Annotated in this window: 50 protein-coding genes and 1 tRNA gene (1 of these 51 running past the window's edge); 37 read left to right on the plus strand and 14 right to left on the minus strand. The window is 68.6% G+C overall.

Annotated elements, in window-relative coordinates; genetic code table 11:
* Positions 1-143: 143 nt before the first annotated feature.
* Complete coding sequence (locus NLI01S_RS10210; RefSeq protein WP_067603073.1) at positions 144-1,382, minus strand: endonuclease/exonuclease/phosphatase family protein; 1,239 nt, start codon at positions 1,380-1,382, stop codon at positions 144-146.
* Positions 1,383-1,828: 446 nt separating this feature from the next.
* On the opposite strand from NLI01S_RS10210, the gene dnaE reads away from it, so the two are divergent.
* Entirely contained in the window at positions 1,829-5,392 is a 3,564-nt protein-coding gene (gene dnaE / locus NLI01S_RS10220; protein ID WP_067602900.1) for a DNA polymerase III subunit alpha, read from the plus strand.
* Positions 5,393-5,510: 118 nt separating this feature from the next.
* Here dnaE and NLI01S_RS10225 read toward each other — a convergent pair whose 3' ends face one another.
* Complete coding sequence (locus tag NLI01S_RS10225) at positions 5,511-6,047, minus strand: DinB family protein (RefSeq protein WP_067602903.1); 537 nt, start codon at positions 6,045-6,047, stop codon at positions 5,511-5,513.
* Between the two features lie 76 nt (positions 6,048-6,123).
* On the opposite strand from NLI01S_RS10225, the gene NLI01S_RS10230 reads away from it, so the two are divergent.
* Positions 6,124-6,732 (plus strand): hypothetical protein, encoded by a 609-nt coding sequence (locus NLI01S_RS10230; RefSeq protein WP_067602906.1) that lies wholly within the window; start codon positions 6,124-6,126, stop codon positions 6,730-6,732.
* Positions 6,733-6,738: 6 nt separating this feature from the next.
* Here NLI01S_RS10230 and NLI01S_RS10235 read toward each other — a convergent pair whose 3' ends face one another.
* The 4 genes from NLI01S_RS10235 to NLI01S_RS10250 all read right to left on the minus strand — a co-directional run bounded on the left by NLI01S_RS10235 (position 6,739) and on the right by NLI01S_RS10250 (position 10,716).
* Positions 6,739-8,604 (minus strand): AMP-dependent synthetase/ligase, encoded by a 1,866-nt coding sequence (locus NLI01S_RS10235; protein ID WP_067602908.1) that lies wholly within the window; start codon positions 8,602-8,604, stop codon positions 6,739-6,741.
* 110 nt (positions 8,605-8,714) lie between these two features.
* Positions 8,715-9,200 carry a Cys-tRNA(Pro) deacylase gene (gene ybaK, locus NLI01S_RS10240; RefSeq protein WP_223809189.1) on the minus strand — a complete coding sequence of 162 codons (486 nt, stop codon included), beginning with the start codon at positions 9,198-9,200 and terminating at the stop codon, positions 8,715-8,717.
* 76 nt (positions 9,201-9,276) lie between these two features.
* Complete coding sequence (locus NLI01S_RS10245; protein ID WP_067602915.1) at positions 9,277-10,071, minus strand: LON peptidase substrate-binding domain-containing protein; 795 nt, start codon at positions 10,069-10,071, stop codon at positions 9,277-9,279.
* Between the two features lie 84 nt (positions 10,072-10,155).
* Positions 10,156-10,716 (minus strand): ferritin, encoded by a 561-nt coding sequence (locus tag NLI01S_RS10250; protein WP_067602918.1) that lies wholly within the window; start codon positions 10,714-10,716, stop codon positions 10,156-10,158.
* A gap of 260 nt (positions 10,717-10,976) precedes the next feature.
* On the opposite strand from NLI01S_RS10250, the gene hisD reads away from it, so the two are divergent.
* The 10 genes from hisD (at position 10,977) to NLI01S_RS10295 (ending at position 21,519) form a co-directional block, all read left to right on the plus strand.
* A complete protein-coding gene (gene hisD / locus NLI01S_RS10255; RefSeq protein ID WP_084392462.1) occupies positions 10,977-12,284 on the plus strand; it encodes a histidinol dehydrogenase in 1,308 nt (435 codons plus the stop codon).
* Positions 12,285-12,376: 92 nt separating this feature from the next.
* The gene (locus NLI01S_RS10260; protein ID WP_067602922.1) at positions 12,377-13,459 is read left to right on the plus strand and encodes a histidinol-phosphate transaminase; all 1,083 of its coding nucleotides are present in this window, start codon (positions 12,377-12,379) and stop codon (positions 13,457-13,459) included.
* Positions 13,460-13,500: 41 nt separating this feature from the next.
* Positions 13,501-14,094, plus strand: coding sequence for an imidazoleglycerol-phosphate dehydratase HisB (gene hisB, locus NLI01S_RS10265; protein ID WP_067602924.1), 594 nt, complete (start codon positions 13,501-13,503; stop codon positions 14,092-14,094).
* Positions 14,095-14,256: a hypothetical protein gene (locus tag NLI01S_RS26000; RefSeq protein ID WP_190318424.1), complete on the plus strand. Its 162-nt coding sequence runs from the start codon at positions 14,095-14,097 to the stop codon at positions 14,254-14,256.
* A 16-nt stretch (positions 14,257-14,272) separates the two neighbouring features.
* The gene (gene hisH, locus NLI01S_RS10270) at positions 14,273-14,926 is read left to right on the plus strand and encodes an imidazole glycerol phosphate synthase subunit HisH (RefSeq protein WP_067602927.1); all 654 of its coding nucleotides are present in this window, start codon (positions 14,273-14,275) and stop codon (positions 14,924-14,926) included.
* 43 nt (positions 14,927-14,969) lie between these two features.
* Positions 14,970-15,728 carry a bifunctional 1-(5-phosphoribosyl)-5-((5-phosphoribosylamino)methylideneamino)imidazole-4-carboxamide isomerase/phosphoribosylanthranilate isomerase PriA gene (gene priA / locus NLI01S_RS10275; RefSeq protein WP_067602930.1) on the plus strand — a complete coding sequence of 253 codons (759 nt, stop codon included), beginning with the start codon at positions 14,970-14,972 and terminating at the stop codon, positions 15,726-15,728.
* Entirely contained in the window at positions 15,725-16,498 is a 774-nt protein-coding gene (gene hisF, locus NLI01S_RS10280; RefSeq protein ID WP_067602933.1) for an imidazole glycerol phosphate synthase subunit HisF, read from the plus strand. Before priA ends, hisF begins: the two co-directional genes overlap by 4 nt.
* Positions 16,499-16,649: 151 nt before the next feature.
* Positions 16,650-17,390, plus strand: coding sequence for a peptidoglycan-binding protein (locus NLI01S_RS10285; RefSeq protein ID WP_067602936.1), 741 nt, complete (start codon positions 16,650-16,652; stop codon positions 17,388-17,390).
* Positions 17,391-17,656: 266 nt separating this feature from the next.
* Positions 17,657-19,672, plus strand: coding sequence for an ABC transporter ATP-binding protein (locus NLI01S_RS10290; protein WP_067602939.1), 2,016 nt, complete (start codon positions 17,657-17,659; stop codon positions 19,670-19,672).
* Entirely contained in the window at positions 19,669-21,519 is a 1,851-nt protein-coding gene (locus NLI01S_RS10295; protein ID WP_067602942.1) for an ABC transporter ATP-binding protein, read from the plus strand. The genes NLI01S_RS10290 and NLI01S_RS10295 overlap by 4 nt, the downstream gene beginning before the upstream one ends.
* Here NLI01S_RS10295 and NLI01S_RS10300 read toward each other — a convergent pair.
* A complete protein-coding gene (locus NLI01S_RS10300) occupies positions 21,503-22,504 on the minus strand; it encodes a sugar isomerase (protein ID WP_067602945.1) in 1,002 nt (333 codons plus the stop codon). The two genes, NLI01S_RS10295 and NLI01S_RS10300, sit on opposite strands and share 17 nt — an antisense overlap.
* Positions 22,505-22,635: 131 nt before the next feature.
* Here NLI01S_RS10300 and hisI point away from each other — a divergent pair, with 131 nt between their 5' ends.
* The 13 genes from hisI (at position 22,636) to NLI01S_RS10365 (ending at position 34,088) form a co-directional block, all read left to right on the plus strand.
* Positions 22,636-22,980: a phosphoribosyl-AMP cyclohydrolase gene (gene hisI, locus NLI01S_RS10305; RefSeq protein WP_067602948.1), complete on the plus strand. Its 345-nt coding sequence runs from the start codon at positions 22,636-22,638 to the stop codon at positions 22,978-22,980.
* Between the two features lie 59 nt (positions 22,981-23,039).
* The gene (locus tag NLI01S_RS10310; RefSeq protein WP_067603078.1) at positions 23,040-23,699 is read left to right on the plus strand and encodes a Trp biosynthesis-associated membrane protein; all 660 of its coding nucleotides are present in this window, start codon (positions 23,040-23,042) and stop codon (positions 23,697-23,699) included.
* Positions 23,699-23,986 (plus strand): HGxxPAAW family protein, encoded by a 288-nt coding sequence (locus NLI01S_RS10315; RefSeq protein WP_067602951.1) that lies wholly within the window; start codon positions 23,699-23,701, stop codon positions 23,984-23,986. Before NLI01S_RS10310 ends, NLI01S_RS10315 begins: the two co-directional genes overlap by 1 nt.
* A gap of 278 nt (positions 23,987-24,264) precedes the next feature.
* Positions 24,265-24,672, plus strand: coding sequence for a CD225/dispanin family protein (locus tag NLI01S_RS10320; protein WP_067602954.1), 408 nt, complete (start codon positions 24,265-24,267; stop codon positions 24,670-24,672).
* 115 nt (positions 24,673-24,787) lie between these two features.
* Positions 24,788-25,291: a DUF2752 domain-containing protein gene (locus NLI01S_RS10325; RefSeq protein WP_067602957.1), complete on the plus strand. Its 504-nt coding sequence runs from the start codon at positions 24,788-24,790 to the stop codon at positions 25,289-25,291.
* Between the two features lie 172 nt (positions 25,292-25,463).
* Entirely contained in the window at positions 25,464-26,270 is an 807-nt protein-coding gene (gene trpC / locus NLI01S_RS10330; RefSeq protein ID WP_067603081.1) for an indole-3-glycerol phosphate synthase TrpC, read from the plus strand.
* Between the two features lie 248 nt (positions 26,271-26,518).
* Positions 26,519-27,736 (plus strand): tryptophan synthase subunit beta, encoded by a 1,218-nt coding sequence (gene trpB, locus NLI01S_RS10335; RefSeq protein ID WP_067602960.1) that lies wholly within the window; start codon positions 26,519-26,521, stop codon positions 27,734-27,736.
* A complete protein-coding gene (trpA, locus tag NLI01S_RS10340) occupies positions 27,736-28,548 on the plus strand; it encodes a tryptophan synthase subunit alpha (RefSeq protein ID WP_067603084.1) in 813 nt (270 codons plus the stop codon). The genes trpB and trpA overlap by 1 nt, the downstream gene beginning before the upstream one ends.
* Positions 28,549-28,895: 347 nt before the next feature.
* A complete protein-coding gene (locus NLI01S_RS10345) occupies positions 28,896-29,399 on the plus strand; it encodes a MauE/DoxX family redox-associated membrane protein (protein WP_067602963.1) in 504 nt (167 codons plus the stop codon).
* A 57-nt stretch (positions 29,400-29,456) separates the two neighbouring features.
* Positions 29,457-30,434: a DsbA family protein gene (locus tag NLI01S_RS10350; RefSeq protein WP_067602966.1), complete on the plus strand. Its 978-nt coding sequence runs from the start codon at positions 29,457-29,459 to the stop codon at positions 30,432-30,434.
* A gap of 55 nt (positions 30,435-30,489) precedes the next feature.
* Positions 30,490-31,599 (plus strand): prolipoprotein diacylglyceryl transferase, encoded by a 1,110-nt coding sequence (lgt, locus tag NLI01S_RS10355; protein WP_067603087.1) that lies wholly within the window; start codon positions 30,490-30,492, stop codon positions 31,597-31,599.
* Between the two features lie 102 nt (positions 31,600-31,701).
* Positions 31,702-32,889, plus strand: coding sequence for a hypothetical protein (locus tag NLI01S_RS10360; protein WP_067602969.1), 1,188 nt, complete (start codon positions 31,702-31,704; stop codon positions 32,887-32,889).
* Positions 32,890-33,065: 176 nt separating this feature from the next.
* Positions 33,066-34,088: a hypothetical protein gene (locus NLI01S_RS10365; protein WP_084392464.1), complete on the plus strand. Its 1,023-nt coding sequence runs from the start codon at positions 33,066-33,068 to the stop codon at positions 34,086-34,088.
* A gap of 85 nt (positions 34,089-34,173) precedes the next feature.
* Here NLI01S_RS10365 and NLI01S_RS10370 read toward each other — a convergent pair whose 3' ends face one another.
* The gene (locus NLI01S_RS10370; protein WP_067602975.1) at positions 34,174-35,940 is read right to left on the minus strand and encodes a bis-aminopropyl spermidine synthase family protein; all 1,767 of its coding nucleotides are present in this window, start codon (positions 35,938-35,940) and stop codon (positions 34,174-34,176) included.
* Between the two features lie 532 nt (positions 35,941-36,472).
* Between NLI01S_RS10370 and gltB the strand changes: the two genes are divergently transcribed.
* From gltB to NLI01S_RS10390, 4 genes are all read left to right on the plus strand, one after another.
* Positions 36,473-41,029: a glutamate synthase large subunit gene (gene gltB / locus NLI01S_RS10375; RefSeq protein WP_067602978.1), complete on the plus strand. Its 4,557-nt coding sequence runs from the start codon at positions 36,473-36,475 to the stop codon at positions 41,027-41,029.
* 29 nt (positions 41,030-41,058) lie between these two features.
* Positions 41,059-42,513: a glutamate synthase subunit beta gene (locus NLI01S_RS10380; protein WP_067602981.1), complete on the plus strand. Its 1,455-nt coding sequence runs from the start codon at positions 41,059-41,061 to the stop codon at positions 42,511-42,513.
* Between the two features lie 114 nt (positions 42,514-42,627).
* Positions 42,628-43,011: a DUF2784 domain-containing protein gene (locus tag NLI01S_RS10385; protein WP_067602984.1), complete on the plus strand. Its 384-nt coding sequence runs from the start codon at positions 42,628-42,630 to the stop codon at positions 43,009-43,011.
* Between the two features lie 72 nt (positions 43,012-43,083).
* Positions 43,084-43,977 (plus strand): prenyltransferase, encoded by an 894-nt coding sequence (locus tag NLI01S_RS10390; protein WP_067603091.1) that lies wholly within the window; start codon positions 43,084-43,086, stop codon positions 43,975-43,977.
* A 57-nt stretch (positions 43,978-44,034) separates the two neighbouring features.
* Here NLI01S_RS10390 and NLI01S_RS10395 read toward each other — a convergent pair whose 3' ends face one another.
* Positions 44,035-44,739, minus strand: a complete 705-nt coding sequence (locus tag NLI01S_RS10395) for a maleylpyruvate isomerase N-terminal domain-containing protein (RefSeq protein WP_067602987.1) — start codon at positions 44,737-44,739, stop codon at positions 44,035-44,037.
* Positions 44,740-44,950: 211 nt separating this feature from the next.
* Between NLI01S_RS10395 and pyk the strand changes: the two genes are divergently transcribed.
* Positions 44,951-46,384, plus strand: coding sequence for a pyruvate kinase (gene pyk, locus NLI01S_RS10400; protein ID WP_067602990.1), 1,434 nt, complete (start codon positions 44,951-44,953; stop codon positions 46,382-46,384).
* 127 nt (positions 46,385-46,511) lie between these two features.
* On the opposite strand, the gene NLI01S_RS10405 is transcribed toward pyk, so the two are convergent.
* Both NLI01S_RS10405 and bla read right to left on the minus strand, forming a co-directional pair.
* Positions 46,512-47,459, minus strand: coding sequence for a DUF1266 domain-containing protein (locus NLI01S_RS10405; protein ID WP_067602993.1), 948 nt, complete (start codon positions 47,457-47,459; stop codon positions 46,512-46,514).
* Between the two features lie 259 nt (positions 47,460-47,718).
* Positions 47,719-48,654 (minus strand): class A beta-lactamase, encoded by a 936-nt coding sequence (bla, locus tag NLI01S_RS10410; protein ID WP_190318425.1) that lies wholly within the window; start codon positions 48,652-48,654, stop codon positions 47,719-47,721.
* A 139-nt stretch (positions 48,655-48,793) separates the two neighbouring features.
* Here bla and NLI01S_RS10415 point away from each other — a divergent pair, with 139 nt between their 5' ends.
* Together NLI01S_RS10415 and NLI01S_RS10420 are read left to right on the plus strand one after the other, a co-directional pair.
* Positions 48,794-49,660 (plus strand): LysR family transcriptional regulator, encoded by an 867-nt coding sequence (locus NLI01S_RS10415; RefSeq protein ID WP_067602997.1) that lies wholly within the window; start codon positions 48,794-48,796, stop codon positions 49,658-49,660.
* Positions 49,657-50,559, plus strand: coding sequence for a serine hydrolase (locus tag NLI01S_RS10420; protein WP_067602999.1), 903 nt, complete (start codon positions 49,657-49,659; stop codon positions 50,557-50,559). The genes NLI01S_RS10415 and NLI01S_RS10420 overlap by 4 nt, the downstream gene beginning before the upstream one ends.
* Positions 50,560-51,164: 605 nt before the next feature.
* Here the strand turns inward: NLI01S_RS10420 and NLI01S_RS10425 are convergent.
* Entirely contained in the window at positions 51,165-51,974 is an 810-nt protein-coding gene (locus NLI01S_RS10425; protein ID WP_067603097.1) for a hypothetical protein, read from the minus strand.
* An 85-nt stretch (positions 51,975-52,059) separates the two neighbouring features.
* Positions 52,060-52,132: transfer RNA gene (locus tag NLI01S_RS10430), tRNA-Leu, on the minus strand.
* Between the two features lie 159 nt (positions 52,133-52,291).
* Here NLI01S_RS10430 and NLI01S_RS10435 point away from each other — a divergent pair.
* The 5 genes from NLI01S_RS10435 (at position 52,292) to NLI01S_RS10455 (ending at position 57,512) form a co-directional block, all read left to right on the plus strand.
* The gene (locus tag NLI01S_RS10435) at positions 52,292-52,861 is read left to right on the plus strand and encodes an ANTAR domain-containing response regulator (protein ID WP_067603002.1); all 570 of its coding nucleotides are present in this window, start codon (positions 52,292-52,294) and stop codon (positions 52,859-52,861) included.
* A gap of 363 nt (positions 52,862-53,224) precedes the next feature.
* Positions 53,225-54,793 carry a branched-chain amino acid ABC transporter permease gene (locus NLI01S_RS10440; protein ID WP_067603010.1) on the plus strand — a complete coding sequence of 523 codons (1,569 nt, stop codon included), beginning with the start codon at positions 53,225-53,227 and terminating at the stop codon, positions 54,791-54,793.
* An 11-nt stretch (positions 54,794-54,804) separates the two neighbouring features.
* Positions 54,805-55,794 (plus strand): branched-chain amino acid ABC transporter permease, encoded by a 990-nt coding sequence (locus NLI01S_RS10445; protein WP_067603013.1) that lies wholly within the window; start codon positions 54,805-54,807, stop codon positions 55,792-55,794.
* On the plus strand, positions 55,784-56,662 hold the full coding sequence (locus NLI01S_RS10450) for an ABC transporter ATP-binding protein (protein ID WP_067603015.1): 879 nt from the start codon (positions 55,784-55,786) through the stop codon (positions 56,660-56,662). Before NLI01S_RS10445 ends, NLI01S_RS10450 begins: the two co-directional genes overlap by 11 nt.
* Positions 56,655-57,512 (plus strand): ABC transporter ATP-binding protein, encoded by an 858-nt coding sequence (locus NLI01S_RS10455; RefSeq protein ID WP_067603100.1) that lies wholly within the window; start codon positions 56,655-56,657, stop codon positions 57,510-57,512. The genes NLI01S_RS10450 and NLI01S_RS10455 overlap by 8 nt, the downstream gene beginning before the upstream one ends.
* Positions 57,513-57,593: 81 nt before the next feature.
* Here NLI01S_RS10455 and NLI01S_RS10460 read toward each other — a convergent pair whose 3' ends face one another.
* Positions 57,594-57,671 carry the 3' portion of an ABC transporter substrate-binding protein gene (locus tag NLI01S_RS10460; protein WP_067603103.1) on the minus strand. It continues 1,155 nt past the right edge of the window, so 78 of the gene's 1,233 nt are visible here — the last part of the coding sequence; its start codon lies beyond the right edge, outside the window; its stop codon occupies positions 57,594-57,596.

The following is a 57,671-nucleotide window of genomic DNA, read 5'->3' on the forward strand; positions in this document are numbered from 1 at the left end:
ACCCCACCAGCAGCCCGAAACCCCGCCAGACCACCGGCAGGTTCTCTAGCCCAAGCGCCCCACACACACCCCACACCCGCTCCTGAACCGGAGGGCCCACCCCTTCGCGTCCACCCCCCGTGTACCGCCCCCGCACTGGAGAGTCAGCGGACCACGTCCACCCAGACCAAGCGGTGGTCCGAGCTCGGGAACGGGTAGTCGCCGGTAAGCCGGAACAGCGGGTCGTCCACGGTCGGCCAGAACACCCCCGACGCACGGGCCGGCAGCGAACGCGAGGGCAGCACGTAGTCGACCCGCAGGTTGCCCGGACCAGGCTCGTCCACGAAGTCCGCGCTGTCCAGCTCCGGGTCGCCCATCTGATCGTCGTTCGCGGCGCCCTGCCGCTCGGCCGCGCCACGTCCGCCCTGGCTGGAGGGGCGCACGTCCACGATGTCCCGGTGCTCCAACAGCTGCGTCATGGCCTCGGGGTGCCCGTCACCGTCGTTGGGGTCGGCGTTGAGGTCTCCGGCGATCACGAACCGGGCCCCCGGCGCCAACCCGCCTCGCGTCCCCGCGTCGTCGTAGACGTAGTCACCGGCGCGGGGACGTACGTAGTCGGCCCAGAACCGGATCTCGTCGTGGTTGCGGGCCACGTTGCGCTTCTCGGGGCCGTCGAAGGTCGGCGGCGTGGGGTGACTGGCCAACAGGTGCACGGGTCGTCCCCGCCCGGTGTCGATGGGGATGTCCCAGTGGCTCTTGGAGGACAGCCGCAGGACCTCCAGGGCCTCCTCCGAGTAGTAGGGATCGCCCGTCTCGGGATCGGTGGGAAGCAGTGCGTTCGGCATGTCCGCCCAGAGGAAGGTCTGGAAGGTGCGCACCTCGTCGGTGACGATCGGGTACTTGGACAGCACCGCCATGCCGTACTGGCCGGGGAAGACACCGTACCCGAAGGCGTCCTCGGCGTACTCGGGCGTTCCCGGCTCGGTCACGGCCTCACCGTCGCCGTTGAGGTCCGCCCCCGAGGCCACACCGGTGTTCACCGGGGCGTTGTACACGTACGGGTAGTCGATGGGATCGGCGCCGTTCTGTCCCACGGACAGGTAGTTGTCCTGGAACCGCCGCAGCCCCACGCCCTCCTCGTCGTGGTCGAACTCGTTGACCAACAGCACGTCGGGCCGTGCGTGCTGGATGATCTCGGCGACGTTGCGGGCCTGGTCGCTGTCGGGCGTGGCCAGCTCCTCGGCGAGCATCCCCTCCTCGGGGCGCTCCAGAGCGGTGTTGAAGGTCGCGAAGCGAACCTCGTGCTCACCGGGCGGGGCCGGGATCGACGGCGACTCCGACCCGGCGGCGGGCATCGCCACCAGGGCGGAGGCCGCCAGAACAAGAGTGGCGGTGGAAGCGATGCGACGGGGCGTGTCGGTCACGGAGATGGTCCTCTCAGCGGGGGTTCGCGCGCCGGAGCGTAACAGGGGATCGTGTCCGAACGGTGTACCACCGTCGTCCGACCGGCACTGAAATCCACTCGGTGAACCCTCGTCACCCTGTTCGACTGGAGTTCCTATGGCGAACAAGGAACCCGACCTTCCCTTCCGCTGGAACATCCTTGGGGGAGACCGGACCGGCTCCCTCCCCGAAGGCATCGACCACGACCCCGCCCACGTCGACGAACTCGCCGAGTGCGCGACCGAAGGCCCCGGCACCCGACGAATCGCGAGCCTCCCCCAGGCAGGGCCCGGCGCACCGATGCGGGGCACGGTTCGTTGTCCACAGGTGTCCCCGAGTGTCACGGGGAAGTCGTAGTCTCAGGAGTCATCACCCGTCCGTCTACCCGCTTGGGGGCACCCGCGTCATGGCCGACTCCTTCGCTCACCTGCACGTCCACACCGAGTACTCGATGCTCGATGGGGCGGCGAAGTTGAAACCCCTCTTCAAGGAGGCGGCGCGGTTGGAGATGCCCGCCGTGGCCATGACCGACCACGGCAACATGTTCGGCGCCTATGAGTTCTACCAACAGTCCAAGGGCACCGGGGTCACTCCCATCATCGGTATCGAGGCCTATGTGGCGCCCGAGTCCCGGTTCCACAAGAAGCGGGTGTTCTGGGGGCGCTCCAACACCTCCGACGACGCCTCGGCCGAGGGTGGCAAGGACATCTCCGGTGGTGGTCGCTACCTGCACATGACGATGCTCGCCGAGAACGAGCAGGGTCTGCGCAACCTGTTCCGGATGTCCTCGCTGGCGTCCATGGAGGGCTACTACATGAAGCCCCGCATGGACCTGGAGCTCATGCAGGAGTACAGCGAGGGTGTGATCGTCTCCACCGGCTGCCCCTCGGGTGGTGTGCAGACCCGGTTGCGGCTGGGCCAAGAGAAGGAGGCCATCGCCTACGCGGCGGGGCTGCAGGACATCTTCGGCAAGGAAAACGTGTTCCTGGAACTGATGGATCACGGGGTGCCGATCGAGAAGGAGGTCCGTGACGGTCTGCTCCGGGTCGGCCGGGAACTGAACATCCCACCGCTGGTGACCAACGACTCCCACTACGTGTACGAGTCCCAGGCCTCGGCGCACGACGCCCTGCTGGCGGTGGGCGTGGGCAAGAACCTGGACGACCCCACCCGGTTCCGGTTCAACGGCTCGGGTTACTACCTCAAGTCCGGCGACGAGATGCGCGGGTTGCTCAACTTCGACGAGTGGGCCCAGGGGTGCAAGAACACCCTGCTCATCGCGGAGCGGGTCGACCCCAGCGCCTACGACAACGTCTTCGCCCACCGTGACCTGATGCCGGTCTACCCCGTTCCCGAAGGCGAGACCCAGGCCTCCTGGCTGGCCAAGGAGGTGGAGCGCCGTATTCCGGTGCGCTACCCGAACGGGGCCACCGACGAGGCGCGTTCCCGCATCCAGTACGAACTGGGCATCATCAACGAGATGGGCTTTCCCGCCTACTTCCTCGTGGTCGCCGACATCTGCAACTACGCCCGGGAGAACGGCATCGCGCTGGGCCCGGGCCGTGGTTCGGCGGCCGGTTCGATGATCGCCTACATGTTGGGCATCACCGACCTGGACCCCTTGGACCACGGTCTGCTGTTCGAGCGGTTCCTCAACCCCGAACGTGTGTCCATGCCCGATGTCGACCTGGACTTCGACGAACGTCGGCGCGGGGAGATGATCGAGTACGTCACCCGCCTGTACGGCGAGGAGCGGGTGGCGCAGATCCTGACCTTCGGCACCATCAAGGCCAAGGCCGCGATCAAGGACTCCACCCGCATCCTGGGCATGCCCTACTCCACGGGCGACCAGATCACCAAGGCGTTTCCGGCGCCGGTGGGCGGTAACGAGATTCCGCTGGACGCGGTGTACAACACCGAGCACGAGCGCTACGGCGAGACCACCGAGCTGCGCAACCTGGTCGACAACGACCCCCAGGTCAACAAGGTGATGGAGACCGCTCGTGGTATCGAGGGTCTGACGCGTGGCACGGGTGTGCACGCGGCGGGCGTCATCTTGTCCAAGGAACCTTTGCTGGACGTCATCCCGCTGCACAAGCGGGACGCCGACGGCGCCATCATCACGGGCTTTCCCTACCCTCAGTGCGAGGACATGGGTCTGCTCAAGATGGACTTCTTGGGCCTGCGCAACCTGACGATCATGGACGACGCGGTCAAGAGCATCAAGGAGGCCGACGGCGTCGACGTCGACCTCGGAAAGCTTCCGCTGGACGATCCGAAGACCTACAAGCTCCTGGCCAGGGGGGACACGCTCGGTGTGTTCCAGCTGGACGGCGGCGCGATGCGCAACCTGCTCAAGCGGATGGAGCCGAAGGCGTTCGGTGACATCACCGCCGTGCTCTCGCTGTACCGACCCGGTCCCATGGCGGCCAACGCCCACAACGACTACGCGGACCGTTCGAACGGTCGCCAGGAAGTCACGGCGATCCACCCCGAGCTCAAGGACGCCCTGGAGGGCATCCTCGGCGAGACGTATCACCTGATCGTCTACCAGGAGCAGATCATGGCGATCGCCCAGCAGCTGGCCGGGTACAGCCTGGGCGGAGCCGACCTGATGCGTCGGGCGATGGGCAAGAAGAAGAAGGAGGCCCTGGAGAAGGAGTTCGAGAAGTTCTCCGCGGGCATGATCGAGAAGGGCTTCTCCCGGGAGTCCATGCAGGCGATCTGGGACGTCATGCTCCCGTTCGCGGGCTACGCGTTCAACAAGTCGCACGCCGCCGGTTACGCCCTCGTCGCGTACTGGACCGCCTACCTCAAGGCCAACTACCCCGCCGCGTACATGGCCGCTCTGCTGACCTCGGTCAGCGACGACAAGGACAAGATGGCGGTGTACCTGGCCGAGTGTCGGGCCCAGGGCATCAAGGTGCTGCCGCCCGACGTCAACGAGTCGGGTCTGCGCTTCACCCCGGTGGGCTCCGACATCCGCTTCGGTATGGGCGCGGTCCGCAACGTGGGCGCCAACGTGGTCAACTCCGTGGTCAAGACCCGCACCGAGAAGGGCAAGTACACCTCCTTCACGGATTTCCTGTCCAAGATCGAGCTGGCCGCCTGTAACAAGCGGGTGATCGAGTCGCTGGTCAAGGCCGGTGGGTTCGACTCCCTGGGGCAGCCGCGTAGGGAGCTGTACCGCCACCACGAGATGGCGGTGGACGGCATGATCAGCTCCAAGAAGCAGGAGGCGAACGGCCAGTTCGACCTGTTCGGTGGCGGGGACGACGACGGCGACTCCACCCCCATCGGGTTGAACATCCAGTGGGGCGACGAGGAGTGGGACCGTAAGACCAAGCTGGCCTTCGAGCGGGAGATGTTGGGTCTGTACGTTTCCAGCCATCCGCTGGCCGGGGCCGAGCGGGTGCTGGCCCGCTCTCGGGACACCTCCATCGCGCAGATCGTCGCGGGTGAACTGGGGCGGGAACGCGGCGAGGTGCGCATCTCCGGGTTGATCTCCAAGGTCGACAAGCGCACCAACAAGGCCGGTAACCAGTGGGCGATCGCCACGGTGGAGGACCTGGACTCCTCGATGGAGGTGTTGTTCTTCCCCAAGACGTATCCGCTGTACGTGGAGGCGTTGCTGGAGGACACCGCGGTCACCGTCAAGGGTCGGCTCAACGACCGCGATGGCACCTGGTCGATGTTCGCCTCGGAGATGTCGATCCTGGACATCTCGCACATCACCGAGGGTGAGCCCCCGGTCCTGCTCACCCTGGACGAGAAGCGGCTCTCCTCGGACCTGGTGGGCGACCTGCGACAGATCCTGAGCACTCACAAGGGTGACACCCCGGTGCGGGTCCGCGTGGACAACCCGGTGCGTTCGCGGATCTACGCGTTGGAGAACTACTCGGTGCGGATCTCCCCGGAGTTCAACGGTGAGGTGAAGAGCCTGTTGGGGGCGTACTCGGTCGACTACTGACCAGGCAGGACCTCACGCTCCATGGAGGACCGGCCCTCGTGTGTCACGGCACACGGGGGCCTTTTACGGCTGTCGGCCGAGGAGGACTTTACGGCGCCGAACGACACGAACGGCCACATCATCGGCCGACGGATCCGTCGGCCGACTCCCGGAGTAGGTCCAGGTGTCCGTTGTGACGGGCCGTCTCCTCGATCATGTGGTTGAGGACCCAGCGCAGGGTGGTCCGTCCTCGGCCGTCCTGGAGGACGTGACGGGAGGAGTTGCCCAGCTCCAAGTGGGAGGTGATCTCTCGGGAGCGTGCGCATTGGTGTTCGTAGTCGGCCAGTAGCTCGTCCAAGGGACGCTCGAGGCCGACTCGGAACTCCCCGTCGGGGTCCCGGGTCGAGTACGGCGCCACGTCGGGTTGGTCGAGCATCACCACCTCGAACCAGAACGCCTCCACCCAGCGTAGATGCGACACGATCCCACCGATCGTGGTCATCGGTGAGGATGGGACCGGAGCGGCCGAGGACAGGGCCGGGTCCAGGCCCGCGCACTTGACGTGCACGGTGGAGCGGTGCCACTCCAGCCAGGACGACAGCATCGTCCGCTCGTCCGCCGCCATGGGAGGATCGACACGCTTTGGCAGGGCCACGGGACCGCTCTTGTCGTACATGCGGGTATTGTCCTTCGGGTCGTGACCGGTATCCACTGGTTTTCGGCGGGTCCGGGACACGAAGGGGGCAGACGGGGTGAAGACGGAGGGCGGCCGTTCCGGCGCGTCGGGGGTGGGGCGCGGACTGGCCGTGGCCGTGGCGGTGTTCGGCGCGCTGGCGCTGCTCGGGGCGCTCCTCGGCCCGCTGTGGTGGTGGCTCGCCCCCCGACCGGAGGTGACCGCGCTGGGCGACGGCGAGGTCTTCACCGGCGCCACCGAGGAGGTCTTCGCGGGCGAGGGCTACTTCGTCCTCATCACCGCACTGGCCGGGATCGTCACCGGTTACGCCTGCTACATGATCCAGTTCGGGCTGGCCGAGCGGCGTGAACAGGACCTTCGACTCCCGCTGCTGTTGGTGGGTTTCCTGGGCGCGGTCGCGGGCAGTGCCTTGGCCTGGCGGATCGGTATCGCGTTGGACGCCCCCGCCAGGGAGGTGCTCCTGGCGGCGGAACCCGGTGACACCGTCACCGGCGCGCTCCAGCTCCAGGCCCTGGCCTTCCTCATCGTGTGGCCCTTCGTGCACGTGCTGCAGTACGGGCTGCTCGACGGAATCAGCCTGCTGCGCTCCGACCAACCCGGCGTTGCCGAACCGCTTCGCGAGCCCGAACCCGAACCCGGGCCCGACCGCGAGGGCCGGATTCCCTGACCGTGCTCACAGGCGCTGGATGGAGCCCTCGTACATCGCGTCGAGCAGTTCGGCGTACTTCTCCTCCACCGCCCGGCGGCGCATCTTCAGACTCGGGGTGATCTCGCCGGCCTCCACCGTCAGCGGGCTCGGCAGGATCGTGAACTCCTTGACGGATTCGTGCCGGGGCAGGTCCTCGTTCAACTCGTCGATGGCCTCCCCGACCATGGCCCGAACCTTGGGCTCCCGGGTCAGGTCGTCGTAGTCGAGCGCGCCCAGCCCGTTGGCCTTGGCCCACACGTCGATCGACTCCGGGTCCAGGGCCACCAGGGCCACGCAGTAGGGGCGCCGGTCGCCGTGCACGACCAGATTGCTCACGTACGGGCACAGCGACTTGAATCGGCTCTCGATGCCCTGCGGCGCCACGAACTTGCCGCCGGAGGTCTTGATCAGTTCCTTCTTGCGGTCGGTGATCCGCAGCCGCCCGTTCTCCAGCGCGCCGATGTCACCGGTGGCGAACCAGCCGTCCTCGGTGAGCACGGCCTCGGTGGAACCGGACAGGTTGTGGTATCCGCGCATGACGCCCTGGCCGCGCAGCAGCACCTCGCCGTCCTCGGCGATCCTGACCTCGGTTCCGGGCAAGGGCAGTCCCACCGTTCCGAAGCGCACCTCACCGGGCCGGTTGAGGAAGGCGCCCGCAGAGGTCTCGGTCAGTCCGTAGCCCTCCAGGATGGTGATCCCCGCGCCGTAGAAGAACCGGCCGATCTCCGGGGCCAACGGCGCGCTGCCGGAAACGAAGAAACGCAACCGGTCACCGAAACGGGCCCGCAGCCCGGCGAACACCAGACGGTCGGCCACCTTGTGCCTCGCCGCCAGCACCCCGGTGGGTTCCTTGCCCGTTTCACGGAGCCTGGCCACCCGGTCGCCCACGCCCACCGCCCACTTGAAGATCCGGTACTTGGCGGCGCCGCCCTCCTTGGCCTGTAGGACGACCTTGTTGTAGACCTTCTCGAAGACGCGGGGGGCCGCCGCCATGAAGGTCGGCCGAACCACGGCGAGGTTGTCGACGATCTTGTCCACGCGCCCGTCCACGGCGGTGCGGAATCCCAGCCGCAACTGGGCGACCTGCATGACCTTGCCGAAGGCGTGGGCCAGGGGCAGCCACAGGTACTGCACGTCGTCGATGGTCAGCATCTGCCGACCCCGGGCGCCCATCTCCTGGTCCAGGACCTCCAGCGCCTGCGCCTCGTACAGCCAGTTGGAGTGGTCCAGACGCACGCCCTTGGCCCGGCCGGTCGTGCCCGAGGTGTAGATCAGGGTGGCGAGGTCCTCGGGTTCGACGGCGGCGACGAGTTCGTCGAAGAGTTCGGGCCGCTCGGCGTGGATTTCGGCGCCGTGCTCGGCCAACTCGGCCAGGCCCATGACCCAGTCGTCGTCTCCCGTGTCACCCTCGAACACGATCACCTTGGACAGCCCGGGCATCGCCGCGCGCTGTTCCCGGAGCTTGGCGAGCTGTTCGTCGTCCTCGGCGAAGGCCACCAGGCTGCCGGAGTCGGAGACGATGTAGGCACAGTCCGGCGGGGTGGAGCCGGGATAGATGGTGGTGGAGGCGCCGCCGGCGCACAGGATCGCCAGGTCGGCCAGGATCCACTCGATCCGGGTACTGGAGACGATCGCGCAGCGCGCCTGGGAGGTCAGGCCGAGGGAGTGCAGGCCCAGGGCCAGGTCGCGCACACGGTCGCGGGTCTGGTTCCAGGTGAGGCTCTTCCAGGTTTCGGAACCGCCACCGGGGGAGGGGACGGGGTAGCTGAACGCCTCCCGATCGCCGGATCGGGCGACGCGGGAGGCGAACATGTCGGGGACGGACCTATAGGGGGATGAGATGTTGCCCATTTCGCAAAGCTACCGCTGGGTAGGGGGGTGGGCAACAGCCTGTGGTCGAATGTGCCGGGGTCCATGGTCCCCTGTTCCACAGCGGAATCCGCTGCGTGTGGCACCTCACCTCAGTCCGATGAGATGGGCGCGGTGATCGCCTCGGTCAATCGGATCAGATCGGCCGGGGCCAACTCCATCTGCAGGCCGCGCCGCCCCGCGGACACGTACACCGCGGCCAGGGCGGTGATCGATGAGTCGATCACCGTGCGCAGCCGTTTGCGCTGTCCCAGCGGGCTGATGCCGCCTCGCACGTACCCGGTGATCTTCTCGGCCCGGGCCGGCTCGGCCATGGTCGCCCTCTTACCGCCGACCGCCACGGCCAACGCCTTGAGGTCCAACGAACCATTCACCGGGACCACCCCGACGGTGAACACCCCGTCCACCTCGGCCACCAGGGTCTTGAACACCTGATGGTGCGGCACCCCGATCGCGTCCGCCGCGTAGGCCCCGTAGGAGTGGCCGTCGCGATCTCCGTCGACCTCGTAGGGGTGCAGGGTGTAGGTGGTCTTGGTCCGTCCCGCCGCCACGGTCGCGGGCGTGGCTTTTCCACTCATCGGCTACCTGGGCTTTCCACTGGTCTATGGCTTGCGGGCAGGCTAGCGCAACACGTGCCCGGTTTCGACGGGCACGCTAATTGAAGGAGACGCCGTTGTTGAGGAAGGGGCCCGCCGGCAGGTTCGGCAGGGTGGGGGCGGCCACGATCCGGTTCTCCCGGCGCAGGAAACGCGCGGCCACGGCCAATCGGGTCGCGGCGTCCTCGGCCTCCAGCAGACGCTGCTTCTCCGCCGGGTCCAGCACGATCGAGGCGGCCACCGAGTGGGACAGTGCGATGGGGTCGCGTGGCAGGTCACGGGAGGTCTCCGGGGCCATGCCGATCTCGGACAACCGCCCTCGGTAGACCTCGTACAGGTCCAGTACCCGCTCGGCGTGTTCCTTGGCGTCCGGCCCCAGGGCCTCGGGGAGCAACGACGCCGAGGCGGTGGAGTAGTCGTCGGTTTCGGAGGTGTCGACCTCCGACAGGTCGATGACGCGGAACCGGGTGCCGCCCTCGACCACCAGGTCGTAGCGGCCGTCCTCGTAGGTGCGTACGTCGCGCACCACCGCGGTGCATCCCACGGCGCTCACCACCGGAAGCGACGGCGAACGCGTGCGCTCGACGGTGTGCGGCACCCCGGTGTCGGCGCCGCCGGCGCCCTGACCGGACTCGCTCGCCACCTCGTGGCCCAACTCGATCCACACGACGCCGAAACGGGCCGGTCCGAGTTCGCGGCCACCGGCCTCACCCCCGGCCTCACCCCCGGCCATCGTGGGTCCGAGCAGTTCCGAGACCAGCTTCCGGTACCGCTTCTCGAAGACGTGCAGGGGGATCGTCATCCCCGGGAACAGCACGGTGTTCAGTGGGAAGATCGGCAGAGCCTCAGGCATGTTCCCAGTATGCCCCCCACGGGCCGCATGGCGACGCCCCGCCCGGGACCGGGCGGGGCGAGTGCGCACGCGGGGCGTCGTGGATCAGGACACCGTGGGGCCGGCGGTGCCGGGCGCGCCCTGGCTGCCGTTGTCCTCGCTCGGCATGTCGCGGGCCACGAAGGTCTCCACGTCGAACAGGTTGCCGTTGGCACGGTCCACGACGTTGAGGAGGGTCGACATCTTGGCGACCTCCTCGACCTGCTCCTGGATGAACCACTGCAGGAACTGCTCGCCCGTGTAGTCCTCTTCGTCACGGGCCACCTTGGCCAGGTATTGGAACTGGTCGCTCACCTCGCGTTCCTGACGCAAGGCCAAGGCGACGAGGTCGCGGGAGACGGCGAAATCCGTCTCGATCGCGTCGATACCCGGGAGGGCGAACGTCACGTCGTTGTCGAGCAGGTACCGCACGAGCATCATCGCGTGGTCGCGTTCCTCGAGGGACTGCTCGTAGAAGACGCGGGCCAACTGGGGCAGGTCCTGGTCGTCGAACCAGGCGGCGATCGCCACGTACTGGTGCGACGCGGTGAACTCGTGCCGGACCTGGTCGACCAGGAGTCGGTGGAACTTGGAAAGGCCGCTATCGCCGGAAGAGTTGGAAGTCATGGTTCTATGATAACGCATTCGAATGCATTGTGTGAAACACGAGAAACGGTTCTGGAATTAGTTAGGCAAGCCTTCCAAAAGATTAATCAGGTAAGGTTGTCCAAAGTTAGGTGACACTTATTCGGTGGTTGTTCGGCGGGTTTATCCGGCCTTGGGTCGTGAAGTCCGCCCGGTCGGGTTCGTGCCGGTCGGGCGGGTGTGGTGTCCATCATTCGGACACCACCGCCCACCGGTCGGGTCGGGACCCCTAGACTGGAGTGGTGATCAGTCGAATCGACCTCCGAGGTTCCACAGGCGACCCGCGCGACGCACTTCCGCGCGCCGAAATGGATGTGGCCGACGCCACCGAACGCGTCCGCCCCATCGTCGAAGACGTACGCCATCGTGGAACCGAAGCGCTGATCGAACTCACCGAACGCTTCGACGGAGTCCGGCTCACCGATGTCCGCGTCCCCAAGGACGTCATCGAGGATGCCCTGGTCGACCTCGACCCCGCCGTGCGCGCCGCGCTGGAGGAGTCCATCCGTCGCGCACGCAAGGTCCACGCCGCCCAACGCCGTACCGACCACACCACCCAGGTGGTCCCCGGCGGCACCGTCACCGAGAAGTGGATGCCCGTCGAGCGGGTCGGCCTCTACGTTCCGGGCGGCCGCGCCGTCTACCCCTCCAGCGTCATCATGAACGTGGTCCCCGCCCAGGAAGCGGGTGTGTCCTCCCTCGCCGTCACCTCACCGCCCCAGAGGGACTTCGGCGGTCTGCCCCACCCGACCATCCTCGCCGCATGCGCCCTGCTCGGCGTCGACGAGGTCTACGCGGTCGGCGGCGCCCAGGCCGTGGCGATGTTCGCCCACGGAACCGAGGACTGCCGCCGCGCCGACATGGTCACCGGCCCGGGCAACATCTGGGTCGCCGCCGCCAAGCGCCTGCTCAAGGGCGTCATCGGCATCGACGCCGAGGCCGGACCCACCGAGATCGCGATCCTGGCCGACCACACCGCGGACCCCGACTACGTCGCCGCCGACCTCATCAGCCAGGCCGAACACGACGTCGTCGCCGCCTCCGTCCTGGTGACCCCGGACGAGGCCCTGGCAGAGAAGGTCACCGAACGCCTCGCCGAGCGCGTGGCCGCCACCCGGCACGGCGAACGCGTTCGGGAGGCCCTCTCGGGTCCGCAGTCCGGCATCGTCCTGGTCGACGACCTCGACCACGGGCTGGCCGTCGTGGACGCCTACGCCGCCGAGCACCTGGAGATCATGACCGCCGACGCCCCGGCCCTGGCCGACCGGGTCCGCAACGCCGGCGCCATCTTCGTGGGCGACCACAGCCCGGTCTCACTGGGCGACTACGCGGCCGGCTCCAACCACGTGCTGCCCACCGGTGGCTGTGCCTGTCACACCGGTGGCCTGAGCGTGCAGACCTTCCTGCGCGGGGTGCACGTGGTCCACTACGACCGTGACGCGCTGGCCGACGTCGCCCACCACGTCATCACCCTGGCCGAGGCCGAGGACCTGCCCGCGCACGGCGAAGCCGTCGCCGCCCGCATGGGCCACGGCGCGAAGCGGGACTGAGAACACCGACGCACCCGACGGAAAGGACGGGCGAAAGCCGGTCGCACCGGACCCGCCCGCCCCTCCCACGACCCACCACGAGCGTGAAACCAGTGAGCTTCACCCTGAACGACCTGCCGTTGCGCGACGACCTGCGCGGGCGCTCGCCCTACGGTGCCCCGCAGTTGGACGTGCCGGTGGTCCTCAACACCAACGAGAACCCGCACGCGCCCTCACCGGCCCTGGCCAAGGCGCTGGCCGACGCCGTCGCCGGCGCCGCCCTGGGACTGAACCGCTACCCCGACCGGGACGCGATCCGGCTGCGTGAGGGCCTGGCCGCCTACCTCGGCCATGGGCTGACCTCGGCCGGTATCTGGGCGGCCAACGGATCCAACGAGATCCTCCAACAGCTGCTCCAGGCCTTCGGCGGCCCCGGCCGCACCGCCATGGGCTTCGAGCCGTCCTACTCGATGCACCCGATCATCTCCCGGGGCACCGGAACCGGATGGGTGTCGGTGCCGCGCGACGTCGACTTCCGTGTCGACGTCGACGCCGCCCTGGCCGCGATCGCCGAGCACGCGCCCAGCGTCATCTTCCTGACCTCGCCCAACAACCCCACCGGAACCGCCCTGGAAACGGATGCCATCGAGCGCATCGCCCAGGCGGCCCCCGGCGTGGTGGTCGTGGACGAGGCCTACGCCGAGTTCCGCCGCGAGGGCACCCCCAGCGCCCTCACCCTCCTGGCCGAGAACCCCCGGATCATCGTCTCGCGCACCATGTCCAAGGCCTTCGCCCTGGCCGGCGCGCGAGTGGGCTACCTCGCCGCGCATCCCGCGGTTGTCGACGCCCTCCAGCTGGTCCGTCTGCCCTACCACCTGTCGGCCGTCACCCAGACGGTCGCGGTCACCGCACTGGAGTACGCCGACGAACTCCTCGGCGCCGTCGCGGACCTGCGCGCCGAACGCGACGCCCTCGTCGCCTGGCTGCGCGAACACGACTTCCGGGTCGCCGACTCCGACGCCAACTTCGTCCTGTTCGGGGAGTTCGAGGACCGCAGCCGCGTATGGCGGGACATGCTCGACCGACAGGTCCTCATCCGCGAGGTCGGTCCACCCGGGTGGCTTCGCGTCACCGTCGGCACATCGGAGGAGATGGCCGTCTTCCGCGAGACCCTCCTGCGGGTCACCGGCCGCTGATCCCGACCAGACTTCCCACCGCACCACCGAAAAGAGTGACCATGAGCCGCACCGGACGCATCGAACGCGCAACCAAGGAAACCAAGGTCCTGGTCGAGGTCGACCTGGACGGCACCGGCGTCGCCGACATCTCCACAGGTGTCGGCTTCTTCGACCACATGCTCGACCAGCTCGCCAAGCACGGCCTGTTCGACCTGACGGTGCGCACCGAGGGCGACCTGCACATCGACTCGCACCACACCATGGAGGACACCGCGCTGGCCCTGGGCGCCGCCTTCCGCGAGGCGCTCGGCGACCGTGCCGGCATCCGTCGCTTCGCCGACGCCAAGGTGCCCCTCGACGAGGCGCTGGCCGAGGTCACCGTCGACGTGTCCGGCCGTCCCTACCTGGTGCACAGCGAACCCGAGGGCATGGCCCCGATCATCGGCCGCGACTACGACACCACCATGACCCGGCACATCTTCGAGTCCTTCGTGGCCCAGGCCCGCGTGGCACTGCACATCCACGTGCCCTACGGCCGCAACGCCCACCACATCGTCGAGGCCCAGTTCAAGGCGTTCGCCCGGGCACTGCGCCTGGCCACCGAGGACGACCCGCGCGTGAACTGGGTGCCCTCCACCAAGGGCGTCCTGTAGATGGACACCGACCTTTGGGGTCTGTTCCTCATCATCCTGGGCGGGTTCCTCGCCGGTGGCGTCTACGCGATGTGGCACAGGAGTCGCTCGGTCGCCATCGGTCTGGCCGTCTGCGTCGTGCTCGCGATCGCCTTCGGCGCGTTGCGGCTCGGCTACCTCTAAGAAAGGCACACACCCGATGTCCTCACGTGTGGTCGTCCTCGACTACGGGTCGGGCAACCTGCGCTCGGCCCAACGCGCCATGGAACGAACCGGAGCCGACGTCACCGTCACCTCCGACCCCCATGTCGCGCTGGAGGCCGACGGGCTGGTCGTGCCCGGAGTCGGGGCCTTCAGCACCTGCATGGCCAGTCTGAAGGCCGCCGGTGGGGACCGCGTCATCGACCGCCGCGTCGCCGGTGGGCGCCCGGTCCTGGGCATTTGCGTGGGCATGCAGGTCCTCTTCGACCGAGGAGTCGAACAGGCCGACGTCGACGCGGCGGACAGCGCCACCGAGGGCTGCGGGGAGTGGCCCGGCACCGTCGAACGCATCAAGGCGCCCGTGGTGCCCCACATGGGCTGGAACACCGTCACCCCGCCGGAGGGCACGCGCCTGTTCGCCGGGATCGACCCCGAGGAACGCTTCTACTTCGTGCACTCCTACGGGGTGCGCGACTGGGAGTTCGTCGCGACCGGTGACCGCATCCCGGCGCCACTGGTGACCTGGTCCGAACACGGGGAGCCGTTCGTGGCCGCCGTGGAGAACGGGCCGCTGAGCGCCACCCAGTTCCACCCGGAGAAGTCCGGTGACGCCGGCGCCCGGGTCCTGGCCAACTGGGTCGACGGACTCTGAGCCCGAATATTCCGTGAACAGAACCAAGAACGAGAAGGCGAGTATGACCGGCGAGCAGACCACGTCCACCCCCGCACTCGAACTGCTGCCGGCGGTGGACGTCTCCGGCGGGCAGGCCGTCCAGCTCGTCCAGGGCAAGGCCGACACCGGTGGCCGATACGGCGACCCCTACGAAGCCGCCATGGCCTGGCAGAACGCCGGCGCCGAGTGGATCCACCTGGTGGACCTGGACGCGGCCTTCGGGCGTGGGCACAACCGCGACCTGCTGGGCGACATCGTCGGCCGCCTCGACGTCAAGGTCGAGATGTCCGGCGGCATCCGTGACGACGAGTCGTTGGCCGCCGCCCTGGCCACCGGCTGCACCCGGGTGAACATCGGCACCGCCGCCCTGGAACACCCCGAGTGGTGCGCAAAGATCATCGCCGAGCACGGGGACAAGATCGCCATCGGCCTGGACGTGCGCGGCACCACCCTGGCCGCCCGGGGTTGGACCCGCGAGGGCGGCGACCTCTTCGCGACCCTGGAGCGCCTCGAGGCCGAGGGCTGCGCCCGCTACGTCGTCACCGACGTCAACAAGGACGGCATGCTCAAGGGCCCCAACCTGGACCTGCTGCGCACCGTGTGCGAGCGCACCGAAAAGCCGGTGGTGGCCAGCGGCGGCGTGTCCAGCCTCGCCGACCTGGAGGCCATCGCCGGCCTGGTCCCCGAGGGTGTCGAGGGTGCCATCATGGGCACCGCCCTGTACGAGGGGGCCTTCACCCTGGAGGACGCCCTGGCCCTGGTCGGGGGTGGGCGTCGATGAGCCTGGCGGTGCGGGTCATCCCCTGCCTGGACGTGGACGCCGGGCGGGTGGTCAAGGGCGTCAACTTCGAGAACCTGCGCGACGCCGGTGATCCCGTGGAGCTGGCGGGCACCTATGACGCGGGCGGTGCCGACGAGCTCACGTTCTTGGACGTGACCGCCTCCAGCGGCAACCGGGAGACCACCTACGACGTGGTGCGCCGCACCGCCGACCAGGTGTTCATCCCGCTCACCGTCGGGGGAGGGGTGCGCACCACCGAGGACGTGGACCGTCTGCTGCGGGCAGGCGCGGACAAGGTGGGGGTCAACACCGCGGCCATCATGCGCCCGGAACTGATCGGGGAGATCGCCGAACGCTTCGGCCGCCAGGTGCTGGTGCTCTCCGCCGACGTGCGCCGCGTCCGTGCCGGTGACGCGCCAACACCCAGCGGGTTCGAGGTCACCACGCACGGTGGCCGCGAGGGCACCGGGATCGACGCCCTGGAGTGGTGTGAGCGCTCCGCCGACCTGGGGGCGGGAGAGATCCTGCTCAACTCGATGGACGCCGACGGCACCAAGGCCGGGTTCGACCTGGAGCTGATCCGGGCGGTGCGCGCTCGTGTGGGCGTCCCGCTGATCGCCTCGGGCGGCGCCGGCGCGGTGGAACACTTCGTGCCCGCCGTCGCCGCGGGCGCCGACGCGGTGCTGGCCGCGACGGTGTTCCACTTCGGGGAGTTCACCATCGCGGACGTGAAGAAGAGCCTACGGGAGGCCGGTTACCCGGTCCGCTAGCAGTGGGTCCCGGGCCGGCCGGTGGATCGGCCCGGGACCCGACAAGGAAAAATTACCAATCGTGGTCAAGGCGTGGCGCTAAGTTAACTCAGTTGTGATTCGTGTGAGCATGAGGCCGTCCCAAACACACGACACGGGAGTTCGCACCATCATGTCCGATCACTTCACCGGCGGAGTCATCCGTCGAATCGCTACTCTGGCGACCGCCGGGTTCGTCGCCCTGAGCGGGGCGGCCCTCTTCGCCCCCTCCGCGTCCGCCGACGACCTGGAGCGCACCTCCGCCGAGGTCATCGAGCAGATCGAGGCCCAGAGCTGGCCCGGCTACTCGATCGAGAACCCCGGCCCCAGCGTCGACATCCGGTTCGCCCTCTCCTTCCTCAACGACCTCGGGTTCATCACCCCGGGCCCCGGTGACGAGTTCACCGAGGACGTAGAGGCGACGGTCACCGAGTTCGACGACCACCACAACCTCAACGACGACGCCACCCTGGAGTCGCAGACCTGGATCAAGATCCGCAACCTGCACTTCCCGAACGAGGCCGACGCCTACGAGGTCGGTGACCGCGGCTGGGCCGTCATCGGCATCAAGGCGATCCTCAACGAGAAGTTCGGCGCGGACCTGGACGAGGCCAGTGGTCTGTACGACGAGGACACCGCTGCCGCGGTCGAGGCCGCACAGGAGGAGCTCGGCATCGGCGTCGACGGCGCCTTCGGGTGGTTGAGCTACAAGGGTGTGGTCACCTACGAGGGTGAGGCCGCGGCCGACGCCTCCGGCGATGACGTCGCCGCGGAAGAGGCCCCGGACGAGGAGGCCGAAGGCACGGAGGACGCCGAGGCCGGTGTTCTGACCGAAGGCGTCGAGGAGGCCGAGCGCGAGCGCGCCTACCACTAGTTCGACGACGATTCCTCGCCGTTGACGCGCCACACGGGCCCGGACACCCCAGGAGGGGGCGTCCGGGCCTTCCCCATGCCAGGCGAACAGAAGTTCGTTCGGACGGAATAGCCCGGATGCGTCCGGCGCTGAAACAATCCGGTGGAAGCTTGTCGGTGCCGCTGGATAGGTTGTGCGGACACCCCACGACCGAACCCGGCCGCAACCGGGCCCGTCGGGGTGCGAACACACCGGTTCACCGGTCCGGGAACAGAAAGCGGGGGCGCATGGCGCAGGGCACGACTACGGCGAGACCGGAGGAACGGGAGGGCGCCCCCGGATCCGATTCCGGGTCCGCGTCCACCGGTGACACCTCCGGGCGGGCCCAGTACAAACGGGTCTTCACCCGCGGTCTACGGGTCCTGTGGGTGGCCGCTCGCACCGAACCCTGGATCTTCCTCCTCGCCGTCGGCGGCGCCATGACGCACGCCGCGGTCACCGTCGCGTCGGCCTCGGTCCTGGGGCACATCACCGACCACACCATCCTGCCCGCCTTCGCCGCGGGCGAGGCCACCATGGCGGCGTTGACCGGGGCCGCCGGCCTGCTCCTGGCCGTAGGACTCGGCAAGGCCATCGGCCTGGCCATCCGACGTCTGCTCGCCGGCTTCATGCAGTTCCGCATGCAGGCCCGCTACCGACGCTCCGTCGCCCGCAAGTACCTGGAACTGCCGCTCTCCTGGCACCACCGTCACCCCACCGGACAGCTGCTCTCCAACGCCAACGCCGACGTCGAGGCCACCTGGCAGCCGCTCGCACCCCTACCGATGGCCGTGGGCAGCGTGTTCATGCTGGTCATCGCCGCCATCGCCATGGTCGTCACCGACCCGGTCCTCGCCTTGGTCGCCTTCGTCGTCTTCCCGGTCCTGGCCCTCGCCAACGTCATCTTCCAACGCCGTGTCTCCCCGATGGCCTCCCGCGCCCAGTCGCTGCGCGCCGAGGTCAGCGGGGTCGCCCACGAGTCCTTCGACGGGGCCCTGGTCGTCAAGACCCTCGGTCGTGAGGACACCGAGACCGAACGCTTCGCCGATGCCGCCCACCGCCTGCGCGACGCCCTCATCCAGGTCGGCCGGCTGCGCTCCATGTTCGACCCGTTCATGGAGTCCCTGCCCAACCTCGGCGTCCTCGCCGTCCTGCTCCTGGGCATGTGGCGCCTGTCCACCGGCGCCATCGACCCCGGCGAACTCGTCCAGATCGCCTTCCTGTTCACCCTGCTGGCCCAACCCATCCGCTCCTTCGGTTGGCTCCTGGGCGACCTGCCCCGCAGTGTCGTGGGTTGGGACCGCGTCCAGTCCGTCCTAGGAGCCGGTGGATCCATGGTCTACGGCGACCGGGTCCTGGAACCCTCGCCCCGCGGTCTGGCCCTGAGCGCACGCGACGTCACCTTCTCCTACGCCGACTCCTACGACGTCGAGGGCGGCGGACGCGACCTCATGGACGACGCCGACGTCCACGAACGTCGCACCATGGTCCTCAACGGCGTCGACCTCGACATCGTCCCCGGGCGCACCGTCGCCATCGTCGGCCCCACCGGATCGGGCAAGTCCACCCTCACCACCGTCCTGATGCGCCTGGTCGACCCCGACACCGGAACCGTCGCCTACGACGGCGTCGACCTGCGAGAGCTGGCCCGCGACCAGGTGCCCCACACCACCGCGCTCGTCCCACAAAGCACCTTCGTGTTCGAGGACACCGTCCGCGACAACATCACCCTGGGCATCGACGTCGACGACGAGCAGGTCTGGGCCGCCCTGCGCCTGGCCCGCGCCGACGGGTTCATCGGCGCGCTCGACGGCGGACTCGACGCCGAACTCGGCGAGAAGGGCACCACCCTGTCCGGCGGCCAACGCCAACGCCTGGCCCTGGCCCGCGCCATCGTGCGCCACCCGCGCCTGCTCATCATGGACGACGCCACCTCCGCGGTCGACCCACAGATCGAGGCACAGATCCTCGCCGGCCTGCGCGAACGCGACGACGCCGCCACCGTCGTCCTGGTCGCCTACCGACGCGCCACCATCGAACTCGCCGACGAGGTCCTCTACATGGAGGGCGGCCGCATCCTGGCACGCGGTACCCACGACGAACTCCTCACCACGTCGCCCGGATACAACCGCCTGGTCACCGCCTACGAACGCGCCTCCGCCGAGAACGAGGCGGAACGCACCCCGATACCCGAGGAACCGGGACCGGCCGAACCCCACCTTCGAGGACAAGGCACCGACTCCAAGGAGGAGAACACCCGATGAGCGCACCCACACGGACCCGTACCGACGACAGGTCGGCCCGGGACACCGAGGGGCCGCGCCCCACGGGTGACCGGGCACCGGCCCTGCACCGCAGCGACGACGGCGCCTTCGGCACGATCAAGCGCGGCCTGCGACTCTCCCCGGAGTTCGCCAAGGGGTTGTGGCTCACCCTCGTCTTCGCCCTGGTCGCCACCGCCGGCAAGGTCATCGTGCCCATCGCCGTGCAGCAGATCATCGACAACGGCCTCGCCGCCGAGGGCGGCCCCGACCTGACCTTCGTCACCCGCATGGTCACCGGTTGCGCCGCGTTGCTGGTCGTCACCATGTTCTGCTCCTACCTGATGAACCTGCGCCTGTACCGGGCCACCGAGTCCGGGCTGGCCACCCTGCGCCGCAAGGCCTTCCGGCACGTCCACGACCTGTCCGTCCTGACCCAGAACAGTGAACGCAAGGGAGCCCTGGTCTCCCGAGTCACCGGCGACGTCGACCAGATCAGCCACTTCATGCAGTGGGGCGGGCTCCTCCTGCTGGTCAGCACCGGCCAACTCCTGGTCGCCACCATCCTCATGGCGATCTACTCCTGGCAGCTCACCATCGTGGTGTGGCTCTGCTTCCTGCCGCTGCTGTTCGGGGTCCGCTGGCTCCAAAAGCTCCTGTCCAAGGCCTATCTGAAGGTCCGCGAACGTACCGGTGACATGCTCGGCGCCATCGGCGAGACCGTCATGGGCGCCGCCGTCATCCGCGCCCACGGCATCGAGGAGCGCACCGCCGGCCGCATCGACACCACCGTCCTGGCGACCCGCAAGGCCCAGGTCAGGGCACAACAACTCTCCATGGCGGTGTCGCCCTTCGCCGAGATCGTCTCCGCGATCGCCAACGCCGCCGTCGTCATGGTCGGTGTCTGGCTGGGCGTGGGCGGCGACCTCACCGCCGGACAGCTCATCGCCTTCCTGTTCCTGATGACGCTGTTCGTGCAGCCCATGATGATGGCCACCGAGATCTTCAACGAGGCACAGAACGCCATCGCCGGCTGGCGGCGCGTCCTGGGCGTCCTGGACACCGTCCCCGACATCGCCGACCCCGGCGAGGCCGGCCGCCTCCTGCCCCGCGGAGCGGTCCAGGTCGACTTCGACCACGTCACCTACGCCTACCCCGAGGGTCCCGTCGTCCTGGACGACATCGGGGTGCGCATCACACCGGGCAGCCGGGTGGCGGTCGTCGGCGAGACCGGCTCCGGCAAGACCACCTTCGTCAAGCTGCTCACCCGGCTCATGGACCCCGACACCGGTACCGTCCTCGTGGACGGGGTCGACCTGCGCGAGGTCGCCTTCTCCTCGCTGCGCAGCCGCGTGGTGATGGTGCCGCAGGAAGGCTTCCTGTTCGACAGCTCCCTGGGCGACAACATCCGCTTCGCCCGCCCGGAAAGCACCGACGTCGAACTGGAGGCCGCCGTCACCGAGCTCGGTCTCGCCGACTGGCTGGGCAGTCTCGCCCACGGTCTGGACACGCCGGTCGGCCAGCGCGGCGAGTCCCTGTCGGCGGGGGAGCGCCAACTCGTCGCCCTCGTGCGCGCCTACGTCGCCGACCCCGACCTCCTCGTGCTCGACGAGGCCACCTCGGCCGTGGACCCGCACACCGAGACGCGCATCCAGCGCGCCCTGGACCGGCTCACCCGAGGCCGCACCTCCGTGGCCATCGCCCACCGGCTGTCCACCGCCGAGGCCGCCGACCGGGTCCTGGTCTTCGACGACGGCCGCATCGTCCAGAGCGGATCCCACGACGAACTCGTGGCCCGCCCGGGCGTGTACGCGGACCTGCACGCCTCCTGGGTCAGCTCTTCGGCCTGAGCCCCCACCAGTGGGCGGCCAGTAGTTCGGCCACCACCGGTTCGGTCAACAGGCGCACGTCCGGGTCGCCGTCACCCGGATATCGCAGGGTCAGCGCCGCCCCCGGCACGCGTTCGCGGTCGGGGGTGGCGCCCACCGTCACGAACGCGCCCCGCAACTGCACCAGGTGCTCGGCGAACCTCTGGTCGTACAGGGAACCGGCGAACAACAACGCCCGGTAGTCCGTCACCGCCGCGAGGTGCCGATCGGTGTGCGACCACTCTCCGGTCTCCGCCTCGTACGCGGGGCGGACCGGACCCCGGCGCAACACCTGGACCCCCTGCCCTGCCGAGGCGGTCCGCTCCGCCGGCGCCACCAGGTGCACACCAGTGGGGGAGTCCAACACCTCCGCGGCCTCGGGGACCCAGTCGGGGGCCTTGTCCAGCAGCGTCCCCACCGCGTTGGCCACCCGGAGCAGCAAGCCGGGGAAATTCCCGCTACCGCCCACGGGCGCGCCCAACCGATGCCCCAACAACAGCAACAAGGCCAGGGCGTGCTGGTAGGCGCGACATCCCAGCCTCGACGCTTCCGTTCCGGCGTGCAATGGCACCAGCAGGTCCGCGTAGCGCGCCACCACGGTGTCGGCGTCCGGCGCCAGCACCACCACCGGAGAGCGCCCCACGTAGCGGTCCAGGACCGTGCTCAGCTCCCGTTGACCGTCGCCCAGGGTCACCGCCACCACGAGGGTCTCCGCGCCCGCGGGAGGCTCCTCCGCCGAGGTCGACGGGTCGGCGCTCGCCCCGATCCCCGCCCGCCGCAATCGTGCCGCCGCCACCTCGCACGCCCGCCGCGCCGGACCCAACGCCAGGAACCGCACCGAGGCGGGTTCGTCGTCCAACAGGGCCGGGAGCGCGGCGTAGGGGTCCCAACGGGGAAACCTGCGGGCCAGCGCGGCCAGCGCGTCGGGCTTGCCCGCCAGATCGGCGGCCAGGGACTCGGCGGTCAAAGTGGGCACCTTCCAGGTCGTCGGGGACACGGGGCGTCGTCCTGCACGCTCGCACTCTAGAACCCGCGGTCATCCCCTCGTTGGTCGGTACCCGGTGAACAACGCTCCCCGGTCGCCCATAACCTGGTGGCATGAGCGTCACCAACCTCGACCCGGACATCGCCGCGCGACTGAAGCGGAACCCGGACGGACTCGTCCCCGCCATCGTGCAGCAGCACGACACCGGGGAGGTCCTCATGCTCGCCTGGATGGACGACGAGGCCCTACACCGCACCCTCACCACCCGCGAGGGCACCTACTGGTCCCGCAGCCGGGGCGAGTACTGGGTCAAGGGCGCGACCTCCGGCCACACCCAGCGTGTGGTGTCGGTCGCACTCGACTGTGACGGCGACACCCTCCTGGTCCGAGTCGACCAGACCGGTGCGGCCTGCCACACCGGAGACCACACCTGCTTCGACGCGGGGCGGCTGCTGTGACCTCCACCTCCGCCCGATCCACGGGCACCGGACGCGAGTACGGGATCGTCACGCTCGCCATGGCCGCCGGCGCCGCCCTCATGCTCGCCGCGTCCGGGCGCGTGTGGGTGAGCGGCATGCTCGGCTCACCCGGCCCCGTCGCCCCGATTCCCGTCGAGGTCACCGGCGGAGACCTCACCGGGGCCCTCAGCGGCCTGGGCTGGGCGGGACTCGCCGGCATCGCCGGACTCTACGCGGCCCGCTCCCGGCTCCGACGCGTGGTGGGTGCCCTCGTCGCCGCCTGCGGCGCGTTCGCGCTCACCGCCCTGTGGTCGGCGACCCGGCCCGGCACGCTCACCTCGGCCATCGCCGAGTTCGCCACCGACACCGCGGGCACCGGCGAGGTCGTTGGCGCCCCCGAGGTCCACGCCCTGGGACCTGTGATGGGAGCGACCGGCGCGGTCCTGTTGATTCTCAGCGGCCTCGTCGCCATTGTGCGCGCCCCTTCCTGGCCCGGTATGGGAAACCGGTACGATCGGGACGCCGCACCGCGCCCGCAGAAGGCGGAGACGCCCGCCGACCTGTGGAAATCCCTGGATGCCGGTGACGACCCCACACTCGACTCCCCGGGCGACGGCACGCCCGCCCAAGACCCACGGGCGGACCGAGCCGAACCCGGTGATGACACAGAACCCGTAAAGCCGACCGACCGGACGGCCGAACCGAAGGAGAACCACTGATGGCCGACGCGCACCTCGAAGAACACGACGACCACGGCAACACCGTCTCCGCCTGGTTCCTCACCCTCTCCTGGATCGTGGCCTGGACCGTGGCCGCGGTCATCATCATCATGGGCGGTTCCCTGATCACGTGGACCGTCATCGCCCTGGCCACCAGCGTCGTGCTCGCCGTGATCGCCGGTGTGATGAAGAAGGCCGGCCTGGGACGCAAGGCGCCGCGCCCGGTGCCGCCCACGCGCGAGGAGTGGGAGACGGGCCGTGAGGCCACGGCCACGAGCGGCAACTAGCGACGTCGGGGGTGGAGGGGGCCGAAAAAGCGCAGCTCACAACGGATGAGTAACGTAAAATGGACGTAGGTCCCACGGGACGGGTACATTCTCAGGACCGGCCCTTTCCGCCGTATTCGAAGCCGGTCGGCGCTGTCTCGCCGATCTGCCATGATTCGAATTCGCCGGCCCGCCGTGTCTGGTGAGTCCCGACCTTGTCCTTCGTCGGAACCACGTGTGCCCAGGCTGCATCACATCAGACAGAACCCCTTGTCCTCTTCCGGAAAGACACTCCACTCATGAGCTATGGTCCCCCGCCTCCCGGCAACCCCGGCCCTCCTCCCGGTGGCACCGGTGGCTACGGCCCGCCTCCCGGCGGCTACGGTCCGCCCAGCGGAGGCCAGCCCGGCTTCGGGGGACAGCCCCCGGTCGGCGCCGAGCCGCCCAAGAACTACCTTGCCTTCAACATCATGGGCATCTTCGGATGCATGATCGTGGGCATCATCGGCCTCATCTTCGCGCTGCAGGTCAACAGCAAGTGGCAGATGGGCGACTACGCCGGCGCCGAGTCCGCGGCCAACACCGCGAAGATCTGCGGCATCATCGGTCTGATCGCCTTCATCCTGCACGTGCTGTTCTGGGTGGTCTACATCATCTTCGTGGTGATCATCATCGGTGCGGCCTCCACCGCCCCGACGTACTACTGATCGAGCGTCGGCGCGACATCGAGACGCCGACCTCGCACCATCACGACTTCGCCTTCGGCACCGCCGGGGGCGAAGTCGTCTCCCCGGCCCTTCGGGGCCTCGATAGGCTGGGTCCGTGCAGCACGACGACACCCCCGCGGCGACGTCCGCCCGCCCCTCCCTGGCCGACCGGCTCGGGGCCCTCGGCGCGCGCGTCCACCCCGGAACCTGGCCGATCGCCCTGGGCGTCCTCGGCCTGGTCGGAGCGGCGATCCTGCACACCGTCGACCCCAACGACCCCGGCAACGGCTATCCCGGTTGCCCCTGGCTGGCGCTCACCGGCACCTTCTGCCCGGGCTGTGGCACCACCCGGGCCATGGCCGCCCTCACCCACCTGGACTTGCTCGGGGCCGCGAGCATGAACCCCCTGCTCATGCTGTGCCTGCCCTACCTCGCCTACGCCTACGTGACCTGGCTGACCCGCTCCCTGCGCTCCGATCCCGGACCCGGACGCGTCGTCGTGGTCAGGCCCTGGCTCGCCTGGGCCATCCTGGGAGTCTTCGTCGCCTTCTGGGTGCTGCGCAACCTGCCCTGGTTCTCCTTCCTCGCCCCGGGCACCCCGATCCTGCCCGCCTGGTGACCACGAAACCTCCGACCTGCAGGGGGGCGGCGACCCCCACGCGGTCCGAGGTGGATACCATGACCACCACACGGTGTGACGGTGACGCGTCCCAAAGCCCGCCGAGCCGACCCGCGCCCCAGGAGCCGGATCGGTCACCGTGAACCGATACTTCACGAGGGAGCAAGAACTGGTGAGCGTGCTCGACGAGATCCTCGAGGGAGTACGCGCGGACCTGGCGCAGCGGCAGCAGTCCCTTCCGCTGGACCGCCTCAAGGCCAAGGCCGAGACGGTGCCCGTCCCCGCGGACGCCGAAGCCGCCCTGCGCCGCCCCGGTGTCCACGTGATCGCCGAGGTCAAGCGTGCCAGCCCCTCCAAGGGGCCGCTCGCGACCATCGACGACCCCGCCGCCCTGGCCCGCGACTACGAGGCCGGTGGCGCCACCTGGATCAGCGTGCTCACCGAGGAGCGTCGCTTCAACGGCAGCCTGGAGGACCTCCAGAACGTCCGCGCCGCGGTCGACACCCCCTTGCTGCGCAAGGACTTCGTGGTCAGCTCCTACCAGCTGTGGGAGGCCCGCGTCTTCGGAGCCTCGGCCGTCCTGCTCATCGTCGCCGCACTGCCCCAGGAGGCCCTGGTCTCCCTGGTCGAACGGGCCCGCTCCCTGGGCCTGACCCCCCTGGTCGAAGTCCACGACGAGGAGGAGGTCGCCCGCGCCCTCGACGCCGGCGCCACCGTCATCGGCGTCAACGCGCGCAACCTCAAGACCCTGGAGGTCGACCGGGACACCTTCGCCCGGTTGGCCCCGCTCATCCCCGCGGACCGCGTCAGAATCGCCGAGTCCGGGGTTCGAGGCCCGCACGACCTGCTGGCCTACGCCGGAGCCGGAGCCGGAGCGGTCCTGGTCGGAGAGAGCCTGGTGCGCGGACGCGATCCGCGCGAGGCCGTCGCCGACCTGGTCACCGCCGGAGCCCACCCGGCTCTGCGCGACCGGAACTGACAGGGAACCACGACCGATGGGAACGACGACCACGCGCACGGAGCGGCCCACGCACGCGCTTCCGCGCAGATGGCGATGGCTCTAGGGAGCCCGTGGACACACCTGTCCGCGGACTCCCGCCGCCGCGTTGACCCCTGACCGACCCGCCGCCGGAGCCGGCGGCGCACACCGGTCGACGCGCGGCACCTCCGCGGCGCGGACGCCGGCGGGGGAACGCCGCGGTCGGCCTCCTTCCAGGAGAACTTCCCATGAGCCACGCTCTACCGGTGCCCGACGACGGCGGACACTACGGCCGTTTCGGTGGCCGTTTCGCGCCCGAGTCCCTCATCGCGGCCCTCGACGAGGTCGAGGCCCAATGGGCCAAGGTCAAGGATGACGCCGACTTCCAGGCCGAACTCGACCACCTGCTCAAGTCCTACGCCGGGCGACCAAGCCTGCTCACCGAAGCGCGCAACTTCTCCGAGCACGCCGGCGGAGCCCGCATCCTGCTCAAGCGCGAGGACCTCAACCACACCGGCTCGCACAAGATCAACAACGTGCTCGGCCAGGCCCTGCTCGCCAAGCGCATGGGCAAGACCCGCGTCATCGCCGAGACCGGGGCCGGACAGCACGGCGTGGCCACCGCCACCGCCTGTGCCCTCCTGGGGCTGGACTGCCGTATCTACATGGGCGAGCAGGACACCGAACGCCAGGCGCTCAACGTCGCCCGTATGAACATGCTCGGTGCCGAGGTCGTCCCCGTCACCATCGGCAGCCGCACCCTCAAGGACGCCATCAACGAGACGTTCCGCGACTGGGTCGCCAACGTCGACCACACGCACTACCTGTTCGGCACGGCCGCCGGCCCGCACCCCTTCCCGAAGCTGGTGCGGGACCTGCACTTCGTCGTGGGCGCCGAGGCCCGTGAACAGGTCCTCGAACTCGTCGGGAGGCTGCCCGACGCCGTCGCCGCCTGCGTGGGCGGCGGATCCAACGCCATCGCGATCTTCGCCGCGTTCGTCCCCGACGAGAACGTCGCCCTGTACGGCTTCGAGGCCGGGGGAGAGGGCGCCGACACCGACCGGACCGCCGCCTCCATCACAGCGGGCAGCCCCGGTGTCTTCCACGGTGCCCGAACCTTCGTCCTGCAGGACGAGTACGGCCAGACCCTGCCCAGTCACTCCATCTCCGCCGGACTCGACTATCCGGCGGTGGGCCCCGAACACGCCCACCTGGCCGCCACCGGTCGCGCCAAGTACGAGCCGGTCACCGACGCCGAGGCCATGGAGGCCTTCCGGCTTCTGTGCCGCACAGAGGGCATCATCCCCGCCATCGAGAGCGCCCACGCCCTGGCCGGCGCGTTGCGCCTGGGCAGGGAACTGGGCCCCGACTCCGTCATCCTGGTGAACCTCTCCGGGCGCGGGGACAAGGACGTCAACACCGCAGCCGACTACTTCGGCCTCGTCGACTCGGAGGGACAGGCATGATGCCGACCACCACACTGCGGAGCAAGCTGGCCCAGGCCCGCGAGGCCGACCGTGCCGCGCTCATCGGCTACCTGCCCGCCGGGTTCCCCGATGTGGAGTCCTCCATCCGGGTCGTCCAGGCCATGGTGGAGGGCGGATGCGACGTCGTCGAGGTCGGTCTGCCCTACTCCGACCCCATGATGGACGGTCCCACCATCCAGCGCGCCGCGGGCCTGGCCCTGGACTCCGGCACCACCACCGACGACGTGTTCCAGGTCGTGGAGGCCACCGCCGCCACCGGCGCAGCCGCCCTGGTCATGTCCTACTGGAACCCGATCGAACGCTACGGGGTGGAGCGCTTCGCCACCGAACTGGCCAAGGTCGGGGGGAGCGGGGTCATCACCCCCGACCTCATCCCCGAGGAGGCCGACGAGTGGGTCGCCGCCTCCGACAAGGCCGGGATCGACCGCGTCTTCCTGGTCGCGCCCTCTTCCTCGGACCGTCGTCTGGCGCTGACCACCGAGGCCTGCGGCGGTTTCGTGTACGCGGCGTCCCTCATGGGCGTCACCGGCACCCGCGCCCAGGTCTCCGACACCGCCGAGGTCCTGGTCCGCCGTACCCGCGAGGTCACCCGTGACTCGGGACTGCCGATCTGCGTGGGACTGGGAATCTCCAACGGGACCCAGGCGGCGGAGGTCGCCGCCTACGCGGACGGGGTCATCGTGGGCGCCGGGTTCTGCCAGCGGATCCTGGACGCACCCGATCTGGAGACCGGCCTGGTCGCCGTCCGCTCCTTCGCCGAGGAACTGGCCGAGGGCGTTCGGTCCCGTTAGGCGGGCCCCTCCGAGGTCATCCAGGGACCCACGTCCCGGGTGATGGGCCGCATCATCACGGTGCGGCCCATCTTTTCCTCGCCTGGTCAAGACCCGGGTTAAGAGAGTGAGAATCGGGTGAGAAGAAGCCACGAAAGCACGTGAACCGGCCCCATGAGGGCGGATTCGATGGTGAGATGACGGGTGCCCGGAGTGTCCGGGAGTGCCCTTCGGGCACCTGGACCCGGGACCCCTGTGTCACCCGTGAACTACAGACAGTAGGATCTGTTCCGACGTGAAGAGCGGCCGGACGCGGAACCCGCGCCAGGCTCGTGGTAGACCGATCCCCTCCCTTCCGAAGGCGCCAGATGACGGACACGATCGACGACACCCCGAAGACCCCCACGCGCTGGGAGACCATCCAGCCCTGGGTCGGCCTCGCCTGCCGCCTCGGTCTGGCCGCAGTCCTCATCACCGCCGCCGTCACCAAGTACCCGCCGGCCCTGTCGATCCAGGCCGTGGAGGCCTACGACCTCTTCCCGACCGAGGTCGCCCGACTCATCGGCTACACCCTTCCGCTCTTCGAACTCGCCCTGGCACTGCTGCTCCTGCTCGGCCTGGCCACCCGCTACGCCGGGGCGATCGGCGCGATCCTCATGGTCGCCTTCATCGCCGGGATCGTCTCCGCCATGGTCAGGGGCCTGTCCATCGACTGCGGTTGCTTCGGCGGTGGCGGCCAGGTCGACCCGGGGGAGACCACCTACGGGCTCTCCATCGCCCGCGACATCGCCTTCGGCGCCATGGGGGCCTTCATCGCGATCTGGCCCCGTTCACCCTTCGCCCTCGACCGCGTCCTCGGCCTGTACCGGTGACCCCGACGAGCACCGAGACGACGATCGACCACCCGAAAGTCAGAAACAGAGGAAAGCATGGGGAGTGAAGCGCGCAAGCGCTCCCGCGAGAAGCTCAAGGAACAGCGGGAGAAGGAGAAGCGGGCCGCCCGACGCAAGAAGAACCTCCTCGTCGTCGGTATCGCCGCCGCCGTGGTCCTGCTCATCGTGGGGATCGGCTACGCCGTCATGACCTCGGGTGAGGACGAGGGCTACGACGGTGAACTGGCGGCCCAGGTCCTCCAAGAGGACGGCAGCGTCGTCATGGCCGACGAGGGCGTCTCCGCGCCCGTGGTCGAGGTGTACGCCGACTACCAGTGCCCCGCCTGCCGCCAGTTCGAGCTCCTCAACGGCGACCTCCTCAAGGCACGCGCCGCGAGCGGCGAGGCCATCGTCCAGTTCCGGCCGGTCAGCATCTTCGCCCAGCAGCCGACACCCATCAGCGGAAACTCGCTGCGCGGCGGCGCCGCCGCACGGGCCGCCGCCGACCACGGAGTCTTCGTCGAGTACAACGACCTGCTCTTCGAGAACCAGCCGGCCGAGGGCCGCGAGGGCTTCACCGTCGACGAACTCAAGGAATGGTTCCGCCAGACCGACGCCGACGAGGCCCAGGCGAGCGAGTTCGACGAACGCGTCGACGCCGAGGCCGAGGTCGTCACCGAATTCACCGAGGAGTTCCTGCCGGCCCTGACCGCGGACGCCACCGAACAGATCGGTGAGGAGACCCTCGGCACCATGGTCCTGACCGACCTGCTCGCCTGGGGAGCCGACAACGGACACGACCCCGCCTTCCTCGACGGGACGTACACGGGCGAGATCATCGACGCCACCGGAACGGCCTACACTCGCTACAGCGGAGACAACATGTTCCGCGGCACCCCCGCCGTCTACATCAATGGCGAGTTGCTCGACAACAACTCCGCCATGACGGCACGCGGTCTGTCCGAGGCGATCGCCTCCGCCGGCGCGGGCGAAGTCGAGACCGAGCCGGCGGCCGACGGGGGTGACGCGGAGTAGAACCCCTGAACAGACTCCCCGCACGCGGGGCGGATCCGAGAGCAGAGCAGTGACATTGTCGTCGACGGCTTCGGAGGGCGCGGTCGAGTACGGCCGCGCCCTCGCGGCCATTCCCAGCCCCCAGATCAACTCGATCCCGATCGGGCCCCTGGAGATCCACTTCTACGCCCTGTGCATCCTCGCCGGTGTCATCGTCGCCGTCTTTTGGAGCGAGCGCCGCTGGAAGGCCATGGGCGGTGAGCCCGGCACCATCATGGACATGGCGGTCTGGGCGGTCGTCCTCGGGCTCATCGGTGGCCGTCTCTACCACGTGATCAGCGACGCGCAGCTGTACTTCGGCCCGGGCAAGGAACCCATCCGAGCCTTCTTCATCTGGGAGGGCGGACTCGGTATCTGGGGAGCCGTTCCCCTCGGCGCGGTCGGTGTGTGGCTGGTCGCCCGCAAGCGCGGACTGTCGATGTCCAAGCTCGCCTTCGCCATCGCCCCCACCATCCCCCTCGCCCAGGCCATCGGTCGCTGGGGCAACTACTTCAACCAGGAGCTGTTCGGTCGCCCCACCGACCTGCCTTGGGCCGTGGAGATCAACCTCACCCCCGAGGGTTACCTGCGCGCCGGCATGGAACCCGGTGTGACCACCTACCACCCCACCTTCCTGTACGAATCCCTGTGGTGCCTGGGCCTGGCCGTCCTCTTGGCCTACCTGGGCCGACGCTTCGAGAGCTCCCTCCAGGGAGGGCGTCTGTTCGCCCTCTACGTGATGGGCTACTGCGTGGGCCGCTTCTGGATCGAGTACCTGCGTGTGGACCCGGCCAACGACTTCTTCGGTCTGCGCCTGAACAACTGGACCTCCATCGTCGTGTTCCTGGGAGCCCTGGCCTTCTTCGCGTGGGCCGGCACCCGTCTCGACCGCTTCTCCACCGCCGTGGTCCCCCACGGCCAGGACGCCGGTACCCAGGTCTTCGGTGACACCGGTGCCAGGGCCGAGGAAGAGGGCACCGTCTACAGCGCGGTCGACACCGAGGGATCGGCGTTCGACCAGGACAGTGGCGTGTCCAACGAAGCCGGTACGGAATACCACCCGAGCCCTGAGCGATCTAGTAGCGAGGGCTCGACGGAGGACGACGCCAAGGGCGCGGGAGACGACTCCGGGTCGAAGCCCGAGTAACGCGGGACGCCTGATTTCGGGGCCGCGGCCCGTGGCCGCAGGCGCCGCGGGCCATTTCCGCACCAGTCGAGCAGACCACGGGTTGATGATTTGAGAAAGACCGTGAGCAGAGCCGAGTCCGGTTTCGGACGCAAGAAGCGGCGTGGCGGTTCCCGTCGCGCCGCCGGCACCCACGCCGAAGAGCACTCCGACTACGGGCGTGACGAAGACCTGTACGACCAGGGTTACGACCCGGAGGAGGACTTCTCCGCCGAGTACGGACACGCCCAGGACCGGTCGGGTGACCAGGACTCCTACGAGGAGTACGACTACGACGACACCGGATACGACGACACCGACTACGACGACCGCGGCGGGGACGATCCCCGGGCCGGCGAAGCGGTGGGCGGTCGTCGAGGGGGACGACGCAAGGGCAAGGAGAAGCGTGGCGTGGGCCGCGTCTCCGCCTTCTCCGCGTCCGCGATCAAGAAGGTCTCGGTCCTGGGGGACCGGCCCAACCAGATCGTTTACACCCTGGCCGAACAGAGCAAGCGCAAGCGCGGCACCGCCGTGCTGGGCGTGCTCTTGGGCGCCTTCAGCATCGCCTTGGTCGCACTCCTGGCGGTGCTGGCCTACCAGCTCTTCAGCGGGGCCGGCGGATCCAGCGGAGGCGATCAGAGCGTGGTCGCCCCGCCCGATGGCCACAGCACCCTGACCCCGGAGCAGTACCGCTTCCAGGAGAACGACCCGGAGGTGTTCGGTCCCATCGACGAACGTCCCGCCGAGGCCGAGCCCATGACGGAGGACGCGGTCTTCGGTTCCGTGGGTGAACTGGAACTGGGGGACATGCAGCTGGAGCTGCGCGACTCCGCCGTCACCGACTCCTGCACCTCCATGGTGTGGGGCGAGGAGCTCGGACAGAGCCTGATCGACGGTGACTGCGTCAACGCGGCCTCCGGTGTCTACACCGACTCCGACAACGAGTACGTCGCCCAGGTGACGCTGTTCGACCTGGCCGACAGCGAGGCCGCCACCGACACCGCGGCGGCCCTGGACCCGACCAACTCCGAGACCGACATCGGCTTCCTGCTGAGCCAGACCGGTGAGGACGTCGAAGGGTTGCAGGAGGGCTACAGTCAGGCCAGCACCCAGGTCATGGGCCACTACCTGGCCGTGTTCTGGACGGCCAAGACCGACGGCTCCGAACCCGGAGACGACTCGGACCTGGCGACCCTGGACGTGGCCTCCATGAGCGCGTTCTCCTTCGTCTACGACGAGGTCGTCGCCTACCGGGGCGACGAGGGCGAGTAGCGCGAGCCGAACCTCGGCCCTGTCCGGCCCTGTCGGACGTCCCGATAGGATCTCGGACAGATCGACCCGCCCGCCGGGGTCGTGTCCGAGGTGGAAGCTCCCTCCCCTCGTAACTCGAGCGCAAGCGGGCCGGTCACCACAGGTGACCGGCCCGAACCCACGGAAAGGTCCTTTGGGTGTCCTCTTCTGAACCCTCGACGCCTGGCAGGCCGGGTCGCCGGAGGAAGAACAACGAACCCGACGAACAGCAGACCCCCGCCCCCTCCCAGGAGGGCGGTCGCCGACGAAGCGGTGGACGACGCAAGAAAGAGCCCCGACGCTTCGGTCGGACGTTGGTCGTCCTCGTCGGGACGCTGGTCGTCGCCCTCGTCGCCTTGGGCGTGGTCCTGTTCTTCCAGCTGTCGGGGGACGAGGGGAGCGAAGCGGCCGCCCCGCAGACCCGTCCGGCCGACTACAAGGTCCGCGACGCCGGGAACATGAACGAAGTCCTGGCCTCCCGTGAGATCGACGGTCGTGTCCTCAACGAGGGCGAGCTGTTCGAACGCCGCAACGCCGAGATCTCCAGCCAGAGCATCGACTTCACCCTGGAGGAGTCGGAGCTGACCGACGACTGCTCCAGCACGGTGTGGGGCGAGCAGGCCACCCAGGCCCTCGCCGACGCCGAATGCAGCCAGGCCGGACGTGCCGCCTACCTCTCCGACAACTACTTCGGTGTGGCCACCGTGTTCAACCTGGCCGACGTCGAGGGCAGCCGTGCGGTGGCCGAGGCCCTGAACCTGCCCGAGCCCGAGGGAGGCGAGCCCGAGGAGGAGATCGTCGATCCCGGGTTCGTGCTGCCGCCCTCCGGCGCCGAGCCCTTCGATCGTCTCGGCTCGGGCTACAGCGCCGCCGACGCCATCGTCAGCGGCCACTACCTGGTCGTGGTCTGGGTCCAACCCACCGACTCCGACTCGGTCGACGAACGCGTCACCCTGTCCACCCCGCTGGTGGCCCTGGCCAACTTCCGTGACCCGCTCTTCCGTCGCATGATCGAGTACGACGACGATGAGAGTACGGGAACCGAGGGCACCGAAGGCACCGAGGAGACCGGGGGCGAGCCCGGTACCGAACCCGGCACCGAAGAGGTCCCCGGCGAGGTCCCCGGTCAGCAGGAGGGACTGCCCGGCGAGGCCGAGGTCCCGGCGGTGCCCGGGCAGTAGAACCGGGGCGACACCCACCGAACGTGCGGCGGGCCCACGGAGAGTCGTTCTCCGTGGGCCCGCCGTCTTGCTCGGGAGGAGGCCGTCAGCCGGCCCTGACCTCCTCCACCCTGGCCAACAGTTCGGAGGCCAGGATCCGCAGATCCGGGAACCGGTGCTCGGGCAGGTCCAGCAGGGTGTGCCCGGGCAACCACGCCGGGGCCGAGGCCACCGCCTGCCGGGCCGTGCGCTTGTTCACCGGCCGCCCGCCCCAAGCCGTCACCTCCATCAGGCCGGTCCGCAGCGTCGTGGTGAGCGACCCGTGCGCACGCCCCTGGACGTGGGCCAACAACCGGCCCGAACTCCCACCCGGTTCGGGGTCGCGCTCCAACCGGATCGCCGTCAGGTCCGAGGCACCGAATCCGCGCAGGAACCGCACCCGCATCCCCGGCTCCACCATCGACCGGAACGCCTTCTGCCCGGCCTCGTCGCGCACCCACTTGGACGACGACGGCACCAGGACGTAGGCGTTGTCCGCGGTCGTGGCCAACGCCACCCGCGCCGCGATCCGGTCCCAACCACCGGTCAGGTCGATCACCGCGCACGGGCCCACCGCGGTGGGAGAGTCCATCCAGGTGGACAGACGTACCCGGACCTCCTTGCACACCTCACGGGGCCAGTCGCCCACCAACGCCGGAGAGCCCTGCTCCTCGTGGCGCCGCCCGGCGCCGTCCTCGGTGACCCGATCCAGCACCGCTCGGGCCCGCTCCACGTCCGCTCCGCCCCGTACCTCCTTGGCGTTGACGCCCTGGCTGTACACCCGGGCGCTTTCACCGGTGGGGGAGGGCAACGTCTTCGACAACGGTCGGAGTACGTACAGGTCGCTGGCGGCACCGATCGACTCCCCGCCCAGGTAACGATTGAAGTCCGGCAACACCGCCTCCATGAGCAACCCCATCCGCACCAACCGTGTCTGGACGGCGGCCGCCAGCTTCGGTGTGGTCTCACTGGCTCCGTAGGCCACCAACACCCGGGCCTTGCGCGGGTCCGCCAGCCCCTCCACTCCACGGCGCACGAACAACTCCACGCCGTCCGGGGTGTAGGGCGGGTCGGTGAAGACCACGTCGGCGCGCTCGCGCAACCTCTCGGGTAGCCCCAACCGCAGATCGGCGCTGTGCGTGCGGATGGTCACGCCCAGACGCTCGGCCACCGTGTCGATGTGCTCCAGGACCCGCTCGTCCAGGTCCACGACCTCCACCTTCGCCCCGGGCAGCACCAACGCCAAAGCCAGTGACGTCAGATCGTGGTCGCCCACGCACAACAGGGTGCGCCGGGTCAGGTCGAAACGGGTGCTCAGGAACAGGGCACGGCGCAGGGCCGTCTCCGCCGTCGCCGCCACGTGGTCCAGGTCCAGGTCGGAGGCCGGCCCCTCGGCCACCGCCCGCACCAGCTCCGCGGCGGCCCGCGGGTGATCGGGCAACATGTGCGCCACCGGGTCGGCGGGCATCGGCGCGGTCGCACCCTGGTAGTGGGAAGGGCGCAGCAGACGATAGCGGTCGCCGTCCCTGGCCACCTCGTCGGCGTCGTCGAGGACCCGCAGTAGCGAACGCACCACGGAGTGGGCGATGCCGCCGGCTCGCACCAGGTCGTTGGCGCTCCACCAACGACCGTCGGAGAGCAGCGCCAGGATGAGGCGCGGGCGCGGGGCGTCGATCCCGTACTCGGTGAGGAACGTCTCCGCTGCTTCGGGCAAGGGAGGGCCCGAACCGGGGTCGGGCGCCGCCAGGCCATCCTGGACCGGGCTACCCGGTGCGCGTTCGGGGTCGATTGAGGTCCCGGAATCCGGGCCGGGGGAAGTCGGGTGTCCTGCCATTCGGCGATCCTCCCACGGTGTGCGCACCACACCGGTGACGCAGGTCAGGGTGGTTCGTCACCGATGAGGGAGATATCACTCCCCGGTTCATGTTCATCCCCCTTGGGAAACGCGTTAACAGCGATATGACCTGGGATCACGCAGGTGGACGCCGCCTTGCCATGGTGAAAATCGGGCCATGGTCCGGTCTTCACCGCGCCCGGGAAGGTTTAGCGGGGTTCGCGCGTGGAACAAACGGCAAGGCCGACCGTCATCGGAAAAGAAGCGCGATCGCGCGGAACCGAGAGGGACACGAGCGGAGAACGCCGAACACACGGCGATTCGCATCGTCACCGGGCCGGCGTGTATAAGAGAACCTGCCCGAAATCGGGCGGCCCGCACACCACCGGCGTCACGAGGACGTGAACGCGACACGGCGGGTGCCCCGGGGCGCCCACGGCGGCGGGCCACAACTCCATCACGTACGCAGCAGGGCCAATGTCGTCCCGAATGCGCTTTTCACAAAGCCGACAGAACGACGACAGGAGGGTAGATGCCTGCTGGAAACGTGCGGCGTTCGTCCATCCGAACGAACCCCCAAGCCACTCCCCAGGGCCTGTACGACCCCGCCCACGAACACGACGCCTGCGGTGTCGGATTCGTGGCCGACCTCACCGGCCGCCGCAGCCACGCCATCGTGGACAAGGCGCTCACCGTCCTTCGCAACCTCGACCACCGAGGCGCATCCGGAGCCGGCCCCGACGACGGCGACGGCGCGGGCATCCTGACCCAGGTCCCCCACGAGCTCTACGCCGAGGTCTGCGACTTCGACCTTCCCGAAGCCGGCGCCTACGCCACCGGCATCGGCTTCCTCCCCGCCGACGCGGCCGCACGAGCCGCCGCAGTGGAGCGGATCGACGCCATCGTCGCCGAAGAGGGCCTCACCCTCCTGGGCTGGCGCGAGGTCCCCTTCGAACCCCGCTACAGCGGCCCCGCCGCTCGCGAGGTCATGCCCTACTTCGGGCAACTGTTCATCACCGGCCGCGAGGGCGGCACCACCGAGGGCCTGACCGGTATCGACCTGGAGCGCTACGCCTACTGCGTCCGCAAGCGCGCCGAACACGAGACCGACGTCTACTTCCCGAGCCTGTCCCCGCGCACCATCGCCTACAAGGGCATGCTCACCACGCCCCAACTGGAGCCGTTCTTCCCGGACCTGTCCGACCGGCGCTACACCTCCGGTCTAGCCCTGGTCCACTCCCGGTTCTCCACCAACACCTTCCCGTCCTGGCCCCTGGCCCACCCGTTCCGCTACGTCGCCCACAACGGTGAGATCAACACCGTCAAGGGCAACCGGAACATGATGCGCTCGCGAGAGGCCAAGCTCGCCACCGACCTCATCCCCGGCGACCTGGACCGCGTCTTTCCCATCGTCGACCCCGACGACTCCGACACCGCTTCCTTCGACGACGCCCTGGAACTCCTCCACCTCGGCGGCCGCTCCCTGCCGCACGCCGTCCTGATGATGATCCCGGAGCCCTGGGAGAACCACACCGAGATGGACCCGGCCGTGCGGGCCTTCTACGAGTACCACTCCACCCTCATGGAGCCCTGGGACGGGCCCGCCTCGGTGTCCTTCACCGACGGCACCCTCGTCGGCTCCGTACTGGACCGCAACGGTCTGCGCCCCGGCCGCTACTGGGTCACCGAGGACGGCCTCGTCGTCCTGGCCTCCGAAGCCGGCGTCCTGGACATCGACCCCGCCACCGTCGTGCGCAAGGGCCGACTGCAGCCCGGCCGCATCTTCGTGGTCGACACCGCCCAAGGGCGCATCATCGAGGACGAGGAGATCAAGGCCGACCTCGCCGCCGAGCATCCCTACCAGGAGTGGATCGACGCCGGAGTCCTGCGCCTGAACGACCTCCCCACCGCCGAACCCACCCCGGTCACCGAGCTGGACCTCGCCCAACGGGTGTTCGGCTACACCGAGGAGGAACTTCGGATCATCCTCACCCCGATGGCCCGCACCGGCGCCGAACCCATCGGCTCCATGGGCACCGACACCCCGGTGGCGGCCCTGTCCGACCGCCCGCGCCAACTCTTCGACTACTTCTCACAGAACTTCGCGCAGGTCACCAACCCGCCGCTGGACGCCATCCGCGAGGAGATGGTCACCAGCCTGGCTACGCTCCTGGGCGCCGAACACAACATCCTGGGCGTCGGCCCCGGCGACGACCGGCGTCTCGTCCTGCCCACCCCGGTCGTCGACGAGACCGAACTGGCCGCCATCGTCGCCGCGGGGCGGGCAGACCCCGCGCTGAAGACCTTCACAGTCGACGGCACCTACCCCGTCGCCGGCGGCGGTGACGCCCTCTCCGCGCGCCTGGCCGAGATCGCGACCGAGGTCTCCGCGGCCATCGCCGACGGCGCGCACGTCCTGGTCCTCAGCGACCGCCGCGCCGACGACACCCGCGCCCCCATTCCGTCACTACTGCTGACCGGAGCCGTCCACCACCACCTGATCTCCGAGAAGACCCGTACCGAGGTCGGCCTGGTCATCGAGGCCGGCGACGTCCGCGAATGCCACCACGTCGCCCTCCTGGTGGGCTACGGCGCCTCCGCGGTCAACCCGTACCTGGCCCTGGAGACCGTCCGCGACCTGGTCCGGCGCGGCACCCTCGCCGACGTCGACGCCGACACCGCCGTGCGCAACACCCTCAAGGCCTACGCCAAGGGCGTCCTCAAGGTCATGTCCAAGATCGGTGTCTCCACCGTCAGCTCCTACACCGGCGCCCAGATCTTCGAGGCCCTGGGGCTGGGCCAAGAGGTCATCGACCGCTGCTTCACCGGCACCACCTCCCGCCTGGGCGGGGTCGGCTTCGACGTCCTCGCCGAAGAGGTCGCCATGCGCCACCGCCGTGCCCACACCGCCAACCCCAACGCCCACCGGCGCCTGGAAGTGGGCGGTGAGTACCAGTGGCGCCGCGAGGGCGAACCCCACCTGTTCAACCCCGAGACGGTCTTCAAGCTCCAGCACTCCACCCGGAGCCGCAAGTACGAGATCTTCAAGGAGTACACGAACGGGATCGACGACCAGGCCGAGAAGCTCATGACCCTGCGCGGGCTCTTCCGACTCAAGGAAGGCGTGCGCGAACCCGTCTCCATCGACGAGGTCGAACCCGTCTCCGAGATCGTCAAGCGCTTCTCCACCGGAGCCATGTCCTACGGTTCCATCTCCGCCGAGGCACACCAGACCCTCGCCATCGCCATGAACCGCCTCGGTGGCAAGTCCAACACCGGAGAGGGCGGCGAGGACCCCGACCGGTTCACCCGCGACCCCAACGGGGACCTGCGACGCAGTGCCATCAAGCAGGTCGCCTCCGGCCGCTTCGGCGTCACCTCGCACTACCTCGGCAACGCCGACGACATCCAGATCAAGATGGCCCAGGGCGCCAAGCCCGGCGAGGGCGGCCAACTGCCCGGCCACAAGGTCTACCCGTGGGTGGCCCACACCAGGCACTCCACCCCCGGCGTCGGCCTCATCTCACCGCCGCCCCACCACGACATCTACTCCATCGAGGACCTCGCCCAGCTCATCCACGACCTCAAGAACGCGAACCCCTCCGCACGGATCCACGTCAAGCTGGTCTCCGAAGCGGGCGTGGGCACCGTCGCCACCGGCGTGTCCAAGGCGCACGCCGACGTCGTCCTCATCTCCGGCCACGACGGAGGCACCGGTGCCTCGCCGCTGACCTCCCTCAAGCACGCCGGTACCCCCTGGGAGCTCGGCCTCGCCGAAACCCAGCAGACCCTGCTGCTCAACGGACTGCGCGATCGCATCGTCGTCCAGGCCGACGGCCAGATGAAGACCGGACGCGACGTCGTCATCGCCGCCCTGCTCGGCGCCGAGGAGTACGGCTTCGCCACCGCACCCCTCATCGTCTCCGGCTGCGTCATGATGCGCGTGTGCCACCTCGACACCTGCCCCGTCGGCGTCGCCACCCAGAACCCGCTCCTGCGGGAACGGTTCTCCGGCAAGGCCGAGTACGTCGTGAACTTCTTCGAGTTCATCGCCCAGGAGGTCCGTGAATACCTCGCCCGGCTCGGTTTCCGCAGCCTCGACGAGGCCATCGGCTCCGTCGACCTGCTCGACACGGCCGACGCCGTCGACCACTGGAAGGCACAAGGCCTGGACCTGTCGCCCATCCTGCACGAGGTCGAACCCATCGCGGGCGACCACCGCTCCCGGCGGCGCGACCAGGACCACGGCCTGGAAAAGGCCCTGGACAACACCCTCATCCAACTCAGCGAGGGCGCCCTGGACTTCGGCCGGCCCGTGGCGCTCCAACTACCGGTCCGCAACGTCAACCGCACCGTCGGCACCATGCTCGGCCACGAAGTCACCAAGCGCTACGGGGCCGAGGGCCTGCCCACCGACACCATCGACATCACCTTCACCGGATCCGCCGGACAGTCCTTCGGCGCATTCATCCCCAAGGGCGTGACCCTGCGCCTCCAAGGCGACGGCAACGACTACGTCGGCAAGGGCCTCTCCGGCGGACGTGTCATCGTCCGCCCCGACGAGAACTCACGCCTGGTCGCCGAGGACCACATCATCGCCGGCAACGTCATCGCCTACGGTGCCACCTCCGGCGAGATCCACCTGCGCGGCATCGTCGGCGAACGCTTCTGCGTCCGCAACTCCGGAGCCACCGCCGTCGTCGAGGGCGTCGGCGACCACGGCTGCGAGTACATGACCGGCGGCCGCGCCATCGTCCTGGGCCGCACCGGCCGCAACTTCGCCGCCGGCATGTCCGGAGGCGTCGCCTACGTCCTCGACCTGGACCCCGAACGAGTCAACGGAGAAATGGTCGAGATCGAGGAACTCACCGACGACGACCGCGACTTCCTCACCGGAGTCCTCACCCGGCACCACGCCGAGACCGGATCCACCGTCGCCGAACGCCTCCTGGTCGCCGGCCACCAGGGCCTGGACCGCATCGCCAAGGTCATGCCGCGCGACTACAAGCGCGTCCTACTCGCCCAGGCCGAGGCCGAACGCGAAGGACGCGACGTCGACGAGGCCGTCATGGCCTCCGCGCAGTCCTGAAGACCCGGTCCACGAAAGGAGGAAGAACCATGGCAGACCCCAAGGGTTTCCTGAAGATCACCGAGCGAGAGCTCCCCGCGCACCGGCCCGTCGACGTGCGCATCCAGGACTGGCGCGAGGTCCACGAGGACTTCGACCGGGGAACCGTCACCAAGCAGGCCTCCCGCTGCATGGATTGCGGCATCCCCTTCTGCCACAACGGATGCCCACTCGGAAACCTCATCCCCGAGTGGAACAACCTCGTCCACACACACGACTGGGCCGAGGCGATCGAACGACTCCACGCCACCAACAACTTCCCCGAGTTCACCGGACGCCTTTGCCCCGCTCCCTGTGAATCGGCCTGCGTGCTCGGTATCGACCAGCCCGCCGTCACCATCAAGAACATCGAGGTCTCCATCATCGACCGCGCGTGGGAGGAAGGCTGGGTCAAGCCCCTGCCGCCCACCCACCGCACCGGCAAGAAGGTCGCCATCGTCGGCTCGGGCCCCGCGGGCCTGGCCGCCGCACAGCAACTCACCCGCGCCGGACACGACGTCACCGTCTACGAACGGGCCGACCGCGTCGGCGGCCTGCTCCGCTACGGCATCCCCGAGTTCAAGATGGAGAAGCGGCACATCGACCGCCGCGTCGCCCAGATGACCGCCGAAGGCACCACCTTCCGCACCGGCGTGAACATCGGCGTCGACCTCACCGTCGAACGACTCAAGACCGACAACGACGCCGTCGTCCTCACCGGCGGCGCCACCCGGTGGCGCGACCTGCCCGCCACCGGCCGCGAACTCGACGGCGTCCACCAGGCCATGGAGTACCTGCCCCTGGCCAACAAGGTGCAGGAGGGCGACCTGGACCGCGCGCCCATCCACGCCGAGGGCAAGCACGTCATCGTCATCGGCGGCGGCGACACCGGCGCGGACTGCGTCGGCACCGCCCACCGCCAGGGAGCCGCGTCGGTCACCCAGCTGGAGATCATGCCCAAGCCCCCGACCACGCGCCCCGACCACCAGCCCTGGCCCACCATGCCCATGCTGTACAAGGTCACCAGCGCGCACGAAGAGGGCGGCAAGCGGATCTACTCCGTCAACACCCTGGAGTTCCTCGGCGACGAGAACGGGCACGTCCGCGCCCTGCGGCTCGTCGACGTCGAACGCGGCCCGAACGGCTTCGAACCCGTGGAGGGCACCGAACGCGAGCTCCCAGCGGACCTGGTCACCCTGGCCATGGGCTTCGTCGGCCCGGAGAAGGAGGGCATGATCGAGGAGCTGGGCGTCGAACTCGACGGCCGCGGCAACGTCGCCCGTGACAGCGACTACAGGACCACCGTCGACGGCGTCTTCTGCGCGGGCGACATGGGCCGTGGACAGTCCCTCATCGTGTGGGCCATCGCCGAGGGTCGCTCCGCCGCCGCCGGAGTGGACCGCCACCTCACCGAGGAAAGCGCCCTGCCGGTCGCCATCGCGCCCACCGAGCGCCCACTCGTGTAGGACACCGAAGGAACAGAGCGCACATGTCGGGCGCGGGGGACCACCCCGTGCCCGACGGGCGTCCTAGTGCCGCGACGGGGTGAACCTTGGCCGACGCGGCACTAGGCTCACTTCATGATCTACCGACTGATCGGTGAAGGCGCCATGGTCCTGCACATGGCCTTCCTCGTCTACGTCGCCGTCGGCGGATTCCTCGCCTGGAAGTGGCCCCGCGCCTTCTGGCCCCACCTGGCCTGCGCCCTCTACGGCCTCGGCGTCACCGTCATCGGTTGGGCCTGCCCCCTCACACGGATCGAGAACTGGGGACGCGAACGGGCCGGCCAGGCGGGCCTGTCCTCCGAAGGGTTCATCGAGCACTACCTCACCGGCGTCATCTACCCGACCGAACACCTCCTCACCGCCCAACTCCTCGTCGCCCTCAGCGTCGCCGTCTCCTGGGCCGGATGCCTCCTCCTGCACCTACGCCGCCGACGCACCTCCTCCGAGGACCCGGCGTAAAGATCGCGAATGGATCCCACGCACGTCCTTCACCCGCAGGTCACACGGGTCTACGGTCGAGACATGACCGTTATGACCTGGGGCTCCTACCGCGCAGCCGACCACTTCATCATGCGCAGCGCCCGGCTCATCGACCGGCACCGCTTCGCCTTCCACTTCCAGTCAGCGTCCGCACAACCCGTATACGCGGCACTGGCCGCCCACCGAAACCTCGACGGCGGCTACGGCAACGGCCTCGACCCGGATCTTCGAGGACACGGCAGCCAACCCGTCGCCACCGAGATGGCCCTGCGCTACCTCGACGAACTCGGTGCCATCTCAGAGGACGTCGGACAGGGCATCTGCCTCTTCCTCGCCGGCAACGCCAACGACGACGGCGGCGTACCCGCCGTTCTGCCCACCGTCCGTCACACCGAAGCCGCTCCCTGGTACCGGCAGACCCGCGACTTCTCCAGCCGCCTCGACGTCACCGCGATGATCATCGGGCTGCTCCACAAGAACAACGTCGCCCACCCATGGCGCGACCGGGCCACGGCCTACTGCTGGAAGACCATCGACGGGCTCCACTGGACCGACCCGCACGAGGCCATCGGTATCTGCACCTTCCTTCAGTACGTGCCCGACCGGCCCCGTGCCGTGGCCACCATGAACCACCTGGCCACCAAGATCCGCGCCGTCATCGAGGTCCGTCCGAGGGCCACCGGCCACGTGCACACGCCACTCGACCTGGCCTGCCACCCCGCTCACATCGCCCGACCGCTCTTCACCGACGCCGAGATCACCCGCAACCTCGAAGCCTTCGAAGCAGAGCAACGCCCCGACGGCGGTTGGGACGCCTGCTGGGACCACTGGGACGCCACCGCCACCCGCGAACGCCAAGGCATGCGCACCATCCAACGCCTGCGCATCCTGCGCGCCTACGGTCGCCTGGTACCCGACCTGCCCCGCCCACGCCGGTCCCTCTGAGGGCCCGCACACGTGGCGCCCCGTATCGCAGGCGGGGCGCCACGCGATCGCATGGCCTCACCCCAACGCCAGGACCCGCACCCCCGCGCCCGCCAACACCACGCGCCCGACCCGCGCCGGAGCACGACCCGTCACCACACGCACCGCATCCAGGGCGTTCGCACCACGCGCTCCCGGCAGGATCCTCTCCAACGCCTCGGGGTCGGCCCCGCCGAACAACACCTCGCCCACCAGGTCCAAGGCCCGGTCGCCCGCCCACGGCTCACGGCCCAACGCGTCCGCGATGTCCAACCCGTGCAGCAGTGACTCCACCACCCGGGTCACGAGATACTCCGTGACCGACATCGAATCACCATGCCGGGTCACCAACGTGCGATCCTTTGGCACCCGCGCCAGGCGCGGCCACAACTCCGCCTGGATCCCGCCCAACACCCGCCCCGGCTCGGCCGCGTCCGACCGACGCTCGGCCCGCTCCAAGGCACCGTCGACCCGGGCCCGGTCCACCTCCGGTGACAAACGCACTCGCGGCGAGTAGTACCCCGCCGCCGACACCAGAGCGGCGGCCGGATCCGCCGGGCCCCCGTCCAACGCCACCGACACCTGATGCAACGAACCCACCGTGTGCACCGACAACGCCGCCACGTCCCACGGCACGCACCGTGTCTGTTTCACCACATCCGCCTCCGACAGCCCCAGCAGCACCTCCTCCAAGGCCGCCACCTCATCCGCCAGAGCCGCCACCACCTCGCCACGCTCGAACAACCGGCCCCACCCTCCACCGACGGCGAAACGCCCACAGAATAACGACCCGGAGAAACCTGCGCCGGCCCGCCGACTTCACCCCCGACCATCCGAACACCCCACGAAAACGGTCACCGAGGGTGACCGAATTCGCTCCCACTCCACCTCGCATACGTCCGTTCGCAACCTGGTTTAGACCACTCCATCCCCCAGACGCTCTAAAGTGATACATGTGACACGTCGAGCAAAGATCGTTGCGACCCTTGGCCCCGCCACCTCGAGCCCGGAGACCCTCCGGCAACTCGTGGACGCGGGCCTGGACGTCGCTCGCCTCAACCTCAGCCACGGAACCCATGACGACCACTACGCGAGCCTGACCAACCTCAGGCAGGCCGCACAGGACGCCAACCGCGCGGTCGGCGTCCTCGCCGACCTCCAAGGGCCCAAGATCCGCGTCGGTACCTTCCCCGACGGGCCCGTCGAACTCGAGGCCGGTGACGAGTTCACCATCACCATCGAGGACGTCCCCGGAGACCGGAACAGGGTCTCCACCACCTACAAGGGACTTCCCGGCGACGTTCGCCCCGGCGACCGCGTCCTCATCGACGACGGCCGCGTCGTGCTGGAATGCACCAAGACCACCAGCACCGACGTACAGACCCGCGTCATCTTCGGCGGCACCGTCTCCAACCACAAGGGACTCAACCTCCCCGGAGTCTCCGTCAGCGTCCCCGCCCTCACCCAAAAGGACGAGGACGACCTGCGCTGGGCCCTGCGACACAACGTCGACATGGTCGCCCTCTCCTTCGTCCGCAGTCCCGCGGACGCAGAGGAGTGCCACCGCATCATGGACGAAGAGGGCCTCACCGTCCCCCTCATCGCCAAGATCGAGAAGCCACAGGCGGTCGAGCGCCTCCAGGACATCATCGAGGTCTTCGACGGAGTCATGGTCGCCCGCGGCGACCTCGGCGTCGAACTGCCCCTCGAGAACGTCCCCATGGTGCAAAAGCGCGCCGTGGAACGCTGTCGCGACAAGGCCAAGCCGGTCATCGTCGCCACCCAGATGCTCGAATCCATGATCAGTGCGCCCCGGCCCACCCGCGCCGAGGCCTCCGACGTCGCCAACGCCGTCCTCGACGGAGCCGACGCCGTCATGCTCTCCGGCGAGACCAGCGTCGGCCAGTACCCCATCGAGACCGTCGAGACCATGGCGCGCATCGTGGGGGCGGCCGAGCAGGAGTCCCTGCGGGCCTCGCACATCCTCAACCGGGTGCCCGAGACCACGGGTGGCGCCATCGCCCGTGCCGCCGCCGAGATCGGCGCGACCGTCGGCGCCAAGGCCCTGGTCGCCTTCACCATGTCCGGTGAGACGGCCCGGCGCCTGGCCCGCTACCGCTCGCCCATCCCGCTGCTGGCCTTCACCACCGAGGAGAGCACACGCGGCCACCTCTCCCTCAGCTGGGGAGTCGAGAGCAACCTGGTGCCCTGGGTCGACAACACCGACGACATGGTCCGCCAGGTCGAGAGCGAGCTCCTACGGCTCGGCGACTACCACAAGGGCGACAAGGTCGTCATCGTCGCGGGCAGCCCGCCCGGAACCACGGGTTCCACCAACTTCCTGCGCGTTCACCGCATCGGCGACGCCGTCGCCCTGAACAACAACTGACGCGGGGCGCCCACGGCGCCCGAACCCACGGGCCGCATCAGGTCCGGCCCGGAGCCCGGCGCGATGAGCCACGCCGGAGCGTTCCGGGCCGACCGGTGCGGCGGGGACCGGACGGGTCGGCTTCGGTTCAGTCCTGGTTCGAGGAAGCACCTTCGAACGGAACCCGCTCCAACGGCATGTCCCACGGCAACAGGTTCCACGGGCTGCCCGAGTCGTCGTCCAACAGACCCAATGCCACCCACAGCCGGTCCTCGTCCCCGTGGTCGCCGCCCACGCCCTTGTCCGGCCACAGCAGGTAACCCGCGTGGAAGGCCGACGACAGCTGTCCCCACGACGAGTACCGCCGCTGCAGGTCCGAGGCCACCCGCCGCAGGAGGGTCTGCGTCTCCACCGGGCTCAACCAGTCCAGCGACGCCCCACCGCACACCAGCCGGATGACGTGCACCGACTTCCACCACTGGTAGGCGCCGATCATCACCGTCTCGTCGCCCTCGGCGACCCCGGTGACCGACCGCAACCGCGTCACCTGTTCGTCGGACAACCGCACCATCGCGCCGGTGTCCTCACCGCCGTCGGGCAGACGCGAACGCGCGATCCCCGACCGTAGGTCCACCGCCAGGTCCAGACTCGGGCCGGAGTGCAACTCCTCCAGCAGCCGCTCGACCGTGGTCAACAAGGACTCTCGATCCACCACAGACCACTGCTGCCCCAACATCCGCCGGTAGCGACGTCGCAGGCTGGGTCGGGCCACCACGTCCCAGGGTTCGGCCAACGCCACCCGGAACGGCGCCGCGACCGCCGCGGCCCATCGTTCGGTGCTCAACGGGGCGTCGGGTGACTTGGTCCGGATCGTCGGTTGTTCACGCGAGCCCACCACCAATTCGGCGAAGGAGCCGGTGGCCAGCGCGAGCATCGGTACGAACGACCAGCCGGGAAGGTCCAGGGCCACCAGCACGACCGCGAGCAACGCCACCGGGGTCCACAACCACGGCTGACGACGGCGGGAACCCCAGGCCACCACGACCCAGGCCCCGATCACCAGCGCGCCGATCACCCCGGCCAACGCGGTCAACACCCGATGCCCCTCTCCTCGCACCAAGCCCCTTCGGGCAGGGCCACACGACATCAAGGATCAGGGACGGCGGAGCTCCACCGCGACCGAACCCACGGGTTGTGCTCAGGTTGTGGCCGTGATGTGACCGGTTCAGCGTGCTTGCGCCTTCATAAAGTGACAAAAGACCTATTTGAGGTCGAAATGGTCGGGTAGTTACGGAGGTTCTGGCCAGTCTGTCCCACAAAGGCCAGAACCCCCGAAAAACCACCCGGGACGCAGGTCAGCCCAGCGCGTCCACCACTACTTCGGAGGCCTGCGCGATCAAAGCGTCGTCGGACTCCGCGTCCTCGACGTCCCGACTCGACAACACCGCCAGCACGATCGGGTCACCCTCCTGCGGCCACAGCACGCCGATGTCGTTACGCGTCCCGTAACCACCGCTGCCGGTCTTGTCGCCCACGACCCAACCCTCCGGAACCCCCGCCCGGATCAGGTCGTCCCCCGTGGTGTTGCGCACCAACAGGTCCACCAGGACCTCACGCCGATCCTTGGGCAACACGTCCCCCAACGTGAACGCCTCCAGGCTCTCGGTCATGGCCCGCGCCGAACTCGTGTCCCGTTCCTCACCCGGCGTGGCCTCGTTCAACTCCACCTCGTACCGGGTCAGATTCGTCACCTCGTCACCGGTCGACCCGCCCAACGCCTCGGTGAAACCCGCAGGGCCGCCGATCTCGTCCAACAACAGATTCGCCGCCGCGTTGTCGCTGTAGCGCACCGCCGCGTCGCACAACTCCAACAACGACATCCCCGAATCCAGGTTCTCCTCCACCACGGGGGAGTGCGGCACCAGGACCCCTTCGTCGAAGGTCACCACCCGCTCCATCTCCGACAACGAGTTCTCCGAAAGAACCACCCCCGCCAACAACGCCTTGAACGTCGACGCGAACGCGAACCGATCCTCCTCCTGGAACGCCACCGTGTCCCCCGAGCCGGTGTCCACCGCGTACACCCCCAACCGCGCGTCGAACTCCTCCTCCAACGCCTCGAACTCCGCCGACACGTCCGCCACCACACCCGCGGACTCCGCCGCCGACAGCGAAGCCGCTCCCGAAGGACCCACCGCGCCGTCCGAGGCCCCACAACCCACCAACGGCACCAACAACGCCGCCGCCACGAACCCGCGCACCCCGAACCCCGACACCCTGGACCCCGACATCACGACCCCCATCGAAAACCCCCAACACTGGACGAACACGAACCAGGACCGGCCCGCACCCGCAGTCTCACCGGCCCCCACCCATGTTGTCCAAGACGAAAACGACCAATCCCATGCCAGAAGCGCATAACCTCAGGCCATGGACCTCGTAGGAGCCTGCAACGCCTTCGTCCACGTCAGCGACAGAGGCAGCTTCACCCACGGAGCCGCGGCCGCCCACATCCCCCAACCCGTCGCCAGCCGACGCATCGCCGCCCTCGAAAAACACCTCGGCGCACCCCTCTTCGACCGCACCGGACGACACCCCACCCTCACCCAGTTCGGCCACGCCGTCCTCCCCACCGCCCGACGCCTCGTCGACCTCGCCCACACCCTCGAACACGACGCCGCCACCGCCCGCCTCACCCCACTCCGCATCGCCGTCCCCACCACCTGCACCACCCACGACCTCGCCCACCTCACCGCCCGAGCCCGCCACCACGACCTCAACCTCGACCCCCACCCCGCACCACCCGCACAACGCACCCACCTCCTGCACACCCACCAGGTCCGCGCCGCCCTCACCGCCGTCGCACCCGACCAGGCCACCTGGACCGCGCCCCTGGGCCTGGCCACCCACCACCCGCCCACCGCGCACACCCACTACCTCGAAACCCTCCGGGCCGGACGCGCCCACACCACCCCACGCCGACGCGTCTGGATCCAACCCGAGGACGACACACCCCACATCCGCGACCCCCTCACCCGCACCGGCCACGCCCTGGGACTCCACCCCACCCAGATCACCGTCGCCACCAGCCTCACCACCGCCACCGCCGAAGTCCTCACCACCCACGACCTCCTCCTCTGCACCCCGAACCAGGCCGAACGACTCGACCTCCACTGGCGTCCCATCGGAGAGATCCACCCCACCCGCGACCACACCGCCACCGGAGAACAAGCCGAAACCCTCCGCACCCACCTGCACGCACACGTCGCCCGCTGCCTCGGAGCCACCCACCCGTGATCACCCACCGCCTGCGCGCCGAACTCCACGAAGCCGGACTCCACGGCTCCTTCCTCGTCCGCGACCTCCGCACCGGTCACGAGATCGGCATCGAACCCGACACCGAATACGCCACCGCGTCCCTCGTCAAAGTCCCCCTCGCGCTGGCCACCCTCCACCGCATCCACCAAGGCGAACTCGACGGCGCCACCCCCGTCCACCTCACCCCCACCCACATCGACACCGGACCACCAGGCACCGGCCCCTTCGGCATCAGCAAATTCCGCCACCCCGTCACCATCGCCATCGACGACCTCCTCCACCTCAGCACCTGCCTCAGCGACAACATCGCCGCCGACGCACTCTTCGGCCTCACCCCGCCCACCCACGTCAACCGCATCCTCCACGACCACCGGATCCAGGGCATCACCGTCCGCCACGGCATCGGCACCCTCAACGCCACACCCGCCGAACGCCTGGCCCCCGACGAGACCCACCTCGCCCACACCCTCGCCATCCAGGCCGGCACCGACGGACGCGGTCACCACATCCCCCAACTCGACGTCACCCTCGCCAACTCCGGCTCCGCCCGCGCCCACGTCGACCTGCTCCACGCCCTCTGGCGGCCCACCCACATCCACCCCGACGTCGCCCACCGCGTCCGCGCGCTCATGGCCGACAACATGATCCGCCACCGCCTCGCCCCCGACTTCACCAGCGACGCCACCACCTGGGCGTCCAAGACCGGCACCGTCCTCAACCACCGCCACGAGGTCGGCGTCGTCGAACACACCAACGGCGAGGCCTACGCCATCGCGGCCCTCACCGCGTCACAGGTCCCCGCCCGCCACCAACCCGAGGCCGAAGCCCTCATGGGCCGCGTCGCCCGCGCCCTCCGTGACCACCTGCGCTCCACCTGAACGCATCACAAGTCGGGGCGTTCCGGGCGGTTACCGGCGCCGATTCAAAACCCGCATCACACAGAATCCCTGTTTCCCCCACACGAGGGCCTCCGATCCCATAAGAATGTTGGTGAAGGAACCCCCTCATCTCCTCCTGAGGGTGGCTCCTGGACCGAGCCCACGGGACCCCCTCCCCAAGGCTCGGTCACACGTGGCGCGGAACTCGACCCCATCGCGATTCGCGCCGCCACAGGGCCGTCCCGGCCGGTGCCCCCACCGGGACGGCCACTTCCCTTTCCCTTGGTGCCTCGGTCCGTCGGTGTCCCGGAGCCAAGGCCGGCGCCCCGCAGAGACCGGGTCGCAACGAAAATCCCTCGGAAATCTTGTTCTTCCCGCGTGGGTGTCCCGGATCCGATAAAAATGGGGGTGAAGGAACCCCCTACCCTCCTCCTAAGGGGGTTTCTGAGTCGGTTGTGCCCGGATGTCCCCCTTTCTGGTCGCACGCCGCGAGTGCCCGAGGCGGGTATCCCCATCATGCTTCGGGCACCATTCGCCCTTCGGGGCACCGGGGCCGTTCCGGTAGGCGCCGGCCCACCGGAACGGCCCTTCCCATGCCCCGGCACTCAGTACTTGGGGCCCACGAAGGCGTCCATCCTGGCCACCGCGTCCCTGCGCGATACCGAGATGACGTGCATGTTCCTGCGTCGAGGATCGGAGGGCTTTCGCACCTGTGCCCTCCACGTCACGCCCAGTCGATCGAGGGTGGTGGTGAGTAAACCGGTGATGTCCGTCGAGACGTTGGTGAACTGGTAGCGGGGATATTCGTAGGACTTCGTCTCGCCGTCCGAAGACCTCCTGCGTATCCGGTTGATGAGTCGACATCCGTCGGAGTGGATCAACCCGCGAACAAGGGCCTCCGGCTCCGCGTCCACGATCTCCCACTGCCATTTCTCCAGGAGGATGCGCCGGTCGTGCTTCTTGCCGGGGCCGTGTTGGGGGAAGACGCACGGCCAGTGCTTCCAGTCGCCGTGCACCTCGGTGCAGCCCCGGGAGGGGACCAGGGACACCTTGTGGTCGGGACGGATCGAGGACATGGCCAGGACACACTCGTCGATGAGCCCCGGCCAGTCGTCACCGCACATGATCCGAAGGCGCCAGACACGCTTGGCGGGGTCGCCGGCCGGGGTGATACAGCCGTCGCCGAGGTAGAGGCCCAGGAGGTAGGCGTAGGAACGACCATCGGCGGGAGGTCGGGGGATGGGCTCACAGCGCGGACACAGGTCGGTTCCCTGGTACTTCTCCACCAGGGACCGGTCCGTCATCCAGGTGCGAAGGGTGGACCGGTCGATCCCGGTGCGCTGAGCGACCTCCGAGTAGGAGATGCCCGAATCGAGAAGGGAGGTGGCCTGACGCCTGACATGTGGTGAGTACATGGAGTGCATGTTCGCTCACGCTTCGGACATCCTCGGGTCGCGTGGCCCCGAGCAGTAAGAAAGCCATCCGATTGGATGGCTTTAGTGTCCTGGGTGGGATTCGAACCCACACTGGATGGTGTTTGAGACCATTGCCTCTGCCGTTGGGCTACCAGGACAGGCCCACTTTGTCAAGTGATTTTCCGGGGCCTTCAATAGTCGGTTCGACGATGTTCGGTCAACAGTGGTGTCACGATTGACCGGCATTGCCGGGGCCGACGCACAGCATACTAGCGGATCTCTGTAACCTCGTGTACGTGACGAGGACGCAGAGCCGTGTGGTGATCGCGGAAGACGAGGCCCTGATCCGCCTGGATCTCAAGGAGATGCTCGAAGAGGACGGCTATGCCGTCGTGGGTGAGGCCGGTGACGGTGAGGCCGCCATCCGGCTTGCCCGGGAGCTCGAACCCGATCTGGTGATCACCGACATCAAGATGCCGGTGCTCGACGGCCTCACGGCCGCCGAGCGGATCGCGGCGGAGCGCATCGCCCCCGTGGTGATCTTGACCGCCTTCTCCCAGAGGGAGTTGGTCGAGCGGGCCCGTGAGGCCGGTGCCATGGCCTACCTGGTCAAGCCCTTCAGCAAGTCGGACCTGGTGCCGGCGATCGAGATGGCGACCTCCCGGTACGCCGAGCTGGCGGCGTTGGAGGCGGAGGTCGGTGACCTCCAGGACCGGTTGGAGACGCGCAAGCTGGTGGAGCAGGCCAAGGGGCTGCTCCAGAGCCGGCACGGTATGAGTGAGCCGGAGGCGTTCCGCTGGATCCAGAAGAACTCGATGGACCGTCGTTTGACCATGCGCAAGGTCGCCGAGACCGTGGTCGAGACCCTCGGTGGACAGCAGGGCTGATCTTTCCTACTTAGGAGAACTGAACACTCTACGTAAGGGGTCGCGCCCAAGGGTGCGGCCCCTTTGTTGTGTCTGGAATCGGGTCTCAAGTGTGGTCATCCGGTCACTACAGGTAGGACCAAATGAAAGATCGGCTGGGGCGCGGGCGGAAAACCTGGACGTCTGTACAGATTCAACTCGCATCCGATACCGGTTTGGTCTCGGTTGCGCACAATGGGGTGACGGTTGTGTCACGTGACTTTAGCTGCGCTGAATGACCAGCCTAAATCGGGCTAAACTCGGCGCACCGAACAGCTAAAGGACAGTGGTGCCCGAATGCTCACATCCGGGCGTCACGTGACCTCAGATGCGCAAGGAGCGCGCGTGCGCACACGTCTCGTGACCGTGTTGCTCGCCCTGATCACCGCATTCCTGGTGATTCCCGGGGCGGCGGCGACGGCAGACGAACAGGGCGGTGAGGCGCTGCACGGTCAGATCACTCAGCCCGATGATCGGGATCTCGGTGTGGAAGGCATCGAGATCACGGTCTTCGAGGGTGATGACGAGATCGAAGCGGCGGCGACCGACTCTGATGGAAATTGGGAAGTGGTGTTGCCCGGACCGGGCGACTACCGCGCAGTGGTGGATCAGGAGTCCATCCCCAGCGAGTACGAGGTCCGCGAGACGGTTCTCCTCGTCGGCGGTGAGGCCGAGGTGACGGTCGAGGCCGACGAGCGGCGACCGTTGATCGTCGCCTTGGACGAGGCCGGTACGGCCGCGGAGGAGCCGGAGGAATCGGAGAGCCCCGCGGAGGGTGACGGCGCCGCGGAGGAGGACGAGGAGGCCGCCGCCGACGACGAGGCCCTGGAGGTCGAGGGGGTCAGTGGTGGCTTCGGTGATCGGTTCGCCCAGCTGACCGCGGCCGGTCTTCTCTTCGGCCTGGTCATCGCGGTTTCCGCGATCGGTCTGTCGTTGATCTTCGGGACGACGCAGATCATCAACTTCTCGCACGGTGACATGGTCACCTTCGGCGCGATGATGGCGCTCCTCTTCAGCACCGGCGCGGCCGGGATGGGCAACTCCCTGTTGGCGATCTTCGCCGGTCTGGGCGTGGCGATCCTGTTGGGCGCGTTCATGGAGAACAGGCTCGGTCGGACCCTGTTGATCGTTCTGCAGTGGACGGCGGTCTTCGGTGGTATCGCCCTGGCGACCCTGTTGGGTGTGCTCGGTGACGCCGTCGAGTGGCAGGTGCCGCTGTGGTCGGCGGCCGCGATCGCGGTGGTCATGGGCGCGGTGCTGGGCGGCACGATGGAGCGCTACCTGTGGCGTCCGTTGCGCAAGCGCAACGTGGCCCTGATCCAGATGTTCATCGTGTCGATCGGTGTGGCGCTGGTCCTGCGGCACGTGCTCCTGGTGCTGTTCGGCGCGAACCGGACGCGGTACGCGGGTTTCCAGGTGCAGGAGTTGGTGCACCTGGGTCCGGTGTCGATGCCGCCTCGCGACCTGGTGATCATCGCCGTGGCCATCGTGGTCCTGGTGTTGGTGGCGTGCCTGTTGCAGTTCACCCGTATCGGCAAGGCGATGCGCGCGGTCTCGGACAACCGGGACCTGGCGGAGTCGTCGGGTATCGACGTGGACCGCGTGACGATGTACGTGTGGTTGCTCGGTGGTGGTCTGGCTTCGCTGGGCGGTGTGCTCTTCGGCCTGAACCAGGTCGTGGACTACGAGATGGGCTTCCGTCTGCTGCTGCTGATGTTCGCCGCGGTGATCCTCGGTGGTCTGGGCACGGCCTACGGAGCGATGGTCGGCGGTCTGGCCGTCGGTCTGGTGGCGATGTTGTCCACCCTGTGGTTCCCCGCACAGCTCATGAACGCGTGGGCTCTGGCCCTGATGATCCTCATGCTGCTGCTCAGGCCCCAGGGTCTGCTCGGTTCGCGTGAGCGGGTCGGCTAGGAGAGGTAACGATGGATATTCTCATGATCCTCGCCGAGGCCGCTCGATCCGCGGTCGGTCCGGTCGCGGCGATCTACGCGTTGGCCGCTGTGGGGTTGAACCTGCACTTCGGTTACACGGGTCTGCTGAACTTCGGTCAGGTCGGCTTCATGCTGGTGGGCGCCTATGGCGTGGGAATCAGCGTGGCGGTGTTCGACCTGCCGGTGCTGGTCGGTTTCCTCGTGGGTCTGGGTTGCGCGCTGGTGTTGGCGTTGCTGCTCGGTATTCCGACTCTGCGGTTGCGGGCCGACTACCTGGCGATCACGACGATCGCGGCGGCGGAGGTGCTGCGCCTGGTGTACCGGGCGGGGTTCGCCGAGCCGGTGACCAACGGTGTCTATGGTCTGCAGAACCTGTCCTCGGGCTTTCGTGAGGTGAACCCGTTCGACGCGGGTGGGCGTTACGGGTTCGGGGCGATGACGTTCACCGGCAACCAGATGTGGTTGATGACGGTGACGTGGGGCTTGGTGGCGCTGTTCGCCGTGTTCACGTGGATGTTGATCCACAGCCCTTGGGGCCGGGTGATCAAGGGCGTTCGGGAGGACGAGGACGCGGTGCGCAGCCTCGGCAAGAACGTGTTCGCCTACAAGATGCAGGCGTTGGTGCTGGGTGGTCTGATCGGTGCGTTGGCGGGCGCGATGCTCGCGGTGCACCAGGGGGCGATCCAGCCGGACCAGTTCAAGCCGCAGGTGACCTTCTTCCTGTGGGTGATCCTGCTGTTGGGCGGTGCGGGCCGTGTGTTCGGTCCGATCATCGGTTCGATGGCGTTCTGGTTCCTGATGAACTTCACGGACGGGTTCTTGAAGGGCCTTGGCCGTGAGGGGTTGTTGCCCTTCCTGGAGGGACCCGACTATGGCGCGATCCAGCTGGCCTTCGTGGGGCTGTTGCTGGTGCTGCTGATCGTCTTCCGGCCGCAGGGCCTCATCGGTGACCGCAAGGAGATGCTGATCAATGTCAAGTGATGAGGTGGACACCTCCGCGGCGGTCGAGGTCGACCGGATGGCGGACGCGGTGGCCGAGCCCGGGTCGCCGAAGTCGGATCCGATCCTGGTGGCCGACAGCGTGAAGCGTTCCTTCGGTGGTCTGACCGCGGTGGACGTGAACCACTTGGAGGTACAGCGGGGGACGATCACGGCGCTGATCGGTCCGAACGGTGCGGGCAAGTCGACGTTCTTCAACCTGTTGACCGGGTTCGACCGGGTGGACAAGGGCCGCTGGACGTTCGAGGGAAGGCCGATCAACGGTCGTCGTGGCCACCAGGTGGCGCGGGCCGGGATGGTACGGACGTTCCAGTTGACCAAGGCCCTGACCCGCATGACGGTGCTCGACAACATGTTGTTGGGTGCTCAGGGCCAGTTGGGCGAGCGGATGGTCGGCGCGTTCCTGCGGCCGATGTGGCGTTCGCAGGAGCAGGCCAACACCGAGCGCGCCATGGAGTTGTTGGAGCGCTTCAAGCTCGTCGACAAGCGTCAGGACATGGCGGGTTCGTTGTCGGGTGGTCAGCGCAAGCTGTTGGAGATGGCGCGCGCGTTGATGACCGATCCGAGCATGATCATGTTGGACGAGCCGATGGCGGGTGTGAACCCCGCTCTGGTGCAGTCGCTGTTGCAGCACATCACGTCGTTGCGGGACGAGGGCAAGACGGTCCTGTTCGTCGAGCACGACATGGACGTGATCATGGGCATCAGCGACTGGATCGTGGTGTTGGCGCAGGGCGGGGTGATCGCGGAGGGTCGTCCCTCGGACATCCGGTCCGACCAGCAGGTGATCGACGCCTACCTGGGAGCCCAGGAGGTCGAGGGTGAGTCCGGGGAGAGTGGCGATGAGTGAGGGGAACGGCGGGTCGCGCCCTGAGCCGGAGGAGGTTCCGGTGGAGGTCGAGGAGGCCGCCGCGGTCCAGGAGCATCGTGAGGAGGTCCTGGAGCACGCGGGCGCGGCCTTGGAGGTGGGTGGCCCGGAGGACCATCTGCTGTTGGCCCAGGACATGGTGGCCGGTTACGTGCCGGGGGTGAACATCCTGAACGGGTGCACCCTGACCCTGTCCGAGGGCGAGGTCGTGGCGATCATCGGTCCGAACGGCGCGGGCAAGTCGACGTTGATCAAGACGATCTTCGGACTGATCCCGGTGCGGGAGGGTTCCTTGACGTTGCGGGGTTCGAGTATCGCGGGTCTGCCGGCGCACGGTCTGGTGGAGCGTGGTGTGGGGTACGTGCCGCAGACGCGGAACGTGTTCCCTTCCCTGACGATCGAGGAGAACCTCCAGATGGGGGCGTTCCTTCGGCCGAAGTCGTTCGCCGAGCGGTTCGCTGTGGTCTCGGATCTGTTCCCGTTGTTGGGGAAGCGGCGCCGGGCCAAGGCGGGTTCGCTGTCGGGCGGTGAGCGCCAGATGGTGGCTATGGGGCGGGCCTTGATGATGGACCCGTCGGTGCTGCTGTTGGACGAGCCGACCGCGGGGTTGTCGCCGATCTACCAGGAGGAGGTCTTCCAGCGGGTCAAGGAGGTCAACTCCACGGGTGTCTCGGTGGTCATGGTGGAGCAGAACGCGCGGCGTTGTCTGCAGATCTGTGACCGCGGGTACGTGTTGGACCAGGGCCGGAACGCGTACACGGGTACGGGTCGGGACCTGTTGAACGATTCGAACGTGGTCGAGTTGTACCTGGGGACGCTCGCGAAGGCGTGAATGTCGGGTCTTGGGGCCCGGGCGAAGAGGGGGTGGGACCGCGCGGTCCCACCCCCTCCGTCGTGTTCGTGGTGTGAGGGGTCAGCCCTGGGGTGAGTATTCGGTGTAGCCGAGGATCTCGTAGCCGTCGTCTCCGAAGTGGAAGAGCTCGAAGGTGGC

Origin of the sequence: Nocardiopsis listeri NBRC 13360 (genome assembly GCF_001570765.1) — a bacterium.
Classification (GTDB): domain Bacteria; phylum Actinomycetota; class Actinomycetes; order Streptosporangiales; family Streptosporangiaceae; genus Nocardiopsis; species Nocardiopsis listeri.

What these genes read in the sequence shown, in the direction of transcription:
- dnaE (WP_067602900.1), top strand. Translation starts at nt 1,829, where the DNA reads ATGGCCGACTCCTTCGCTCACCTGCACGTCCACACCGAGTACTCGATG.
- NLI01S_RS10225 (WP_067602903.1), bottom strand. Translation starts at nt 6,047, where the DNA reads ATGTACGACAAGAGCGGTCCCGTGGCCCTGCCAAAGCGTGTCGATCCT.
- NLI01S_RS10235 (WP_067602908.1), bottom strand. Translation starts at nt 8,604, where the DNA reads ATGGGCAACATCTCATCCCCCTATAGGTCCGTCCCCGACATGTTCGCC.
- ybaK (WP_223809189.1), bottom strand. Translation starts at nt 9,200, where the DNA reads ATGAGTGGAAAAGCCACGCCCGCGACCGTGGCGGCGGGACGGACCAAG.
- NLI01S_RS10245 (WP_067602915.1), bottom strand. Translation starts at nt 10,071, where the DNA reads ATGCCTGAGGCTCTGCCGATCTTCCCACTGAACACCGTGCTGTTCCCG.
- NLI01S_RS10250 (WP_067602918.1), bottom strand. Translation starts at nt 10,716, where the DNA reads ATGACTTCCAACTCTTCCGGCGATAGCGGCCTTTCCAAGTTCCACCGA.
- hisB (WP_067602924.1), top strand. Translation starts at nt 13,501, where the DNA reads ATGAGCCGCACCGGACGCATCGAACGCGCAACCAAGGAAACCAAGGTC.
- NLI01S_RS26000 (WP_190318424.1), top strand. Translation starts at nt 14,095, where the DNA reads ATGGACACCGACCTTTGGGGTCTGTTCCTCATCATCCTGGGCGGGTTC.
- hisH (WP_067602927.1), top strand. Translation starts at nt 14,273, where the DNA reads ATGTCCTCACGTGTGGTCGTCCTCGACTACGGGTCGGGCAACCTGCGC.
- priA (WP_067602930.1), top strand. Translation starts at nt 14,970, where the DNA reads ATGACCGGCGAGCAGACCACGTCCACCCCCGCACTCGAACTGCTGCCG.
- hisF (WP_067602933.1), top strand. Translation starts at nt 15,725, where the DNA reads ATGAGCCTGGCGGTGCGGGTCATCCCCTGCCTGGACGTGGACGCCGGG.
- NLI01S_RS10285 (WP_067602936.1), top strand. Translation starts at nt 16,650, where the DNA reads ATGTCCGATCACTTCACCGGCGGAGTCATCCGTCGAATCGCTACTCTG.
- NLI01S_RS10290 (WP_067602939.1), top strand. Translation starts at nt 17,657, where the DNA reads ATGGCGCAGGGCACGACTACGGCGAGACCGGAGGAACGGGAGGGCGCC.
- NLI01S_RS10295 (WP_067602942.1), top strand. Translation starts at nt 19,669, where the DNA reads ATGAGCGCACCCACACGGACCCGTACCGACGACAGGTCGGCCCGGGAC.
- hisI (WP_067602948.1), top strand. Translation starts at nt 22,636, where the DNA reads ATGAGCGTCACCAACCTCGACCCGGACATCGCCGCGCGACTGAAGCGG.
- NLI01S_RS10310 (WP_067603078.1), top strand. Translation starts at nt 23,040, where the DNA reads ATGGCCGCCGGCGCCGCCCTCATGCTCGCCGCGTCCGGGCGCGTGTGG.
- NLI01S_RS10315 (WP_067602951.1), top strand. Translation starts at nt 23,699, where the DNA reads ATGGCCGACGCGCACCTCGAAGAACACGACGACCACGGCAACACCGTC.
- NLI01S_RS10320 (WP_067602954.1), top strand. Translation starts at nt 24,265, where the DNA reads ATGAGCTATGGTCCCCCGCCTCCCGGCAACCCCGGCCCTCCTCCCGGT.
- trpB (WP_067602960.1), top strand. Translation starts at nt 26,519, where the DNA reads ATGAGCCACGCTCTACCGGTGCCCGACGACGGCGGACACTACGGCCGT.
- trpA (WP_067603084.1), top strand. Translation starts at nt 27,736, where the DNA reads ATGCCGACCACCACACTGCGGAGCAAGCTGGCCCAGGCCCGCGAGGCC.
- NLI01S_RS10345 (WP_067602963.1), top strand. Translation starts at nt 28,896, where the DNA reads ATGACGGACACGATCGACGACACCCCGAAGACCCCCACGCGCTGGGAG.
- NLI01S_RS10350 (WP_067602966.1), top strand. Translation starts at nt 29,457, where the DNA reads ATGGGGAGTGAAGCGCGCAAGCGCTCCCGCGAGAAGCTCAAGGAACAG.
- NLI01S_RS10370 (WP_067602975.1), bottom strand. Translation starts at nt 35,940, where the DNA reads ATGGCAGGACACCCGACTTCCCCCGGCCCGGATTCCGGGACCTCAATC.
- gltB (WP_067602978.1), top strand. Translation starts at nt 36,473, where the DNA reads ATGCCTGCTGGAAACGTGCGGCGTTCGTCCATCCGAACGAACCCCCAA.
- NLI01S_RS10380 (WP_067602981.1), top strand. Translation starts at nt 41,059, where the DNA reads ATGGCAGACCCCAAGGGTTTCCTGAAGATCACCGAGCGAGAGCTCCCC.
- NLI01S_RS10385 (WP_067602984.1), top strand. Translation starts at nt 42,628, where the DNA reads ATGATCTACCGACTGATCGGTGAAGGCGCCATGGTCCTGCACATGGCC.
- NLI01S_RS10390 (WP_067603091.1), top strand. Translation starts at nt 43,084, where the DNA reads ATGACCTGGGGCTCCTACCGCGCAGCCGACCACTTCATCATGCGCAGC.
- bla (WP_190318425.1), bottom strand. Translation starts at nt 48,654, where the DNA reads ATGTCGGGGTCCAGGGTGTCGGGGTTCGGGGTGCGCGGGTTCGTGGCG.
- NLI01S_RS10415 (WP_067602997.1), top strand. Translation starts at nt 48,794, where the DNA reads ATGGACCTCGTAGGAGCCTGCAACGCCTTCGTCCACGTCAGCGACAGA.
- NLI01S_RS10425 (WP_067603097.1), bottom strand. Translation starts at nt 51,974, where the DNA reads ATGTACTCACCACATGTCAGGCGTCAGGCCACCTCCCTTCTCGATTCG.
- NLI01S_RS10445 (WP_067603013.1), top strand. Translation starts at nt 54,805, where the DNA reads ATGGATATTCTCATGATCCTCGCCGAGGCCGCTCGATCCGCGGTCGGT.
- NLI01S_RS10450 (WP_067603015.1), top strand. Translation starts at nt 55,784, where the DNA reads ATGTCAAGTGATGAGGTGGACACCTCCGCGGCGGTCGAGGTCGACCGG.
- NLI01S_RS10455 (WP_067603100.1), top strand. Translation starts at nt 56,655, where the DNA reads ATGAGTGAGGGGAACGGCGGGTCGCGCCCTGAGCCGGAGGAGGTTCCG.